The organism is Haloferula sargassicola (genome assembly GCF_040362925.1).
Lineage (GTDB): Bacteria > Verrucomicrobiota > Verrucomicrobiia > Verrucomicrobiales > Akkermansiaceae > Haloferula > Haloferula sargassicola.
The window spans coordinates 1-57,671 of the sequence record NZ_BAABRI010000012.1; the positions used below are offsets into that span (position 1 = coordinate 1).

Annotated in this window: 38 protein-coding genes, 1 tRNA gene and 2 pseudogenes (1 of these 41 running past the window's edge); 21 read left to right on the forward strand and 20 right to left on the reverse strand. The window is 63.4% G+C overall.

From position 1 onward, the window contains the following. From ABXH26_RS11475 to ABXH26_RS11490, 4 genes are all read right to left on the reverse strand, one after another. Positions 1-325 (reverse strand): protein kinase domain-containing protein (locus ABXH26_RS11475; RefSeq protein WP_353567212.1); only part of this gene is annotated, 325 nt, incomplete at its 3' end. A 318-nt stretch (positions 326-643) separates the two neighbouring features. Further along, positions 644-967, reverse strand: coding sequence for a hypothetical protein (locus ABXH26_RS11480; RefSeq protein WP_353567213.1), 324 nt, complete (start codon positions 965-967; stop codon positions 644-646). 649 nt (positions 968-1,616) lie between these two features. Beyond that, positions 1,617-2,201 (reverse strand): PEP-CTERM sorting domain-containing protein, encoded by a 585-nt coding sequence (locus ABXH26_RS11485; protein WP_353567214.1) that lies wholly within the window; start codon positions 2,199-2,201, stop codon positions 1,617-1,619. A 233-nt stretch (positions 2,202-2,434) separates the two neighbouring features. Next, positions 2,435-2,509: transfer RNA gene (locus ABXH26_RS11490), tRNA-Val, on the reverse strand. Between the two features lie 101 nt (positions 2,510-2,610). Here ABXH26_RS11490 and ABXH26_RS11495 point away from each other — a divergent pair. The 7 genes from ABXH26_RS11495 to ABXH26_RS11525 all read left to right on the forward strand — a co-directional run bounded on the left by ABXH26_RS11495 (position 2,611) and on the right by ABXH26_RS11525 (position 9,553). Continuing rightward, a complete protein-coding gene (locus tag ABXH26_RS11495; protein ID WP_353567215.1) occupies positions 2,611-3,501 on the forward strand; it encodes a glucosyl-3-phosphoglycerate synthase in 891 nt (296 codons plus the stop codon). After that, positions 3,498-3,944, forward strand: a complete 447-nt coding sequence (locus tag ABXH26_RS11500) for a GNAT family N-acetyltransferase (protein ID WP_353567216.1) — start codon at positions 3,498-3,500, stop codon at positions 3,942-3,944. Before ABXH26_RS11495 ends, ABXH26_RS11500 begins: the two co-directional genes overlap by 4 nt. Further along, positions 3,941-5,131 (forward strand): glycosyltransferase family protein, encoded by a 1,191-nt coding sequence (locus ABXH26_RS11505; RefSeq protein WP_353567217.1) that lies wholly within the window; start codon positions 3,941-3,943, stop codon positions 5,129-5,131. Before ABXH26_RS11500 ends, ABXH26_RS11505 begins: the two co-directional genes overlap by 4 nt. Beyond that, complete coding sequence (locus tag ABXH26_RS11510) at positions 5,128-5,766, forward strand: HAD family hydrolase (protein ID WP_353567218.1); 639 nt, start codon at positions 5,128-5,130, stop codon at positions 5,764-5,766. Before ABXH26_RS11505 ends, ABXH26_RS11510 begins: the two co-directional genes overlap by 4 nt. Before the next feature lie 207 nt (positions 5,767-5,973). After that, complete coding sequence (locus ABXH26_RS11515; RefSeq protein ID WP_353567219.1) at positions 5,974-7,329, forward strand: cytochrome-c peroxidase; 1,356 nt, start codon at positions 5,974-5,976, stop codon at positions 7,327-7,329. A 47-nt stretch (positions 7,330-7,376) separates the two neighbouring features. Beyond that, complete coding sequence (locus tag ABXH26_RS11520; RefSeq protein ID WP_353567220.1) at positions 7,377-8,033, forward strand: response regulator transcription factor; 657 nt, start codon at positions 7,377-7,379, stop codon at positions 8,031-8,033. Continuing rightward, on the forward strand, positions 8,030-9,553 hold the full coding sequence (locus tag ABXH26_RS11525) for a sensor histidine kinase (RefSeq protein WP_353567221.1): 1,524 nt from the start codon (positions 8,030-8,032) through the stop codon (positions 9,551-9,553). The genes ABXH26_RS11520 and ABXH26_RS11525 overlap by 4 nt, the downstream gene beginning before the upstream one ends. A gap of 7 nt (positions 9,554-9,560) precedes the next feature. Here ABXH26_RS11525 and ABXH26_RS11530 read toward each other — a convergent pair whose 3' ends face one another. The 5 genes from ABXH26_RS11530 to ABXH26_RS11550 all read right to left on the reverse strand — a co-directional run bounded on the left by ABXH26_RS11530 (position 9,561) and on the right by ABXH26_RS11550 (position 17,650). Further along, on the reverse strand, positions 9,561-11,942 hold the full coding sequence (locus ABXH26_RS11530; protein WP_353567222.1) for an immunoglobulin domain-containing protein: 2,382 nt from the start codon (positions 11,940-11,942) through the stop codon (positions 9,561-9,563). Positions 11,943-12,014: 72 nt separating this feature from the next. Then, positions 12,015-12,755: a PEP-CTERM sorting domain-containing protein gene (locus ABXH26_RS11535; protein ID WP_353567223.1), complete on the reverse strand. Its 741-nt coding sequence runs from the start codon at positions 12,753-12,755 to the stop codon at positions 12,015-12,017. Positions 12,756-13,025: 270 nt separating this feature from the next. After that, entirely contained in the window at positions 13,026-14,813 is a 1,788-nt protein-coding gene (locus ABXH26_RS11540) for an NPCBM/NEW2 domain-containing protein (RefSeq protein ID WP_353567224.1), read from the reverse strand. Between the two features lie 77 nt (positions 14,814-14,890). Then, the gene (locus ABXH26_RS11545) at positions 14,891-17,074 is read right to left on the reverse strand and encodes a serine/threonine protein kinase (RefSeq protein ID WP_353567225.1); all 2,184 of its coding nucleotides are present in this window, start codon (positions 17,072-17,074) and stop codon (positions 14,891-14,893) included. 3 nt (positions 17,075-17,077) lie between these two features. Further along, positions 17,078-17,650, reverse strand: coding sequence for an ECF-type sigma factor (locus ABXH26_RS11550; RefSeq protein WP_353567226.1), 573 nt, complete (start codon positions 17,648-17,650; stop codon positions 17,078-17,080). Between the two features lie 295 nt (positions 17,651-17,945). On the opposite strand from ABXH26_RS11550, the gene ABXH26_RS11555 reads away from it, so the two are divergent. From ABXH26_RS11555 to ABXH26_RS11580, 6 genes and pseudogenes are all read left to right on the forward strand, one after another. Further along, positions 17,946-20,849, forward strand: coding sequence for a LamG-like jellyroll fold domain-containing protein (locus ABXH26_RS11555; RefSeq protein ID WP_353567227.1), 2,904 nt, complete (start codon positions 17,946-17,948; stop codon positions 20,847-20,849). A 67-nt stretch (positions 20,850-20,916) separates the two neighbouring features. Further along, entirely contained in the window at positions 20,917-24,507 is a 3,591-nt protein-coding gene (locus tag ABXH26_RS11560; RefSeq protein WP_353567228.1) for a LamG-like jellyroll fold domain-containing protein, read from the forward strand. A 380-nt stretch (positions 24,508-24,887) separates the two neighbouring features. After that, positions 24,888-27,203: a glycosyltransferase family 4 protein gene (locus ABXH26_RS11565; RefSeq protein WP_353567229.1), complete on the forward strand. Its 2,316-nt coding sequence runs from the start codon at positions 24,888-24,890 to the stop codon at positions 27,201-27,203. Next, positions 27,200-28,687, forward strand: coding sequence for a glycoside hydrolase family 130 protein (locus ABXH26_RS11570; protein ID WP_353567230.1), 1,488 nt, complete (start codon positions 27,200-27,202; stop codon positions 28,685-28,687). The genes ABXH26_RS11565 and ABXH26_RS11570 overlap by 4 nt, the downstream gene beginning before the upstream one ends. Before the next feature lie 325 nt (positions 28,688-29,012). Further along, positions 29,013-29,864 (forward strand): transglutaminase family protein, encoded by an 852-nt coding sequence (locus ABXH26_RS11575; protein WP_353567231.1) that lies wholly within the window; start codon positions 29,013-29,015, stop codon positions 29,862-29,864. A gap of 19 nt (positions 29,865-29,883) precedes the next feature. Then, positions 29,884-30,129, forward strand: a pseudogene (locus tag ABXH26_RS11580) (LamG-like jellyroll fold domain-containing protein); the annotation flags it as partial. A gap of 260 nt (positions 30,130-30,389) precedes the next feature. Here ABXH26_RS11580 and ABXH26_RS11585 read toward each other — a convergent pair. The 4 genes from ABXH26_RS11585 to ABXH26_RS11600 all read right to left on the reverse strand — a co-directional run bounded on the left by ABXH26_RS11585 (position 30,390) and on the right by ABXH26_RS11600 (position 41,165). Beyond that, positions 30,390-31,394: a transposase gene (locus ABXH26_RS11585; RefSeq protein ID WP_353567232.1), complete on the reverse strand. Its 1,005-nt coding sequence runs from the start codon at positions 31,392-31,394 to the stop codon at positions 30,390-30,392. A 223-nt stretch (positions 31,395-31,617) separates the two neighbouring features. Beyond that, on the reverse strand, positions 31,618-32,262 hold the full coding sequence (locus ABXH26_RS11590) for a hypothetical protein (RefSeq protein WP_353567233.1): 645 nt from the start codon (positions 32,260-32,262) through the stop codon (positions 31,618-31,620). Further along, positions 32,263-39,078, reverse strand: coding sequence for an RHS repeat-associated core domain-containing protein (locus tag ABXH26_RS11595; protein ID WP_353567234.1), 6,816 nt, complete (start codon positions 39,076-39,078; stop codon positions 32,263-32,265). A 32-nt stretch (positions 39,079-39,110) separates the two neighbouring features. After that, positions 39,111-41,165: an RCC1 domain-containing protein gene (locus ABXH26_RS11600; RefSeq protein ID WP_353567235.1), complete on the reverse strand. Its 2,055-nt coding sequence runs from the start codon at positions 41,163-41,165 to the stop codon at positions 39,111-39,113. 721 nt (positions 41,166-41,886) lie between these two features. On the opposite strand from ABXH26_RS11600, the gene ABXH26_RS11605 reads away from it, so the two are divergent. After that, positions 41,887-43,299, forward strand: a complete 1,413-nt coding sequence (locus ABXH26_RS11605; RefSeq protein WP_353567236.1) for a nucleoside hydrolase-like domain-containing protein — start codon at positions 41,887-41,889, stop codon at positions 43,297-43,299. A 142-nt stretch (positions 43,300-43,441) separates the two neighbouring features. Next, entirely contained in the window at positions 43,442-45,415 is a 1,974-nt protein-coding gene (locus ABXH26_RS11610) for a family 43 glycosylhydrolase (RefSeq protein WP_353567237.1), read from the forward strand. Between the two features lie 36 nt (positions 45,416-45,451). Here the strand turns inward: ABXH26_RS11610 and ABXH26_RS11615 are convergent, their stop codons facing one another. The 6 genes and pseudogenes from ABXH26_RS11615 to ABXH26_RS11640 all read right to left on the reverse strand — a co-directional run bounded on the left by ABXH26_RS11615 (position 45,452) and on the right by ABXH26_RS11640 (position 48,892). After that, entirely contained in the window at positions 45,452-45,928 is a 477-nt protein-coding gene (locus ABXH26_RS11615; RefSeq protein ID WP_353567238.1) for a DUF2243 domain-containing protein, read from the reverse strand. 1 nt (position 45,929) lies between these two features. Further along, positions 45,930-46,130: a hypothetical protein gene (locus ABXH26_RS11620; RefSeq protein WP_353567239.1), complete on the reverse strand. Its 201-nt coding sequence runs from the start codon at positions 46,128-46,130 to the stop codon at positions 45,930-45,932. Between the two features lie 17 nt (positions 46,131-46,147). Beyond that, positions 46,148-46,714, reverse strand: a pseudogene (locus ABXH26_RS11625) (zinc-binding dehydrogenase); the annotation flags it as partial. Positions 46,715-46,761: 47 nt separating this feature from the next. Further along, on the reverse strand, positions 46,762-47,094 hold the full coding sequence (locus ABXH26_RS11630; protein ID WP_353567240.1) for a four-helix bundle copper-binding protein: 333 nt from the start codon (positions 47,092-47,094) through the stop codon (positions 46,762-46,764). A gap of 54 nt (positions 47,095-47,148) precedes the next feature. Then, complete coding sequence (locus tag ABXH26_RS11635) at positions 47,149-48,345, reverse strand: zinc-dependent alcohol dehydrogenase (protein ID WP_353567241.1); 1,197 nt, start codon at positions 48,343-48,345, stop codon at positions 47,149-47,151. Positions 48,346-48,394: 49 nt separating this feature from the next. Continuing rightward, positions 48,395-48,892 carry a YciE/YciF ferroxidase family protein gene (locus ABXH26_RS11640; protein WP_353567242.1) on the reverse strand — a complete coding sequence of 166 codons (498 nt, stop codon included), beginning with the start codon at positions 48,890-48,892 and terminating at the stop codon, positions 48,395-48,397. Positions 48,893-49,259: 367 nt separating this feature from the next. Here ABXH26_RS11640 and ABXH26_RS11645 point away from each other — a divergent pair, with 367 nt between their 5' ends. The 6 genes from ABXH26_RS11645 to ABXH26_RS11670 all read left to right on the forward strand — a co-directional run bounded on the left by ABXH26_RS11645 (position 49,260) and on the right by ABXH26_RS11670 (position 56,788). Continuing rightward, complete coding sequence (locus tag ABXH26_RS11645) at positions 49,260-49,442, forward strand: DUF3008 family protein (RefSeq protein ID WP_353567243.1); 183 nt, start codon at positions 49,260-49,262, stop codon at positions 49,440-49,442. 67 nt (positions 49,443-49,509) lie between these two features. After that, a complete protein-coding gene (locus tag ABXH26_RS11650) occupies positions 49,510-51,882 on the forward strand; it encodes a phosphoketolase family protein (RefSeq protein ID WP_353567244.1) in 2,373 nt (790 codons plus the stop codon). Then, entirely contained in the window at positions 51,861-53,087 is a 1,227-nt protein-coding gene (locus ABXH26_RS11655) for an acetate/propionate family kinase (protein ID WP_353567245.1), read from the forward strand. Before ABXH26_RS11650 ends, ABXH26_RS11655 begins: the two co-directional genes overlap by 22 nt. 193 nt (positions 53,088-53,280) lie before the next feature. After that, on the forward strand, positions 53,281-54,756 hold the full coding sequence (locus tag ABXH26_RS11660; RefSeq protein WP_353567246.1) for a glycosyltransferase family 2 protein: 1,476 nt from the start codon (positions 53,281-53,283) through the stop codon (positions 54,754-54,756). Then, complete coding sequence (locus ABXH26_RS11665) at positions 54,753-55,733, forward strand: glycosyltransferase family 2 protein (protein ID WP_353567247.1); 981 nt, start codon at positions 54,753-54,755, stop codon at positions 55,731-55,733. The genes ABXH26_RS11660 and ABXH26_RS11665 overlap by 4 nt, the downstream gene beginning before the upstream one ends. A 5-nt stretch (positions 55,734-55,738) precedes the next feature. After that, entirely contained in the window at positions 55,739-56,788 is a 1,050-nt protein-coding gene (locus ABXH26_RS11670) for a glycosyltransferase family 4 protein (RefSeq protein WP_353567248.1), read from the forward strand. Here the strand turns inward: ABXH26_RS11670 and ABXH26_RS11675 are convergent. After that, positions 56,785-57,671, reverse strand: partial view of an amylo-alpha-1,6-glucosidase gene (locus tag ABXH26_RS11675; RefSeq protein ID WP_353567249.1) — the 3' portion only. 1,270 nt of this gene lie beyond the right edge of the window; the window shows 887 of its 2,157 coding nt (coding positions 1,271-2,157); its start codon lies beyond the right edge, outside the window; its stop codon occupies positions 56,785-56,787. The genes ABXH26_RS11670 and ABXH26_RS11675 overlap by 4 nt on opposite strands.

The following is a 57,671-nucleotide window of genomic DNA, read 5'->3' on the forward strand; positions in this document are numbered from 1 at the left end:
AATGATAAAGCGAGCTGCCATCGACATACTCCATCACGATGTAGGGCATGCCATCGACATCACCGAAATCGTAAACTCCGATGAGATTCGGATGGTTGAGCCGGGCCATGGCCTTGGCCTCGGTTTCAAAGGAAAGCCTGAACTCGGGATCCTCGCCGAACTCGCGGGGCAGGATCTTGATCGCCACATCCCGGTCGAGCGAGCGTTGCTTGGCCTTGTAAACGGCGCCCATGCCGCCCTGGGCGATAAAGGATTGGAAATCAAAGGCAGGAAGCAGCTCCGAAAGCTGCTCCGGCTGCGGGGCGATGAAGGTTTCGTCGCTCATGGTTGTGGAAGGGTGACAAATCGATGATGGGTTCTGAAGCAAGACACGGGAGCCGCCCGATTCTTAGAGAGTTCCAAAAAACAGCTTGGATGGATACATTCGGACGTTTGACTGTCCCGCTTCTAACTCCTCCTCTCAAGCACTCCTACTACAATGCAAGAGGCGGATTCCAATGCCACCCGAACCATGAAAACCTCACCTCCGTTTGTCAGAGTGATGTCCCCAGCCCCTTGCGAGCCAACCCTCCCCGCTCCTTCAAAGCGGGACGGGCATCTCCAGCCTCCCATCGATTGATGGAACCTAACTCACCTATTGCCATCAAGGCTCATCGTTGTCCTCCATTTCCAATCGCTCAAGCGGCATGCGGCCTGACAATACTCCCGGCGGCATCTCGACCGCCGTGGGATTCCTCGCAATGTCGAGCCAATGCTGATGGATCACGCAAACCTTCTCGGTCGCTTTCGCGAGTTCACGGGTCGCACTGCTCAAAGCCTCCAGCAGCGGATGGAGCGTCTCTCCAAGTTGCGGAGACCAATTCTCGCCGTGGTTCTCATCCCGGAATCGCTTGAGAAGGAGGCAGGCATCCAGGGCCTTCTCCATCACCAGATCCTGCTCTCGAAACGCGTCTTCGAGGGAGTGCATGGCTCGGTTCCTTACCCATTTCCGGGGATTTTCTCAAACCGAGACGACCCGCACAATTGCGGGACCCGCCTACGCACGGCCGATGCATCTCGATGATCACAACAGAGCCGAACGGCCCAGCAAGGCCGCGGATCCGGGGCGGCACCCCAGGCTTGTCCTTATTTTGATTCACGGAAAGGCCAGAAACCATCGACGGACGAGGGGGGATCGGGGAAGTCGTCGGGTAACCATGAAGTATGGCCATCCTCTCGATAGAGCACCAGATCACCATCATCGAGATCGAGCCTCATGACCGGCCAAGGCTTCCCGCATCCCGGTAAATCCATCGATATGCGTCCTGCGTGATCGACCGCAAAAGTCCCGTGGAACATGTGAATTCCAATCCCGCGCTCTTCAACGACCACAGTCGAGTTGGCACGGAAGTGAATCAGCGCATCAGAATCGTCTCCACGCAACTTTCCGTCCCAAGACTCGAAGGTAACCCCATCCGGTTGGGCCACAGGGCACCCCGCTCCAGCGTTGTCACCAGACCCCGGCCCTTCCGTCGTGGGGGGAAGAGGGAGCCGTCCGAGCGATGGGAGAATGGCGGGGGAGACCTTGTGCGTCCACGGGGGCGACAGGCCCCACAAACTACGCGTGACCGGCCTGATCAGCCCCGGCGGCGACGAAGAAGCAGCATGCCACCCCCCAGGGCAGCAAGGCTCAGAGAAGCGGGCTCAGGAATGACGATCCACTGACCGATCATCCCACCTTGGGACGACTGGAAGCCGATCATGACGTCTCCAGTCGTTCCTACTTCCGGGAGCGCCGAGAACGAGGAGAGATCGATGACGGAACTGCCGAAGAACGCTCGTTCCCCCGTCGCAAAGGTCTGCAGGTCTCCCGCGCCCGCCCCGGAATTGTAGATGCTGAGGTCAACGCCGGGAACCACGTCCGGGTCACCGTAGACGAAGGTGACCGTTTCGTTGTAGCTCGTCGACGTTCCCGCTGGTCGCCAGTCTCCTGAGATGGGCAGCGGGTCCGCGAGCGTGATCGATTCGTCGGAGGTGAAAAAGTTACGGAACGAAATCCCTCCGTTGAAATTCACGGTCAAGTTGCCGGTGCTCGATGACCCAGCAGGCAAGCCGGTGACGACCGCGGCGGAGGGGTCGGAAATGTCGATGGAAACCACCAATGCGGCGGAGGCGGCACAGTTCAAACCGACGAGACTGATGAGAGGCAAGAGGCGTTTCACAGCGTCAGGATCAGTTCGCCCGTGAACGTTAATCAAGTCTAACTTCCAAATACACCTTACTTCCCTTGTCGCAGCCCGCATCAGGGCGTCCCACCCTTCCCGGCGGGTTCGAGTGCGGCGGTGGGCCCCATATCCGCCCTCCAGACACGAATCCGGCGACGCAAAGCCCCTGAACAGGGGCGACAAGCGACTCGTGCGCCGCCTATTGGAATCCGCCAATCACGGATTGGGAATGGTGCGCGATAGTGGGTTCGAACCACTGACCCCATCGGTGTGAACGATGTGCTCTACCACTGAGCTAATCGCGCTTGGACGCATTCCCTTCGGGCGGGGCCGGAGTCTCTAGGCCATCCGCCAGGGCTTGGCAAGACCTTTGCAAAAATCGGTTGCTGGGGTAAGCCGGAGGCCCTTGAAAACCTTCCATCACCTCGATTTCACCGATCTCCCCGCGCTCGCCGCGGAAAAGCGGGCCGCCGGCCTCACCACCAGCCTGTGCATTCCCACGCTCAACGAGGAGGGCACCATCGCCCGCATCGTGGAAACCCTCCGCGGGGCGCTGATCGACCGCCACCCGCTGCTTGATGAGCTGGTGGTGATCGACTCCGGCTCCACCGATCGCACCCGCGGGCTGGCCGCCGATGCCGGCGCCGAGGTGGTCCTCGCCGCCGACCTCCTTCCTTTCCGCGGCAGCCGCACCGGCAAGGGCGAAAACCTCTGGAAGGCCGTCTATCACTGCCGCAGCGATCTGATCGCTTTTGTCGATGGCGACATCGGCAACATCCACCCGCGCTTCGTCGCTGGCACCCTCGGGCCGCTGATCCGCCATGCGGAAATCGGCTACGTGAAGGGTTTCTACGAGCGCCCCCTGCTGGCCACGGAGGGGGTCGATCCCCGCGGCGGCGGGCGGGTCACCGAGATCCTTGTCCGCCCGCTCTTCGACCGTTTCTGCCCCGAGCTGGCGGCGCTCCACCAACCCCTGGCCGGCGAGTATGCGGCCCGCCGGGAAATCCTCGAGGCCCTCCCGTTTCCCGCCGGCTATGGTGTGGAAACCTCGCACCTGATCGATGTCTGGCGGGCTCACGGGATCGGTGCGCTGGCCCAGACCGATCTCGATGAGCGCGTCCACCGCAACCGCTCGCTGGCCGACCTCGGGCGGATGTCCGACCAGATCCTCGACGCCTTCCTGCCGCGATTCCTCGACCAGCGGCCGTCCGCCGCCGAGCGACCGCCGATGATTTCCCTGCCCGAGTATCTCGAACGCTTCCCCGGGGCCGCCGCCCGCGCTAGGAAACCGGCGTGAGCGCACCTGAAATCCGGCTTCTCGAGCCCGCCGACCACCTCGCCGCCTCCGGCCTGCTGGTCCACCTGAACCCGGACTGCCCGACCGAGGTCCTGCTGCAGCGCTTCCGCACCATCCTCGCCGAGCACGACCACTACGTCCCGGTCGGGGCATTTGTGGATGGCAGGCTGGTCGGCTTCGCCGGCGTCTGGATCGCCACCAAAATCTGGTGCGGGAAATACCTGGAGATTGACAACTTCGTCGTCCACCCCGGCCACCGCTCGGAAGGCATCGGCGGCGCGCTGATGGACTTTCTGGAAACGCTGGCCAAGGAACGCGGCTGCAACCTCCAGACCCTCGACGCCTGGACCACCAACCACGCCTCGCACCGGCTCTACCACCGCCGTGGGTTCGAGGTCTGGGGCTTTCACTTCGTCAAGCCGCTCGGCCCGCTGGACCAGTGAGGATCGCCACCGTTCACTACCACCTCCGCCCCGGCGGGGTCACCGAGGTCATCCGTCAAAACCACCGCATCCTCACCGCGGCCGGCATTTCCCACGAAATCCACTGCGGCCACAACCCCTCGGACCTCCCCGCGATCGTCGATCCCGCCCTCGACTACGGCGGGAACCCCTTTATCGGAGCGCTGGCTTCAGCCGGCGCGCTCCTCCATTTCCACAACCCCTGCCTGGGCAAAAACCCGACCCTCACCCGTCTCCTCCCCCGCCTGGCCGAGCGCGGCGAAGCCATGTTGCTCCAGCACCACGATCTCGCGGAGGACGGCCGCCCCGAGCTGCTCGCCGCCCTCGACTCCGTTGAAATGGTTTACCCCTTTTCCTCGCGGATCGGCCACGCCTTCATCAATTCCCGCGACCGCGATCTCTTCCTCCGCGCCGGCCTCCCGGAGGATCGCGCCTTTCTCCTCCCGAATCCCTCGACGCCGCTGGACCTCCCTCCGCCGCCCGCCGGACCAGCCTGCGTCCTGTGCCCGATGCGGGGCCTGCCGCGGAAGAACCTCGGCGAACTTCTCCTGCTCGCCGCCTGCGCGCCGGCCGGCACCCGCTTTCTGCAAGGCAGCGCTCCGCGGAATGCCGCCTGGACCGCCAACTACGATGGATGGCGTAGCTTGGCGGACACGCTCGGTTTGCCGATCGAGTTCGATGTTTTCGCCCGCGGGCGGGATGCTGCCTTCAAACGCAGCACCCACCTGCTCACCACCTCCACTCAGGAAGGCTTCGGCATGATCCACCTCGAAGCCGCCCACCAACGCCGCGTCCTCGGCCGGCGCATTCCGTGGCTCGCCGCCGACCTTGTTGGCTTCCCGGACGACGGACTCTACGACGCGCTCCTGATCGACGGCCGGGACTTTCCCACTTGGGATCTCGAAACCCAGCACCGGCTGATCGTCGAAGCGGCCCAAGGCCACCTCGATCCCGAGGTCATCATGGGCCGCGGATCCGCTCCCCTGCGCACCTGGCTCTCCCACCACCTTCCCCGACGCCGGCCCGCGGATGCCTCCGCAGCCTTGGCGCGCCATCGTGACGAAGCCCATCTCCTGCGGCTCACTGCGGCGGCCGGGATCCTCCTCGATTCCCCACCGGGCCCAGTCACCGGACTCGACCGATCGATCATCGCCGCCTTTTTTTCATGAGCCTCGACATCCCGCCCGGAATCCGTGCCGTCCTCTTCGACGTGTATGGCACCCTGCTCGATGGCCCGCGTCACTCCGACCGCGGCCCGCGCATGGCGGAGGTCGCGAGACGATTCGGGCTCCGACACGACTTCGATCTGGCGGCGGCCTTCGACGAAGCTGTCGCAGCATCCCATCGCGCCTCGGATGATCCGTTCCCGGAAATCGACGTCCGTGAGATCTGGAGTTCGATCTTTCCCGACCTCGGCGATCCGGGATCTCTGGCCTTGGAAATGGAAGAAGCCGTGCATCCCGTGGACCGCCTCGCGGAGGGCACCCGGCTCCTCGCCCGGGCGGCGGGGCTCGGCCTTCACCTCGGCATCGTTTCGAACGCCCAGACTTACACCCGCCAGCTGATGGCCCGGCATTTCCCCGAATGCTGGCCTCGCTTCCGCGGTGACCTTCTCGCCTTCTCCTACGAACACCGTATTTCCAAGCCGGATCCGCGGCTGTTCCAATGCGCGACCGCTCCCTTGTTCGACGAAGGGATTCTTCCCCGCGAGATCCTGATGATCGGCGACTCGCTGGAAAACGACATCGTCCCGGCCCGGGCGCTGGGACTCCGAGCCCTCCATCTTCCAGGGCCAACGGCCTGACTGAAAGCCTGGCCCATGCTCGGATGACGACTCCATCCCTTCGATGCATGGGCCAGGCTTTCAGCCCTCGGTTTCCCCGCGACCTGCAGATCCGGGGCGGCGCCCCGGGCTGGTATCTTTCGGGCCGTTGGCCCTTTCAGATCCGCGGGTCGTTTCCGCCGGCGCAATTCAGCTTCGGTTCAGCTCCTTCGTCGTAGACGTGGCACCATGAAACCGATCGCCGCCCTCCTTTTCCTCGCCGCCCTGCCCGCCGCCGCCCAGGAGCCGCTGGACCTGACGCATCCCTTCGAATACGCGGACCAGCCGGTGCCGGGCTACATCACCCGCGACAACACACCGGCGGACAACCCGATCACCAACCTCGGCGCGACGCTCGGGCGGGTGCTGTTCTACGACAAGCGCCTGTCGAACAACTCCACCGTTTCCTGCGCCAGCTGCCACCACCAGGAACGGGCCTTCAGCGACAACGCCACGGCCAGCGCGGGGGTGGCGGGGGTGACCGGGCGGCACTCGATGCGGCTCATCAACGCCCGCTTCTCCGACGAGTCCCGCTTTTTCTGGGATGAGCGCGCCGACAGCGCCGAGGACCAAGCCACCAGGCCGATCCAGGACCACGTGGAAATGGGCTTCAGCAACACCGACGGCGATCCGGCATTCAGCGACCTCGTCGAACGGCTGGAGGTGATCGAGATCTATCAGGTTCTGTTCGAGGCGGTCTACGGCGACCCGGCCGTGACCGAGGAGCGTGTCGGCAAGTCGCTGGCCCAGTTCGTGCGCAGCATCCAGTCCTTCGACTCCCGCTACGACGAAGGCCGTACTTTGACCGGCAACGACGCCCCGCCGTTTCCCAACTTCACGCAGCAGGAGAACGACGGGAAGAACATCTTCCTGCGCCCGCCGAATGCCGGCGGCGCGGGATGTGCCGGCTGCCACCAGCCGCCGGAGTTCTCGATCGATCCCGACAGCCGGAACAACGGCGTGATCGGCGTGATCGCCGGCGGCACCGATACCACCAACACCCGCGCACCGAGCCTGCGCGACCTGGTCAACGCCGACGGCACGCCCCACGGCGCCTTCATGCACGATGCGAGCTTCGCCACGCTGCAGGAGGTCATCGACCACTACAACGCGATCCCGGCCGTGGTGACCAACCTCGACAACCGTCTGGTCCGCCCGGGAAACCAGCCCCAGCGCCTGAACCTCAGCACCACCGACAAGAACGCCTTGGAAGCTTTCCTGAAAACGCTGACCGGCACCAACGTCTACAGCGACGAGAAGTGGTCCGATCCCTTCGATGCCGCGGGCGAATTGAGTTATGTCATCCTGCCGGCCGAGTCGGTCGAGTGCGGCCGGCTCGACGACGACGGCCAAAGCTACACCACTGTTTCCGCCACCGGCGTGCCGAACGTGACCTACGGCCTGCAAGGCTCCATCGACCTCACCCACTGGACCACCGTCGAGGTGAAGGCGGATGAGAACGGCACGCTCAGCGCGGCGGTCCCGGACCTCGAAGGCAACAGCCATCGCTACTTCCGCTTCATCTATCCCGGTCCCGTCGAGTGACATTCGCGGCTCGCCGCCGGCCCTCGTTTCCCCCACCCTGACTTCCGTTGAAACTGCTCGTTGTCGAAGATGCCGCGGACCTGCGCGCGCTGCTGGTCGATCTCCTCCAGGAAGAGGGGCACGAGGTGGACGCCGTGGCCGACGGCATCGAGGGCCTCTACCGGGCGCAGAACTGGGACTACGATGTGATCGTGCTCGATGGCATGCTGCCCGGCCTGGACGGCTTCGACGTGCTGGCGAAGCTGCGCCGGACCCGCCAGACGCCGGTGCTGATGCTGACCGCGCGCGACCACACGCGCGACCGCGTTCGCGGGCTCGACCAAGGTGCCGACGACTACCTGACCAAGCCGTTCGCCAACGAGGAACTGCTGGCGCGCATCCGCTCGGTGGCGCGGCGGGGCGGCTTGCAGTCGGAAAAAGTGCTGCGGATCGGCGAGGTGGAGATCGACACCGGCGCGATGCAGGTCCGCGCCGCCGGCGAAAAGCTCGACTTCACCGCCCGCGAGTTCGCGCTGGTCGAGCTGCTCGCCCGCCGGCGAGGCGAGGTCGTTTCGCGCGAGCGGATCTTCGATCAACTGTTCGAAGATGAGTCGGACGAGGTCGATATCTCGAACTTGCTCGACGTCTACATCTACAAGATCCGCCAGAAGCTCGGGAAGGATTTCATCAAAACCAAGAGGGGCACCGGCTATCTCGTCGAATGAACGATCACGCCCGCCGTCCGCCGTTCTGGCGCTCGATTTCCTTCCGCATCCAGTTCTGGCATGCGACGATGCTGGCGCTGGCGATCGCCGGCATGATGGCGGGTTTTTACCGGATCCAGGCGGAGCAGAAGATCGACGAGGTCGACGTCCAGCTCTCGCGTGTGACGCGCAAGATGCTGCCGGAAATCGACCGCCCGGCCCGGCGGCGTCCGCCACCCCCGGAAGAGGACTTTCTTTTCCCCGGGGAAAGGGACGGCCCGCGCCCGCGCCGCGGCTGGCCCCGGAAGGACGCGACCTGGCAGCTGGATGAGGAAGCCGACCCGTGGATTGAGGAAAACGCGTGGGCGGTGGCGTGGGATCGCGAAGGCGACAAGATCTTCGAGCAGGGCGCCGAGCGGCCGGCTGCCGTGGCCTGGAATGATGGCTCGATCCCCGAGCCGTTCTCGACGGTCGCCGGCGAGCGGGTGATGTATTTCCGCGGTCCGCGCGCCTCGCTGCTGGCCACCGGCGTGCCGCTCGACCGGGTGCAGGCGGAGCTGCACACGCTGGCGATCCAGCTGGGCGGTGCCGGACTCGGCATGTTCATCGTGGGCGTGCTGGTCGGATGGGGCGTCACCCGCTGGGGTCTGCGGCCGGCGCGGGACATCGCGGCGGCCGCGCGCGAGGTGGCCTACACGGACCGCTCGCGGCGCATCGATGCCTCCCGCAGCGCGAGCGAGCTGCACGAGCTGGCGCTGGTGCTGAACGACTCCTTCGACAAGCTGCAGGGCGAGATCGTGAAACGCGAGCGCTTCACCGCAGACGCGTCGCATGAGTTCCGCACGCCGCTGACGGTGGTGCTCGGGCAGACCGAGCGACTGCTGGCCAAGCCGCGCGAGCCGGAGGAATATCGGAAAGGCCTCGGCACCGTGCACCAGTCGGCGCTGCGGCTGAAGGAGATCGTGGAGCAGATGATGACCCTGGCCCATCTCGACGAGGAGGCGCTGCGCGCCACGACCTCGCTCGATCTTTCCGAGCTGGCGGCCGGGGCCATCGGAGAGCTGCGGCAGTGGTTCGCGCGGCGCGACGCTGTGGTTTCCACCGACCTGCAGGCTGCGCCGCTGAACGGCGACCCGCAGCTGCTCGCGCGGCTGCTGTCGAACTTGCTGGCCAATGCCATCCGCCACAACCCGCCGGGCACGCGCGTCGAAGTGGCCACGGGAAGCGGGGGCGGCTACGTGTTCGCCACGGTGACGGACCACGGCCGCGGGATCCCGGCCGAGCACCTGCCGAACTTGTTCGAGCGCTTTTATCGCGTCGATTCCTCCCGCACTGATTTGTCGGGCGAGCCCAGCTCCGGGCTCGGGCTGGCCATTTGCCGCAAGGTCGCCGAGCTGCACGGCGGCACGCTCGAGGTGGCAAGCAGGGAGGGTGAAGGCAGCACCTTCACCCTTCGATTGCCGGTTCCGGATCCGGCGGAGCCGTCCCGGGGGAAAAAACCAAAACCCGTTCCGAGCCCGCCTTCTCCTCGAAGTGCTTGATTCCGGTTCAGGGAGCGCCCTGCGTGACCTGGATGTCGGTGAAGAGGCGCTCCGGCGTGGCGCCGGAAAGGGTGGCCGTGACCGAGGTGATCCCCGTTTCCGGAGTATCCGCGCTGGCCGCGAAGCCGACCGTCACGCCGCCCGCGGTCGCGCCGCTGGCATTCCAGTTGGCGAGATCGAGCGACCAACGGTAGCGGGCCGAGATATCGGCGGCGGGCGTGGCGTTCCGCGGGTGTTGGAACGACAGCGTGTTGCCGGACTTGGACACGTTCACCACGCCGGCATTGGCCGCGCCGGGATCGGTGCCGAAGAAGTTCTCCAGCCCGTTGTCGAGGCCGTCGCCGTCCGGGTCGTCATGAAACCCGGTCATGGCTCCGACGCCCGGGTAGAGCGAGATCCAGCTGGCGTAGGTGTTTTCCGGAGGGTTCGGGTTGAGCGTGACGCTGTCGAAGGTCGCGCCCCAGCGGATCTCGTCCCAGGCGGCGGAGTTGCTGGCATAGTCCGAGAGCGCGAGGCGATCGAATCTCACGTTCGCGAACTCCACGGACATCCCGCCGGGGGGCTCGCCGGAGCCAAGCGTGGGATCGATCCAGACCGTCACCGTGTCCGAGAAATCATCAGCGCTGAGGTCGAACTTCGCGACGAACAGGTGGACGTTGCCATCGACCGGGACACCCAGATCGTTCGGCGAAACATTGCTCACCCGGAAGAACTGGCTGGCACCGAAGGCATCATCGGCCGCGCCGCCTTCGAAGCTGCGGTTGGCATCGGCCGTGTCGCCGTTGTAAAGCGCGAGAGTCGAATAAACCGTCGGCGCCGCGGCGGCGTTCTCGTTGCCATTGCGATAGAGCCAGCTGAGGTAGCGCACGCCGGTCGTGGTGTCGGCCACGACCAGGCGGGGCTCGAGGAGTCGATAGGTGCGGCCGCTGTTGGTGCCCACGATGCCTTCGGCGTCGGCGGTCTTTCCAACCCTGTCTCCGGTGGAGCCGAGGTAGTAGGGGTCCGCGTAGATCAGCGATCCACTCATGACTTCCGGTTCGGCGTCGCCGAAATCCACGTCCTGCCAGCCGTCGGCGTAGCCGGCCACGATGGGGTTCTGCAGCGGCAGTTCGCCCGCCGTGTAACCTGCGGTCATGTCGAAGGGTTCCTCGCTCACCAAGCCATCCCACGGCACGAAGGTGCGCACGATGGCGATATCCGAATAGCCCACCAGATTGGCTTCGATGTCATCCGTGACCTCGAGATAGTAGTCGCCATCATCGGCGGCCGAAACATTGTCGAGAGTCAGCGTCGGACCGGTTTCACCGGGGAGAGGAGCGGTATCTTTGAACCACTGGTAACTCGCGTTGCCATAGGTGTAGGCATCGGCCGCAAGTTCGACCGTGGAGCCGATCTCCGCATAAACATCCATGGGCTGCAAGAAGAACTCCGGCTCGGCATAGTAGGCATCGAGATAGGCCGAGTCACTCGTCGCCGGGCCTCCGTCGTTCGTGGCGACCACCCGATAGTAGCCGACATCTCCAAACCCGACACCGAAGATCTCCAGCGTGTCGAAGGTTTCACCCGCCAACTCGGTCCAGCCCGAGACGCCGTCGTCGGGCGAATACTCCCACTGGTAGGTGGGGGCCGGATCTCCGACCGCGGCGACGGAGAAAGTCGCGTCGCCGTCGATCGCCACGGACTGGTCTTCCGGCTGCCCGACGAACTCGATGGCCGTGGGCAAGCTGCCATTCAGAATCTGGATACCCGCAATGCCGCCGTAGGACGGAATGTCCACGGTGATGGTCTGGGTCGCTCCACTCAGGCCGGTGAAAATGGCATAATTCCCTTGATCATCGGATGCATCATCCACGGTGTCCGTGGTCTGGATCAGCACCGCATTGGCGCCATCCGTGGTCGGCTGCCCGATGGTGCGGAAATAGTAGGTCGTGGTGCCGTCGGACACACTGCCTTCGCGGTCGGCAACATCCGCGCTGAAATAGACACAGATATCATAGGAGGTGTAGGGCACTTGGGAGAAGGTGAGAGACGAGGTGCCTCCGCCGCCGGCATTCAGGTAGCCGTTCAGCATTTCCTTGTTCCAGGTGCCGTCGGAGTCCTGGCCCGGATGCGCGGGGTCGATGGCAAAGGTTCCGCCATTGCTGGAGTAGGCAATGTCCACCGTGGTGGCGTTGCCGGAGTCGTCCCGCAGATTGGTGGTGATGTTGCTGGGCCAGGAGTTGGTCCAGTGATCGACCGGGGTGGCTCCCGCCAGCGACGGAGAGAGAGGAAGGGCGCCGGCTCCTTCTCCGCCGACCGTGGAGTTGTTGTCGAGGTTCCAGCTGACGCTGTCGGCGTGAACCGTCAGTCCGGCGAGCATGCCCGGCACGACGAGGTGGATGAATTTCATGAGTAGGAAGGGTTGCGAAAAACCCCTGCGGCCCCTGGTTTCGCCGGCAGCCGCAAGGTGAACTTCGGGCGATCAGGCGCGGCGACGGCGCAGCAGGCCGAGGAAGCCGAGGGCGCCGGACAGGACGACCGAAGGTTCGGGCACGATTTCCACGACCTGGAAGGCCGAGATGCCGCCATACTCCCCGGTGGTCAGGAAGCTGGTGGAGAAGGTCTGGTTGTCACCGCTGAGATTTCGGAACACGGCGTAATTGGCCTCCGGGTAGGAGAGGCCGGTGTCGGTGGTTTCCACCAAGAGCGCGTTCGGGCCCGCGACCATGCCGTCGAGAACACCGAAGCTGAACGTCGTGGTCCCGTCCGTAACCGTCCCGCTGCGGCTGGCGTTGTCGGAGGCGACGTAAACGTACACATCGTAGAGCGAATACGGAATCTGGCTGAGCGTGATCGAGGTGCTGTTGGCTCCGGTGCCGTTCAGATAACCATTCAGCATCTCCCGGTTGAAGGTGGTATCGGCATCCTGCCCGGGATGGCCACCCTGCGACCAAGTGCCGCTGTTACTGGACGAGCTATAGTCCATCGTGGTGGCCGTGCCCGTGTTGTCGGGAAGATCGGTCGTGGGATAGGTGTTCCAGTCGTTGATCCATCCGATGGTGGGGACCACGCCCGCCACCATCAGATTGTTATAGGTCCCGTCGGGATTTCCGACGGTGCCATTGTTGTCAATGTTGAAGCTGATCACCCCCGCTGCCGGGGCAGCCGTGACGATGGCGGCAAGGCCCAGGAGCGACAGGACCTTCATTGGGTTCTTTTTCATGGGTAGTTTTGGGATTCGGCCATCCGATGCCGCGCCCGCCTGGAGGGGGCACGCGGGCGGCATGGCGTCCGACGGAAGACGCTGATTCCGGCGCCAAAACCCGACACGAAATCGTCAAAAAACTTCCACGACCGGACACCGGTCACCCATCCGGACGCCGGATCCGCTCCAGTGACCGTGACATCACTGGAACCTGCACCGCCGGCATGAAAAGTCATCGCTCCGGCCAGTCCGCTGAACATTCAACTCGTGACATCTCGCGAGCCTCCCTCACTTCACCGGCCGCAGCCGGTAGAGCCCCGCGCCGTGCAGCGGGATGGTTTTTTCAAAGCGACCTTCCACCGTGCCCAGGTTCTCCCTCGCCCACAGGTCGCGGACCAGGGCCTTGCTGGAAATACCGATCTCGGAGAGGTCGACCCCGACCTCCGTGGCTTCGGAAACCGCCTCCTCCGCTTCGGTCACCAGCACCCCGAAGACCACCGAACCGTTGTGGGTCAGCACGCCCTTGGCCGAGAACTCGTCGTAACCCTCCGGCAGGTCGTAGATGATCACCGACTCGGCGTGGGTGCCGATTCCCGTCACCTCCCGGCCGTCGACCCGCAGGGGCTGACCGTCGCAGGCCCGATCGACCCGCGCCTCCCCCCAACCGGCGCTGGCAAAGGTCCACTGCAGCTCGGTCAGCTTCTTGGTGCCTTGCGGTCCTTTCAGAACCGGGTCCACCCAGGCGGCGTGATCAAAGGAGAAATCGTCGCCACCATCCTTCACGAACAGCACCAGCTGCCTGCCGCCCTTCACCGAGACCTCGATTTCCTGCGACTGCCCCTGCCCCGCGATCACCGGGCTGGCGTAGTCGGCACGGGAAAAGTCGATCTGGTCGCCCTTGCTCTGCGCGTTGAAGAGCGCCACGTACTTGTCCCCGCTGCCGGGCACGTCCGCCGTCCAGACCACCAGGTTGTTCTCGCGGGACACCTGACGGTTGTTGGTGCTGTTCTGGTTCACCTCCAGCATTTCCCGATTCGTCAGCATTTCCTTGGTGAAGTCATCCAGCTTCGTCATGTCGCCCCCGAAGATCAGCGGCGAGCGGGCGATGCTCCACAGGCTCATCAGCGTGTAATGCTCGTCGCGGGTGAAATGCGTCGGCCGCCCGAAGTCGATCACGCCGATCGGCAACATGTCCGCATCCGGCCAGTGGCCTGGTCCGCGATAGGGTGTCCAGGCGTCGGTGCGTTCGAACATCGCCTCCAGCAGCCCCCAGCGGTCCCAGAAGTCGTCGGTGATGCGCCACTGGTTGGCGTGCTCCATCACGTGCGGCCCCCGCTCGATCGGCGTCGCGCCGGGCGACAGGCTCAGCACGATCGGCCGGCCGGTTTTGTCGATCGCCTTGCGAATGGCCTCGATCTCCGCCTTCTGCACGTCGTCGTACGGTCGGGAGATATCATCGACCTTGATGAAGTCGAGCCCCCACGAGGCATACATTTCAAACAGTGAGTCGTAGTAGGCCTGCCCGGCCTTTTGGGTCGCATCCACGCCATACATGTCGGGGTTCCACGGGCAGGTCGAACTTGTCAGCGCAATATCCTGCGCCTTCTTCGTGGTCCCTTTCACCGGCGTGTTCAGCTCCACTGCCTGGCGCGGGATGCCGCGCATGATGTGGATGCCGAAACGCAGGCCCTTCGAGTGCACGTAGTCGGCCAGCGGCTTGAAGCCCCTGCCATCTCCGGCGGAGGGGAAACGGTTGCCCGCCGGCAGCAGGCGGCCGTATTCATCCATCGCCAGCTTCGCGCCCGGCTGATAGACATGGCCCTTGGCGTTGGGCTCATACCATTGGATGTCCACCGTCAGGATGTCGTAGCCGGCGGGCAGCAGGTCCTTGGCCATCGCGTCGGCCTGCTCCCGGATCTGCTTTTCGGTGACCGTGGTGCCGAAGATATCCCAGCTGTTCCATCCCAGCGGCGGCTTTTCCGCCCATGAGTGAAACTCCGGCTCGGCGGCGACGACGGACGGCATGAGCGCGTTGAGCGCGCCCAACAAGGGGACCAACTTGGCTTTCAAAGTCATGGGTTCGAAGGACGTCTCGGACGGTTGGATTGTCTGGCAGGAGACGCGGAATCCAGCCGGCAAACCCGACAAGAAACCTATTTTCCGACGGCGGCTTCCGCCTCCCGGATCAGCAGTCGGGCATTGATCCAGTCCTGCCACACGGGCTCCCATTCGTCGAAAATGCTGGGCTCGCGGGCAAAGCGCTGCGCCACGATCGACTCCGCCCTTTCCATGTCATGCGCGGCCTCGATCCGGCGGTTCTGGTGCCCGAACACCATCGAGCGCACCGCCAGCGCGATCGCCGTGCGGGCCGGATTCTCCGAGGTGCTGGCCATGCAGCGGGTCAGCCATTGCAGCGCCTCATTGTAGTTTCCCTTGCGGAATTCCATCAGTGCGATCGCGAACTCGCGCCAGGCCACCAGGTTGTCGCCCGTCACCCCGCCGGTCGCTTTTTCCGCGTCCAGCATGAGGTCCTCCAGCCGCGCCAGGCGCGAAAGGACCTCATCGTCCGCCGCCCGCAGCAGGCACGCCTTCACCACCTGCTCGGCCACCACCGGATGGGTCGTCTGCCCGAAGCGCTCCACCGCCATGGACCGCAGACGCTGGTAGCCCTCGACATCCCCCGCCTCACAGAAGGCGGTGGCCGCCGGCTGGAGGTTCAGGGAAACCGCGTCCGTATCCGTGGTGTCGGCGCTGCTCAGGGAATAGGCCAGCCCGGCGAAACGGTCCGCGGCCTTCCGCCAGCGGCCTTCCCGCCCGTGCCAGATGCCCAGAGCGCGGAACGTGTCCGCGCTCTCCAGCGAGGGCTCGGCCTGCGAGGGCGGGATCCAGCCCATCAACCCGTCCGCCTCATCGAAGCGCCCGTGGCGCACCAGCACCGCGGCGCGGGCGATGTTCCGCCCCACCTCCGCCTTCTGCCGCAGCTCCGCCTCGTTTGCCCGCGCCTGCTCGGCCGCCTCGCGCGCGCGGTTGGCGCGGAAATACATCGCCGTGGCCCCGCCCAGGCCCAGCACCAGCGAGGCGAACACCACCGCCCCGGTCCCGAACACCACCTTGTTCCGCCGCACCAGCTTGCGCAGCCGATACAGCCCGCCCGGCGGCCGAGCCGAGACCGGCTCGTCATTCAAAAAACAGCTCACGTCCGCGGCCAGCGCATCGGCACCCGAGTAGCGCTGCTGCCGGTCCTTCGCCATCGCCTTGCACACGATGCGGTCGAGATCGTCGCGCACCGCCGCCGCCAGCCGCGACACCTCGCAGGCACGGCGGGCCGCCACCTCGGCCAGCTCCGCCGGGTCCATCGACTCGATCACCGACGAGGGCTTCGGCGGATCGACATCGAGCAAGGTCCGCTGGACCTCGTCGGCCCCCATTTCCCGCAGCGCCGCCGGATCGAAGGGCGGCCGCCCGCACAGCAACTCATGCAGCAGGCTGCCCAGGCTGTAGACATCCGTCCGCGTATCCACGTCCAGCCCTCGGCCAGCCGCCTGCTCGGGGCTCATGTACGAGGGTGTGCCGATGAAGTGTCCCTCTGCCGTGTAGGTCACGTGGCCCTCGAGGCTGCTCTCCGTCGCCTTCGCGATCCCGAAGTCGATCACCTTCGGCACCGCCTCGCCGTCGTGTTCCCAGATCAGGATGTTGGAGGGTTTGATATCGCGGTGGATCACCCCCTTCTGGTGGGCGTGCTGGACCGCCTGGCAGATGCGGATGAAAAGCCGCAGTCGCTCGGCCAGCCCCAGCCGCTTCTGGTCGCAGAAGTCGGTGATTTTCTCCCCGTCCACCAGCTGCATCACGAAGTACGGCCGCCCCGTGCGCGTGGCCCCGACGTCCAGGACGCGCGCGATGTTCGGATGATCCATCATCGCCAGCGCCTGGCGCTCCATTTCGAAGCGGGCGATCACGTTCTCCGTGTCCATCCCCAGTCGGATGATCTTCAACGCCACCCGCCGCTTCACCGGCTCCTGCTGCTCCGCCAGATACACCACCCCGCAGCCGCCCTCGCCGAGCCGTCCGAGCAATCGATAGCGGCCGATCCGCGTCCCCTCCGCCTCCTCGCCCGTGACCTCCTCCGGCACTTCCTCAGCGCCGCTTTTCGCCCCGTTGAAAAAATCGTCCGCCTGCGTGTGCAAGGCCAGCAAGCGCTCCAGCCGGGCCCTCAGCTCCGGATCCTCGCGGCAGGTAAAATCCAGAAACGCCTCCCGCTCCTCGCGTCCGTCCAGCGCGATCAGCGAGTCGAACAGCACCTTCAACGGTGCCTGCGGCGATGTCCGGGCCTCCGACATGATTCAGTTTCCCGCCGTGATGAGGTCCAGCAGCAAGGTCCGGGCGAAGGCCCACTGGCGCTCGATCGTCCGCTCCGTCACCCCCTCCATGTCCGCCACCTCACGGTTGGTCAGACCTCCGAAAAACTTCAGCGTCACGATCTTCGCGCTCGCCGGATCCTCGGTCTCCAGCCGTTTCAGCGCCTCCTCGATCATCAGGATCCGCTCGTCCGGCTCGGTATCGGCCAGCTCGAGGTTCTCGATTTCCACGCGGCTCCACTTGCCGCCCCGCTTCAGGCTCGCCTTGCGCCGCGCGCTCTCCACCAGCACCCGCCGCATCTCCAGCGCCGCCACCCGGAAAAAATGGGCCCGGTCGTTCCAAGTCCGGTCGCCGCCCTTTCCCGACACCCTCACCCAGGCCTCGTGGACCAGCGCCGTCGCCTGCAAGGTCTGGCCACCCGCCTCACCCCGCAGCCGCGCCGCCGCCAGGCTGCGCAGCTCGTCGTAAACCAATGGCAGCAGATCCTCCGACGGCAGCCCGCCGCTCGCGCCCGCCGCCTTGAGAATCCGGGTGAAATCGTCCTCGCCTTCCGACATCCACGTCCAGCCTAGTCCGGGACCCGGGGCATGCGAAGCAATTCCTTGACGGGCGAATCCGGCACTCCCCGGGACGCACGGCCGGTCGACAACTCCGCGGCCACGGCCCGGCCTTTTTTCTCAAGTCCAAGAAATGCGCGCCCAAAAGGAATCGAATCTTGTCGGGATTCCGTTTAGATCCACGTTCTTCCCAGACAAGATTCGTTTCTTAAAGCCCGTCTTGAACAACCCACCGAACCCATTCGTCACGTTTCCCGCCTGCTTCCGAGCGCCGCGGGATCGTGCCGCGCCACCCATGAAACCCCTTTCCCGATCCGCCGGAGGGCACCGACGCCTCCGCGCTGTCGCCCTGCTGAGCCTTGGCCTGTCCGGCTTTTCCCATGGCGACATCACCTACACCCTCCAGTTCGATCCGAACTCGTCGGGGGAGGCCCGCCAGGTGGCGAATTCGGTGGCCGTCGCGGCCGCCTTCTACAACCAGCACGGCTCGTTCAACAAACATTGGAACGTCTACTCCAACGCCGGCATCCCCACGGCCGAGGCGAACTATGACGGCTACATGGGCTTTGGCGGCATCCGCAACGAGCGGGTGGTGTTTCATGAGGCGGCCCACACCTTCGGCATGGGGACTCATGGCAACTATTTCGGCCTGATCGCCGGCGGCGTGTGGCGCGGCTACTGGGGGAACCAGGCCGAGATCAACACCTACCTCGCCAATGGCGACGGCGGATACGACGACGGTCTCCATGGCGACAACCACGCCATCTGGCCGGGCGGATTCAACTACGACAACGAGGATGGCTACCTGCGCCGGCTCTGGCAGACCCGCATCATGGCCGGCCTGCGGGCCGACCTGGGCGTGCTCTCCTACACCCGGGAAGCGCGGAACCAGTTCGCGACGGTCGGCGACAGCGCCGAGTTCCGGGTCGTCTCGCCGCGGGCCCATGCTTTCCAGTGGTATCGAAACGGCGTGGCCGTGACCGACAACGCGCGCATCGCCGGCGCCACTTCGTCGCTGCTGCGGATCTCCCAGGCCATGATTTCCGACGCGGGCACCTACCACTGCGCCGCCACCGGCGCCGGGGAAACACTCCACTGCCGCCCGCGCCAGTTATGGGTGCGCCCGGCGGGCGAGGACGCCCGGTATGCCCTGGACGGCAACGTCTCGGACTCCGCCCACTCGTTCCACGCCACCGCTTTCGGCTCGCCGACCTACACCACCGGAAAAACCGGCCAGGCGATCAAGCTCGACGGCATCGACGACTACCTCGACCTGCCCGACACCGCGGTGACCGCCCGTGATTTCACCCTCGCCGCGTGGGTCTACTGGGACGGCGGCGGCGACTGGCAGCGCGTGTTCGACTTCGGCAACGACACCTATCAGTATCTCATGCTGACGCCGAAGTCCGGCTTCAATGACATGCGGCTCGTCTTCAAAGACGCGGTCAACGGTCTGAACGCCGAACAGGTGGTCACCACCTCCGTGCTGCCCATCGGCCAGTGGGTCCACCTGGCCGCGGTGAAGAAGGCCGATGCCCTCTCGCTCTACGTCAACGGCAAGCCGGTCGGCACGCTGGCGGGCGTGGGCAACTCGCTCACCGACTTCGCCCCGACCCGGAACTACCTCGGGAAAAGCCAGTACGCCGACCCGTATTTCGACGGCCGGATCGATGACTTCCGCATCTTCAACCAGGCCCTCGACGGCTCCGCGATCTGGGCCCTGGGAAGCTCCAGCGCCAACGGGGCTCCCGTTTTCAGCAGCTCGGAAATCACGCTGCCCGGCGCCGTGTTCCAGACGGCCTATGCCAACGCCACCCTGGCCTCCCAGGTGACCGATCCCGAAGGCTCCATGCTCACCTTCAGCAAGCTGCGCGGCCCGGGGTGGATCTCGATGGCCTCCGACGGCTCGATCTCCGGCACGCCCACCACGGCGGCCGGCTACGACGATGCGCTCGTCGTCCGCGTCAGCGATCCCTCCGGCGCCACCTCCGAGGCCACCATTTCCATCCCGGTCACGGGCACGGTGGGCTACTGGAACTTCGAGGAAGGCACGGCCAACGCCGAAGTGCCCTACTCCCCGGCCACGGCGAACCAGTACGCCGGCAGCCTCACCGACCTCTCCGGAAACGCCAACCACCTCTCGCCCTGGAGCGGATCGTGGCACGTCTACCGCCCCCAGGTCGCCGCAGCCACCACGCCGCAAAACGGCCTGGGCAATGCACTCAGCCTGCAGAACGCGAACGATTTCCCGGCCGTATCCGCGATCGGCACCTCGCTCACCAGCTGGGAACCGTCCGCCTGGACGATCGAGGCCGCCATCCGGCCGGACGACGCCACCGACGGCTACCAGACCTTCATCGGGCGCGATAGCCAGGGTGCATCCGGCAGCGACTACGCCCTCGCCGCGCTTTACTTCGCCATCAATCCCGAGGGCGCGCTGCGCGTCGTCTTCACCGATAAGGCTGCCCATCGGTGGGAACTCAACAGCGCCGCCCATACCGTCCAGGACGCCCAGTGGCAGGCCGTGGCCGCCACTTGCGATGGCTCGACGCTTTCGCTTTACCTGAAAAACGTCACCCACGGAGAAGCCGATTACACCCTGGTCGCGAGCCTCGACATTTCCGCCAGCACCGATCCCGCGCTGACGTCGGGCGTGGGCGATGGCGGCGACTGGGACGCCGGCGTGTTCACCATCGCCCGCGGCCTCTACAACGGCGGCCACACCGATCGTTTCTACGGATCCATCGATGACATCCGCTTCACCGAGGGCGCGCTGGAGCCCTCTCAATTCCTCTACAGCACCCCCGCGCTGACGCCCGCCGAGAGCTGGCGAGAGCTCCACTTTTCCGCCAGGGAAAATGCCGGCGACGCCGCGGATAGCGCCGACCCCGACCACGACGGCATCGAAAACCTCCTCGAGCGCGCCTTCGGCGGCGATCCGCACCACGCGGAAGCCGGACTGCTGCCCGCCCCCGATCCCGCGCAAGCACGGTTGAGCATCGTTTACCGCAGGGCGGCAGGCCAGACCGACCTGAACATCGAGGTCCAGGAATCCAGCGATCTCGCCACCGGGTGGATTCCCGCCGCCGGCAGCGAAACGGTGATCTCGGACGACGGAACCACCCAATGGATCCGCTTCACCCGCCCGGCGGCAGGCGACGACGCCCTGTTCCTGCGAGTGGCGGTCACCTCGCCTTGACGGCGGCCCTTTCCAAAACTGCCGGGTTTCACCACCCCATCCACCCAGCCCCTGCCTCCAAAAAACCGTGCGACGACTCACTCCCCGATCCCGTTCCTGCGGAAAGCTGATTTCGCTGCTGGCGCCTGCGCTGCTGGCCGCGTCGGCATCCGGCATCACGCTGAACCTGGATCAGGAGGTCTACACCGCGGCGACCCTGACCGGCAGCACCGCGACCCTGACCGGCAAGGCGGAACTGCACCTCAGCGGCAGCGGCGACCCGCTGTCCGGCAGCACCGTGAACCTCGACTCCGAGGATGCCTGGGTGTTCCTTGAGGCGGTCGAGCCCTCCGAGGCGGTCGCCAAGGTGCTTTCGCACGTCCGGGTGAATGGCACGGCGGCCACCAAGGGCTCCAACGTCCGCGTCGAGCCCTACATCAACGGCTCGGTCATCGTTCCGCACCCCGCCGGCTACCAACCGCTCACCGTTTTTTCCGGCCAGGGTTTCACCGGGCTTTCGAAAAAACTCAGCTACCACACCGGCTACGGGAACGTCGCCCTCGGCGCGCTCAACGACCAGGTCCGCTCGTTCATCCTCAAGCGCGGCTACACCGCCACCTTCGCCCGGAATCCCGATGGCACCGGGGTGAGCAAAAACTACGTCGCCCAGGACGCCGACCTCGAGGTCTCGATCCTGCCCGACGACCTCGATCGCTCGATCAGTTTCGTCCGCGTCTTCCCTTGGAAGTGGGTGGCCAAGAAAGGCTCCTGTGATGTCGATCCGCTCACCCTCAACGCCCGCTGGTTTTATAACTGGAACATCTCCCTCGGCGGCCCGCCGGTGGACTACGAATATGTGGCGATCAAGCAACAGCCCTACTGGCCCGGCCTCAACACCGGCTACATGAATGACCTCGGCGTCAGTCACCTGTCCGGCTTCAACGAGCCGAATAACCCGGTCGAGGACGCCTACAAGAACCTCAGCCCCCAGGGTTCCGTGTCCGACGCCGTGGCCCGCATGCCCGGGCTGCTGGCCACCGGCCTCCGCGTCGGCGCACCCGCGGTGACCGATGGCGGCTACTCGTGGATCGTCGACTTCGTAAACCAGTGCAAGGCCGCCGGCTACCGGCTCGACTACGTGCCGGTCCACTACTACCGCGCCTACTGGAACCAGAACGATCCCGCCGGCGCCGCCGCCGGCGGCGGCGGGCTCCGCTTCGCCATCCGCAAGGACTGGGGCGGCGAGTCGCAGCTGAACGCCTCCGCCCTGCCCACCGGCGTCTGGACCCATGTCGCCGTCACGCTCTCGGGCGATACCGGCAAGCTCTTCGTCAATGGCGCGCTGGTCGATACGCGGACCATCACCCTCAATCCCGGCGACCTCGGCACCACCACCAACTTCATCGCCAAGAGCCAGTTCGCCGCCGACCCGCTGTTCAGCGGCTCGCTCGACAGCGTCCGCTTCCTGACCACCGCGCTCAGCGACGCGCAGGTGGCCGCCGCCGCCTCGAACGCCACGCTTCAGTTCGCCAGCGAGCGATTTTCCCGACCTGCCGCCACGCCCGGACTGCCCTACACCGGCTCGATCGCCGGGGAAACGACGGCCGGCAACGGCGCCCGTGTCTTTTCCAAGATCGACGGGCCCGCCTGGCTCGCCGTCGCCGCCGATGGCAGCCTCACCGGCGTGCCCTCGTTCTCGGATGCCGGGGAAAACACCTTCCACATCCGCGTGACGGACAGCTCGGGAGTGGTCGATGCCGCCACCCTCACGCTCCCCGTCGTCCCGCCCGCTGGCATCACCAGCCGGCATTCCTTCAACGGCTCCACCGCGGCCGACGTCGGCACCGCCTACGGCTGGCCGGCCGGCGGCCCGGCCTTCACCGCCGGTCGCTTCGGCAACGCGCTCGCCTTCGATGGCACGGACGACTTCGTCACGCTCCCGGCGGGCATCGCCCACCACGACGAGATCACCTTTTCCACCTGGATCTACTGGACCGGTAGTAGCCAGTGGCAGCGGATCTTCGACTTCGGCAACGGCACCGGCGAAAGCCTGTTCCTCACCCCCCGCTCCGGCGGCAACACGCTGCGCTTTTCCATCAACCAAAATGGCGCCGAGACCTTCGTCGAGACCACCCAGCTGCCCGCGAACAGCTGGCGGCATGTCGCCGTCACGATCGGCGCCGGCACCTGCAAGCTCTATGTCGACGGCGCGCTGGTCGACAGCGAGCCGACCACGCTCAAGCCCACCGACATCCTCCCCGCCACCAATTTCCTCGGGAAAAGCCAGTGGCCCGACCCTCTGTTCCAGGGCCGTCTCGATGAGTTCTGCATCTTCAACAAGGCGCTGAACGCCTCGGAGATCTCCAGTCTCTCCGCCGGCACGCCGCCCGCGGTTTCGCCCGATCCGATCGCCAAGCCGGCGGCCACCATCGGCGCGGACTACGTTGACTCGATCTCCGCCAACGCCAGCGGCGCCGACCTCACCTGGGCCAAGACCAGTGGACCGCAGTGGCTCACCCTCGAGCCCGACGGCCGGATCTCCGGCGTGCCCGGTGCCGAGGACGCCGGCACCAACCGCTTCACCGTCCGCGTGACCAACGCCGCGGGCATCGCCGACGAGGCCACGATGACGATCGTCGTCCCGCCACCGGCCGACCTGCTCGCCCACTACGAATTCTCCGGAACCACGGCGGATAGCGCCGGCAGCCGCCACGGCAGCGCCACCGGCGGTCCCGGCTACAGCGGCGGCATCTTCGGCCAGGCCATCGATTTCGATGGCACCGATGACTTCGTTTCCCTGCCCTCCGGCCTGCTCAACGGCCTGAGCGACATCACCCTCAGCGCCCGCTTCCGCTGGGACGGCGGCGGTAACTGGCAACGAGTCTTCGACTTCGGCACCGGCAGCTACTTTTTCCTCACTCCGTCGAATGGCAGCGTGATGCGCTTCGGCATCACCACCGACAACTACTGGAACGAGCAAGGCCTCACCGCCCCGCCGGCCCCGGTCGGAGAGTGGACGCAGGTCACCGTCACGCTCATCGGCAACACCGGCACGCTCTATGTCAATGGTGCGGCCGTCGCCACGCAGTCGATCACGATCGATCCATCTGATATCGCCCCGACCTTGAACTATCTTGGGAAAAGCCAATTCGCCGGCGACGCCTACTTCAATGGAGCGATCGACGACTTCCGCCTCTATCACCGCGGCCTCAGCGCCGCGGAAGTCGCCGCGCTCGCCATCCCGCCCGCCGCCACCGTGGTGGCGGAGAATGCCTTCGTCGCCTGGACCCAGGCCTTCGCCTTTTCCGTCGGCCAGGACACGCCGGAGGCCGATCCCGACGGCGACCAGCTCGCCAACGTCTTCGAGTTTCTCCTCGGTAGCGACCCGCTCGTTTCCTCGCCCGAGGCGCTGCCCGTGCCCGGCGTGGCCACCGCCGCGGACCTCGGACTTGCCGGGGAAAACACCTACCTCACCCTGAGCGCCCGCCTGCGCACGGACCGCGCCGGCCTCACCGTGACCCCTGAAGCGGGCCCCGGCCTCGACGCCATGTCTTCGGCCCACGTCGTCCGCGCGGGCACCGTGGCCGACGGCAATTTCGAGTGGGCAACCTGGTACTACGACCTCGCCATCGAAGACGGCGCCCGCGGCTTCATCCGCCTCCGCGCCACCGGCGAGTAATTCGAAATGGATCGGGCTGGGGCTTCCGGGCGGGCTGTTCGACGAGGAGACAACGCAACAGAAGCTAGAGCCCGACTCGCACCTTCAAGATACGGGACTTATGTCCCTCTGTTTCCCAGTTCGGATGAATTCGGTTATGCCCGTGACATGCGTTCACCTAACTACTACTTCTCCGCAAGCCCGGGAACATCGTGCCGAACGCGCGTGGATCCTCAATGACTGTCGGGAGGATCAAAAAAGCAGCGGGAATTGGAAGTTGACTTCCCTCTTGCCCCCCCCGATGGTCATGACGTTTCGTAAGAGGTCTTCAGGACCTTTTGTCGGGGTCGAAGGCCCCCCCGCCATCGTGTGCGCGAGATCGTTTCGGTTTTCGCCCTCAGATGAGCACCCTTCCCTCGACCCGCCACATTGCCTTCATCGGCAACTATACTCCTCGCCGTTGCGGGATCGCCACCTTCACGGCCGGGTTGTGCGAAGCGGTTGCTGCCGCCTTTCCCTCAGCCAGTTGCATCGCCGGCGCCATGAACGACCGCTCCGAGGGATACGACTATCCGCCGGAAGTGCGTTTCGAGATCGCACAAGACGAAACCGAATCCTACTCGAGGGCTGCCGCGTTCCTCCACATCAACAACGTCGAGGTGGTCTCGGTGCAGCACGAGTTCGGCATCTTCGGCGGCCCCGCCGGATCCCACCTCCTCGGCTTCCTTGAACAGGTGAAGCGCCCGGTGGTCACCACGCTCCACAGCGTGCTGCGGTCACCGGATCCCGACCAGCGACGGGTCATGGAAAGCCTCGACGCCCACTCGACGCGCTTGGTGGTCATGGCGGAGCGGGGCCGCGGGATGCTGGTCGATGTCTATGGCATCGATCCCTCGCGGATCGACGTCATCCCCCACGGGGTGATCGACATGCCCTTCGTCGACTCGAATTTCTACAAGGACATCTTCGACGCCGAAGGCAAGACGGTGATGTTGACCTTCGGCCTGCTTTCGCCCAACAAGGGAATCGAATCGGCCATCCGCGCGCTGCCGGAAATCCTCGGCCGGCACCCGGACGTCATCTACCTGGTGGTCGGGGCGACCCACCCCCACATCCTCGCCCGCGATGGTGAAGCGTACCGTGAGGAACTCACCGCGCTGGCCGAGTCGTTGGGGGTGGCGAACCGCGTCGTGTTCCACAACCGTTTCGTCAACGAGGAAGAGCTGAAGGAATTCATCGGCGGCGCGGACATCTACCTGACGCCTTACCGTGACGAGCAACAGATCACGTCGGGCACGCTCGCCTACGCCTTCGGCGCGGGCAAGGCGGTCGTTTCGACCTCCTATTGGCATGCGGCCGAGCTGCTGGCGAATGGCAGCGGGAAGCTTGTGGGCTTCGCCGACCCGCAGGGCATCGCCGATGCGGTCGATGACCTTCTTTCCCACCCCACTCGGATGACTGCGATGAGGAAGCGGGCATGGAGACAGGGCCGCAGCATGACTTGGAAGGAGGTCGCCCGACGTTACATGGAGTGCTTCGACCGCGCCCGCAGCGACTTCGCTTCCCCGGCAGGCACCAGCGAGCCCCCGCAGGAAAACCGACCGAGGTATCCGGTGCCCGGGCCCGACCTCGGCCACCTCGAACGGATGAGCGACCACACCGGCATCTTCCAACACGCCATTTACAGTGTCCCCAACTACCACGAGGCCTACTGCACCGACGATAATGCACGGGCGTTCATCTTCACCATCTTCCACCAGCTGGAGCATGGCGGCGATGCCCGGCTCGACCGCCTGGCCTGCAGTTATCTGGCATTCCTCTGGTATGCCTTCGATGCCAACACGCGGCGCTTCCGCAACTTCATGAACCACGAGCGCCAGTGGCTCGAAAGCAAGGGCTCGGAAGACAGCCACGCCCGCGCCCTGTGGGCCGCCGGCACGGCCCTCGGCCGCTCGCCCAACCCCGGTTTCCGCGCCCTCTGCGCCCTGCTCTTCCAGCGTGGGCTCGGACCGGTCAGCCATTTCAGCTCGCCGCGTGCCTGGGCTTTCACGCTGGTGGCGATCCACGAATACCTTCGCAGCTTCGAGGGCGATCGCGACGTCGCGCGGATGCAGCGCCTGCTGAGCGCGCGGCTCGTCGATCTCTATCGCGCCAATTCCTCGCCGGACTGGCAATGGTTCGAGCGCATCGCAACCTACGACAACGCGAAGCTCTCCCATGCCTTGATCGTTTCCGGCGACAAAGCCGCGGAGCAAATCGGGCTCACGTCCCTAGAGTGGCTGATCGACCAGCAGACCGGCGAGGACGGGCACTTCTCTCCGATCGGGTGCCACGGCTTCTGGCCGCAGGGTGGGGAAAAGGCGCGCTTCGACCAGCAGCCTATCGAGGCCCACGCCGTCGTCTCCGCCTGCATGGCGGCCTTCGATCTCACCGGCGACCGCACCTGGGCGGCCCATGCCCGGCGGTGCTTCGAATGGTTCCTCGGCCGCAACGACCTCGGTCTGCCGCTCTACGACCCCTCCACTGGCGGCTGCCGCGACGCCCTGCTACGTGATCACATCAATCAGAACCAGGGCGCCGAATCGACGCTCGCCTACCACCTTTCCCGCCTGGAAATCCTCCGCTCCACCCATTCCGCGCTTGCATGGCGTGAATCGAGCCAACCCCTCCGGCCGGCATCCGATCGCCCACCGACGCACTCCGCCTCGCATTCATGAACTCCCCCCTCGACAGCCCGCGGAGGCCGCAACTCCAGCCCACTGACATCCACCTCCTCCCCGATCACTCGCGGGTTATCATCCGGCCTTTCATCCCGGCCGATCCCGACTCGGTGCGGCGGATCATCGAGCGCGCGATGGCCATCGACGAAACCGGGATCGAACAGCGGCTGGCCGTCCTCCACCAGCAGTTCGGAAGCCGCCACCCGAAGCTCGAGCGCGCCTGGGAAAATCATTTCGAGCACATCCGCCAGCACCTCCCGCATCACACCGGGGTGTCACGCGCTCGCCGGCTCTATCTGGGTTCCCTCTTTTCTGGCGAGTACGCGGTGGAAACGGCTGCCCTCTTCAATCCATCGATCGTGCCGCATCCAGATCAGTCCGGCGTAGCCGAGGGCGACCTTCGCTTCATTCTGAGCCTCCGTGCCACCGGTGAAGGACATATCTCATCAATCGCCTTCCGAACCGGCCTTATCTCCTCCGACCATCGGATCGTTCTCGATCCCGTCGGCGTCCGGACCAGTTCCCCCGATCTAAATCCGGACCCGACCTTTCACCGGGGTGCCTTCTTCAGAAAACTTCGCGAGCTCGAGTTCGATAGTCCGTGGTCTGAGCAACTGCGGCAATCGCTCGGGGACCGCTTTACCCTCAGCGAACTCGACGCCGCCCTCCGCACCGCCTCCGGTTCGACCCGCTCCTCGCAGCGGGAATCGGCTCGCACCCGCGAATGCATCCGCTGGCTCGCCTCAACCAATTACGAGGTGACCTTCGATCCTGAAATCCCCTTGAGCCAACGGGTGATTTTCCCGAATTCCCCGATTGAGAGCAACGGCATCGAAGACGCCCGTTTCGTCTGTTTCACCGAACATGACGGCGCCGTGACTTACTATGCGACCTACACGGCTTACAATGGCCATGCCATCCTGCCCCAGCTGCTGGAAACGCACGATTTTGATACCTTCCGTTCGATTTCCCTGAAAGGTGCCGCTGTCCGCAACAAGGGCATGAGCCTGTTCCCCCGGCGTATCGGCGGAAAGTTCGCCATGATCTCACGCCAGGACGACGAGAACCTTTACCTGATGTACTCCGACGATCCCCATACCTGGGAGGATGCCAAGTTGCTTCAGCGACCGGTCCACCCGTGGGAGGCGGTTAAGATCGGCAACTGTGGCTCGCCGATTGAAACGCCCGAGGGTTGGCTGCTGCTCACCCATGGCGTGGGGGCGATGCGCCGCTACTGCATCGGCGCGATGCTGCTCGACCTCGATGATCCCTCCATCGTTCTCGGCCACGTCCATCAGCCCCTCATCGAACCCGACGAACCGCTACGCAACGGCTATGTGCCAAACGTCGTCTACACCTGCGGTGCCCTCATCCACGGCACGAAGCTCATCATCCCTTACGGCCTCAGCGACACTTCGACCACGATTTCCCTCGTCGATCTCAGCTCCCTTCTCCTGCTCCTCCGCGAGCCACATCGTTAAAACCACAACCTCCACCCACCGACTCCTATGGGCGACCGATCCCCTAAATCAAAGCGCAAGAACGAAACCCAGAAGCAGGCGAAGACCGATGCGGTCGAAGCCAAAAAACGCCAAGCGGCCGAGGTGCGTCAGGTGCCCGCCAAACCCGGAGCCGGGGGAAAGCCTCCGAAGCGGGGCTGAGCTCTTCGCGCGCAGAGGCCCTCCGCCCCCCCGCCCCGGCTTTTCCCCCAAACACCCCCCCGGCGCTGAAAGAGGCGGGGCGGCGGGACCTTCCCCCGCCGTCCCGCCAATGGCCCGCCGGCGACCGGCAACCCCTGCGATCGACATGAAACGCTTCAACATCATCCATCGCACCTATTACACCTTCGCCGGCCCGGTCACCCTCGGCACGCATGAGCTGCGACTGCGCCCGCGGGAGAATCACGATCTGCGCATCGAATCGTGCTCGCTGAACATTTCTCCCACCCCGGAGATCCGGTGGCACCGCGACATCGAGGATAACTCGGTAGCCACCGCCGAGTTTTCCACCACCACCTTGAGGCTGGCCGTCGAAAGCGAGGTGGTCATCCAACAGTTCAACCAGAGACCCCTCGATTTCCTTGTCGCGCCCCACGCCGCCTATTACCCCTTCGACTACACTTCCTCGTCACGCTCGCAGCTGCACCCCTACCTGAACCAGGCTGCCACCGTAGACACGACTCGCTGGAGTGAGTGGCTCGGCACCGTCCGGAAACCGGGGCAGAAAATTCAGACCTATACCTTGCTGGAGGGCATCACCCATCGGATCCACCGCGAGTTCCGCTACCGGACCCGCGATGAGCAGGGGGTTCAGGATCCAGAGCAAACCCTTGCCCTTGGAAGCGGCTCCTGCCGGGATTTTGCCACCCTGTTCATCGCCACCGCGCGGCGGCTCGGCCTCGCGGCCCGCTTCGTCAGCGGCTACCTCAATGCCCCCCCATCTTCCTATGATTACGGGGCCACCCATGCATGGGTGGACGTCTACCTCCCCGGCGCGGGTTGGAAGGGGTTTGATCCCACACTCGGGCGGATCGCCGGGGCCGACCACATCGCGGTCGCCGTCGCCGCCGATCCGGAGTCGGTGCCGCCGATCTCCGGTTCATTCGTAGGCCAACCCGGCACCTTCATGGACGTCGGGGTGTGGGTCAGCGAAATCTGACGGACCCGCGTAGGTCACCGTGGCCACCGGTCGCTTCGGCAACGCGCTTGCCTTCGATGGCACGGACGACTTCGTCACGCTCCCGGCGGGCCTCGCCAACCACGACGAGATCACCTTTTCCACTTGGATCTACTGGACCGGCAATAGCCAGTGGCAGCGGATCTTCGGCTTCGGCACCGGCACCTACTTCTTCCTCACCCCTTCGAATGGCAGCGTGATGCGTTTCAGCATCACCACCGGTGGATACTCCACCGAGCAGGTCGTCGCCGCCCGCCGGCCCCGGTCGGAGAGTGGACGCAGGTCACCGTCACGCTCATCGGCAACACCGGCACGCTCTATGCCAATGGTGCCCCCATCCGCCTCTCTTCCTTGGGGTCTCTCTTCCTTGGGGTCTCTCCTTGGGGTCGGTCCTCGCATTTCGCATTTGATCTTCACTTCTCCATCAAGAGGCCCTCCGCTCGCCGGATGTCTTCTTCCTTGTCTTCCTTGTCCTTGGGGTCGGTCCTCGCATTTCGCATTTGGTCTTCACTTCTCCATCAAGAGGCCCTCCGCTCGCCGGATGAGCGACCGGGATTCCCTCATCTTGCGCACCGCGCGGCTCACCCCGCCCGGATGGCCCATCGAAAGCCGCTCCGCCACCCACGCATTCGATACCCCGGTCCGGGTCCGCACTAGATACGCCACCAGCGCCTTCTCGGTGGTCAGCCGGCCCCATCCCGCCAGCGCACTCTCCGAATCCTCCACCCCCAACCTGCCCAGCGCCTGTTTCACCATGCGCTCCGCCTCCGCCTCATCGTGGGCTTGAACCTCCGAACCTGCCACGCTGCCCTTCCCTCGCGCCCGCCGAATCGCCGCGCCGAGCCCCTCGATCACGCGATCCCGGAATTCCGGTTCACCCAGACACCACCCCCGCCTCAGTTCCTTGAGCGATTCGTCACTCAGAGTTCCCGCACGATCCTTGCCCCGCTTCTCGATGTAGCCGACGTAGGATCGCCGCCCACGTCCGCCTTCCTCGAGTTCGAAAGCCTGCAGAACCCTCCGTGTCTCCACCCACTCGCAACCCTTGCGCCCCGCATACTGAGGCAGACTGCTCCAACGCCAACCCACCACCTTGCGCCCCGTCGTGCCTCCCACCCAGCCGCTGCGCACCGGATTGAGGTGGATGTAGTCGGCCACGATGCGGATATAACGCCCCTTGCCCTCGCCACTGACCGCCACGGCCTTGTAGCGGCCCTGGAAAACATGGCCCCGGCGCTTGCGGCGGATGTTCCACCACTGCGAATACACCCCCATGAACCACTTCATCCCGGCCACCAGATTCGGCTGCGGAGTTTCCAGCAGGAGATGGAAATGGTTGCCCATCTGCACCCAGGCATGGACCCGCCAGCCAAAGCGCCCACAAGCTTCCCCCAGACGCTCCAGCCATACCTTGCAATCGACGTCCTCCTCAAAAACGTCCTTGCCGCCCTCCCCACGAGCCATCACGTGATAGATGGCTCCGGCTGCCTGGTAGCGGGGTTTGCGAGCCATGCCTGGTCCTACCGGGACAACGGTGCCCCGTCAATTGCGAAATGCGAGGACCGACCCCAAACTCACCGAACCACCAGCGCGCGAGCGGAGGCGCGACCCGAGCGAGGTGCCCATTTCATTTGATCCCCCGACTTGTCGGGGCAAGAGGCACCTCAAAAGCACGGGGCGTGCCGTAGCGGTCGATTGCAGGACGGCTTGGGTGGAGTTCGTTTTGGCGACAGCCTCAGCGCGTGGAACCACTGGACAAGATTTCCCACTTTCCTTTTGCGAGATTCGATCTCATTCGCTCCTCAAGCACGTTTGGAGCAACTTCTAACTCACGCTTCAAGAACGCTTCGAAATCGCCAAATACAGCGAGACTAGACGGGCTAAGTTTCCTTACATACGAATCCATTTGCTCCCGCTCCATTCGCGCCCCTTCCTCGTCTCCAAAAAAGACAAGCAACTGAATTAGCGAAAACCAAACAGCGAGAGGCGACGCCGACTCTTTTAGGATTTCTTCGACTTCGCAGCGATACACCTCAATCATCAACTGTTGGTCGAGACATTCGCTTGAGGACAGTATTGGAAAGGTTGCCTTCATGATCCCAGCGGCCTCCTCGAACTCAGAGTCGTGTTTTGCATAAGAGACTGAGAGTTGAGGACGTCTCTTGGTTGCTAGGGTTCGGCTGATGGCGAACTCAGGAAAACTGGATAGGAGATTCAGAGCCACAAATTTTGGCCGATAGGCTTCACTCGTAAATTTTTCGATTTCAACCCCATAAACCACTGGTTCTTGGAGACATAGAAGCCGCCTTCCACCCTTGAATCTAACCAAGGCAGGAAACGCTTTCACCCAGTCCTTACAAATCTGCGATTCCGTTGCCATTTAGGGATAAAGGTATTTTTCCACCTGAATCGTGTGGTCTGGATAATGCGATTGATACTTGGCTCTCTGCGCCGGTGACATCCTCGCACTATTGCCAAATTTCCAGTCGTAGATTGTTTTGGAATTGATGTCGCGAGCATCAAGAATGCTCTTTTGCCCAAATAGGCTGCGGGTTTCTTTGAATCTCAGCCCTTTGTCGCCATAGATGCCTTGGTATCTCTCCAATAGCTTCGTGGCATACTCATGGCGAGCTGTGCCAACGGCTCCGCCTTTCCCGGGTATCTTATCAAAGGCCTTCTGCCCCGCCTTTTGGATGAGTTCTGGATTTGTCAGTCCCGTCCTTGGGGCCCTCGACGCCCCCCGCCCCACCGAGAGCGCTTCTGCTCCAACATGCTCGGCGCGACCGATATTACGCGCCGCCTTGATCCCTTTGTAGGCCCCGTAGCCGGCGGCTGCTGTCGCACCCAACTTCGCACCTGCAGCCACCTGCCCGATCCCCGGTAACGCAGAGACGAGATTCATCAATCCATCGCCGTAGTTGCCTCTCGCAAAACTGATGCCGGCGTTCGCCAAGTCGAACACAAAACCAACGGCGGGTAACATCCCTAGGGCCGAAAGACCCATTTGGAGCGCATCCAACGTTCTTTCCGCGCCAAAACCAGTAGGATCTCCTAGCGACATCGGGTTTCCGCTCGCATACGCATACCAGTTCGAACCGCCGTCAAATCGAGCGGGATCCATCGAGAGGAACTTCCGAAGAATCGGGCTGTAAAACCGCGCCCTCATGCTGATCAACCCGCTCGGATCCGTAAGAACTCCGAGAAAACCAGCAAACTTGAATGGCGTCTCCGTCGAGCCAGAGCGCCGAGCCACCTGCCCGTAGGGAGTGTAGTCAAATTGATCCGTCATCCCACCCGAGGCGTCCGTGAGCACGGCGGTCGATCCGCAGAAGTCGTAATGATAGTAGCGCTCCTGAGCCGAGCCCTCGGTCACCTCGTAGGCCAAGCCAATTCCGTACACGTACCGGGTGAGACTGTTGCCGGGGCCCTTCCTGAACAGCAGCCTCACCAGCGGTCCACCATGGGGATCAAATCCGTAATAGTAGGCATCGCTGCCATACTGAATGGACTTCCGAAGCCCCTCATGATCATAGACGTAGGAAGAATCGACGGTGGAGTCCACTCCAACCAAACGATCCCTCGAATCAAACTCCAAAGATGCGACCGAACCCGAAGTATCGACCACGCCGCTGACCATGTTTCCTCGTTCGTCATACGAATGAGCGAGGCCATTGATGGACTGAACCCCATTGTCCATATCGAAGGTCCCCCCCGACAGCCCGAGACCCGCGTCGTAAACTGAGGAGATTGGAGGATTGACCGCACTGAAGCTGCTCGAAAGCTCCTCGGTTTTCCTGTAGTGAAGCTGATTGACAAGGAGGAGCTCCCCGCTGGCCTCCCGCTCCGTGATGCCGGAGATGCGCTTCAGGTCATCATATTGCAGTGCTCGCTGCGTTCCGTTCGGCCTGGAAATCGTCAGCAAACGACCATCGGAGCTCCACCCGTAGCTGGTGATCTTGTTGTTCCAATCCGTAATCTTGGTAAGACGGCCTGCTTCGTCATATTCATAATGAACAGCCAAATTGCCATTGAACGGATCTGAATCTCCTTGAGCGCCCGGATAGTAGAGTTTCTTCAGCAATCCGTCGCTGTAATACTCGTAGCCAATCGTGTAACCATCCTCGTTCGTGTAGGTTCGGACACGGTCAAAGTCATCGTACGTTCTGGAAATGGTTTTCCCGGACTCAGTCGAACTCAACAGATTCCCGCGAGCGTCGTAGCTCATCTGCCCGACCGAAGAGACGACGACACCGTCCTCCTTGAATGTGCTGCTACTCAGCCGACCATCAACGGCATTGTAAGCATTAACAATCGCTGTCGAGGCAGCTCCTTCTGTCTTGGTTACCACCAAGGGACTCCCCTCTCCTTCATAAGTCGAAGAGAACTTTCTACCCTCGGGTGTCCACAAATCCAGCTCACGATCCAGATCATCGTAGCTGAATTCGTATCGATGTCCCCGGCGGTCAACCACTGCCCGGAGATTTCCAGCTGCGTCGGATATTGAAGTCGATGTGTAGTTTTCCGGATCGACCACATCGCTCCGATCAACCATCAGCGTTCCCATATGATCCGTCAAATAGGTCTCATGTTCGGAATATGAGGTGACTGTCTCTCGCTGCAAAACATCGTAGGAATTCTTTGTCCGCCCAACAGCATCGAGAACTTTGGAGGTCTCCCTAGCTCCAAGCATGGGATCGGCAGGCAAGTTTCTCTTGTAGGCCCAGCCGTTCGCAAGATACTCCTGCGATGTCACATTCCCTTTGATGTCGGAATAGGATTCCTCGAAATCGCGCACATCATAGGTCCAGCTCTCGGAAACATCGTCGCTTGTCCCTAAGACACCATCCGAGCCCGAATAAGTGATTGAAATCGGCTTATCCGTTGCGGAAGTCACTATTTCCTTGCTATTCCACTGACCCCGTCCGGTGTAGGTCTGAGCAAGCGCCTCCTGACCGGCAGCATTGTACAAGTTCTTTTCCCAGATCTTGTAGCTGGAATTCGTCCGGTCGACCTTGATCCGCTCGATCAGCTGCCGTCGATTGTTGTAGGTCAACACTTCCTCGCCATTGGAAGGGTCGATCACCTTTCCTGGATCCCCGGCCAAGGAGTAGTTCTGAAACTTCACCATGTACCCGCCCGGGAGAGTTTCCTGTGTACGATTACCCCGATCATCGTAAAGATATTGGGTCACCCTCGAGTCGCGATCCGTGACCGATTGCACAAGACCGGATCTGAACCCTGAACCGATTCCATAATACTGGTAGACCGTCGTCTTACCGCCACGGGTGACCGTCTCTGGGGCATTCGCGCTGCTCCATGAAGGATAGGTATAGGATGTCGCTCGCGACAAACTGTCCACCTCGTATACGACGCGATTTAGAAGATCGTATTGTTTCAAGGAAACGTAAGGAGCCGTGGTGACGGCATTGCGGAACTCACGAACCTCGATCGGGTTATGGCCCAAATCGTAATCAGTTTCAATGCGCCTTCCAAGTGCATCCCTTTTAAGGACAACGCGACTTTCTTGATCGTATTCCGTCACGTCCTCGTAGCCCATCTCATCCACTGTCGAGACGAGGCGTCCGTAAACGTCGTAGGAGTAAATCTTCTGATCTCCTAAGGGATTGACCTCGGAGTTCTCAATCCCCGAATAATAAAATCTCCACGGAACGATGAAATCAAACGGCCCCCCTTCGTCAGCCGGAGAAGCTCCAAGCTCAACATTGGCACTATCCTGAGAAACCACACGGCAGAAGGGATCGTAATTATTGGCCACCACAATCCGACCAAGGGGATCGACAATCTTTGACAGACAGCATTTGACCCCGAACGAACCCGGAATCTGATAGTAATAATGAGAGGCACCACCGGATAGTTCAGATTGAACCGGCGAATGGTTTTCCGGATCCACCGAGGTTGAAAGGAACTCATCAAGGTAGGAAAAGGCGACCGTCCTTCCGGCGTTGTCCGTCACGGATTCTAACGGCTCAGAGCCGTTCGCTCCATAGGAGAAAGTGAGCGAAATCTTGGAGGAACCCTCTGCAACTTCCACCTTGCTTACACCTTTTACGTTGTAGGTGAAATTGACCTCCTGACCGTAGGGGCCCGTGAGAGACCTTGCTTTGCCCCTGAGCCACACATACCCAGAATAGAGGGGATAAAACTCGATCGTGTTTCCATGACGTTGATGAACCGTGACAATCCCGGAGGACTGCTCGTCATTGGATAGGGTCATCGTAGACCCGGCGGAACTCTCGTACCCCCCATCGGGGCGACGATAAAAGGTCTCTGATTCCCGGCCCATCGTCAAGGTCACGGCGTTCGCAGTGAGCTGGTCAGCAGCCCATTTGGCGATATAGTTGACGACCAGCCATCGCTTCGGATTGATCGTCTCCGGCACAATCGTGCTCCCATACCCAGACGTCCACTCCGGCGGGAGGAGACAGTCCTTCATCGATGCCACAGCCACCAAATAGGGTACCATATGCCTCGGAATGGTGTCCCCTAGGCCAGCTGTGGCGATGCTGTGCTCTTCCACTCGAATGTCCCAATTGTGCGTCCATCCGTAGCCGAGGCCCGCTCGATTATGGTGAGCCCTGGCCGAGGAATAATAACGCTCGAAGGTCATCCCCTTGGGCGCTTTTCCGCTCCCTACCACCAGATCAGTCTCGGCATGATCGAAACTTCCATTGGCGAGATTAACAGGGTCGGCACCATAGCCATCTAGAATGCTGGAACTCGAGGCTGCAAGCTTCGCGTACTTGCCTACTGACGACCATTCGAAATAGTCGACTTTCAAAGAATCTTCCAATTGGGTCTGGAACGGCTCAATTGGACTGTTATCCAACGAATATCCTCCATTTCCTCCGTTGACCGACATTCGGACCTCAGCCGGCCCCAGGAAAGCCATTCCTTGAGCGGTCTTGTCGTAGGGTTGGCCACCTTGGACCCACGAGAACTTTGCCATCCCATCCCTACGCATCGCCACGATCGCCGGCGGAAAATATGAATATTGAGCAGCGAGTGTTTGATACTTCGTCATGTAGGACGTGATCGCAGGCCACGATCCGTCGGGCGGGTATCCGGGAAGATTGAGAGTCGGGTCTTCCGTGACGACCCCAAATAGTGGGGTGTTTGAACCCACCCCATATTCCACCCCGAACGGGGCCGCATTGATCGATACCGTTGAGGCCCCCGGCGGGACGTTCCCATAGTAGTCATACGTGCCGTTCGCCTGCTCGATGACCGAATGCTCGAGCGCGCTCTCAACCAGCATGGCTGCATACCTCGCTGCCAACGCACTACCCGCTCCATTGTATTCTCCTGACCTACCAAAGGCTACGCTGAGTTGCTGATAAACATCAATGTAATATCCATTGTCCTGGGTCATGCGACCGAACGAAATCAGCTTATCGATGTTCGCCCCAAAGTAACTTGAAATGCCTTTTCTGGATAGATTCGCTTGCTGAAGCCATGAAAGGCCATGGATGTTGAGCGTTTCAAGAACCAGAGCTCGGGTAAGGTCCTTTTCGTCCGTGAAAAGGCTCCAGTTGATTCCTGTTTCGTCCGTTGTCGCACCCGCCCCTCCATCGGTCAGCTCGATCGTTTGAAGGATCTGATCCAGCCGGGTCTGCCTGGCCCGCAACAAGCCCCCTTTGGGGTTGCACCCGTAAACCATGGCACTGAATGCCTGCTGGTTTACGGCCGTATTGTCGTTACGTTTGTAACTTATATTTGCCCCAAAAGGAGAGTCGTTCTGAAAGGGAAGAAGGATCTTTGAGGAGAGAGGCGCGGACTTGTTGAAATAAGTGACGCTGGCTCTGGCGACGTCAGTCATACTGAAATCGCTCCCGAATGGCGTCCGTTCAATGCCGAGAACCAGATCCCCGGTTTGCGCAGGTTTCGCATCGTAGAATACGGAGATCCTCCGACCTCCAAGCGTCGGAATCGCAATTTCGTTTTGGATCCCTTCAGCTCCGAGCTTCAGCAAAAGGCGCCAGCATACATTCCGAGCGAGGAATTCCGAACCGCCTCCCGCATCAAGAGTCACCTCCGAACTGCAATCTGCTGCCGATAGACTCGAAGAGTAGCTGCGAACGGGGTGATAGCCACCCAGCAACTCCTCCGAACTAACCTGACCGAAATGAGTCGCGTTCTTGAGAGTGCCAAAAAGATCATTGCACCGTGACTCAAGGAAGGAAGCGACTGCATTCTGATAGTCACGATCGTCTCCTCCTGCACGCCAGAAATTGTCGGTCCCGACTGTTCCCTGGCACAGGCTATCGATCGCGCTCCCGGTGCTTAGGTCTACAGAATCGTTGAATGAAAGCAAATTCGTATTCGGTTCCACCTTCTCGTATCGCACGTCCCAAGGATCAAGAATGGTAGATCCCAACTTCACGAAGAATCGGGTCAATCTCAACTCCTGATAATTGCCGACGACGCTGATCCGGCCTCGATTCGAATACCCACAGGAGACCGCCTGGCTTAGCGCCAATGAGATCCTCCTCTGTCCTGAATCGTTCCAATTTGGAGTCGTTCCGCTAACGGTGATCAAATATGGCGTCTTGGACGCGTAAAACCCTGCTGAGTGCGCTTCCATCGCGTCGGTATCCAGGCGCCAAAGCGAACAGATGTCCGGGGTGGTGCCGTTCGTCGCTTCGTATGCGTAATCCTTTTTCCCGCTAATCAACTTGGGAACAACCGAGCCACCTCCTTCGGTGAATCCGCCAGGATTATTGATTTTAGCGACGTCCAGCAAGACCTTCAGAAGACAGGCCTTGTCGAGGTCGTTACCCGACTCTTCCAAATAGGTTAGTCGGGGGCCTTTCTTCAGACCAAAATAAAGCTCAGATTCAACTTCGAACTTTACATAGTGATAAATCCTCAATGGATCGTATTTAAGTCCGCGCGCAAGCTCAACGATATCCGGTGTCACTTCGAGCCCGGGATCATCCAAAACCGCCGGAATTTCGTCTTCGGGATCGTCATCCAAAAGCTCAAAGGAGCCAGGCGAATCAAAGCCGATTCCGTTGGGATCAGCCGAAGTCGTGAGATATTGCTCACCAGGATCGGAGTCTTGGTAGATGGACGGCGGTGTTGACCAGCCACTTTCTTCCTCCTCAGGGTCGGTCTGTGCGTAAAGAGGCAGAGCCGCACAAAGGACTGAGAAGAGCAGAATCTTGGAGGCCTTCATTTTAAGGTCCGCGGTAAGGTTCATTGTTTTTGCTACTGTGCGCTATGAATGTTCCCTTCGGGATCGTATCCGAAGGTATGTGTTCTCCTTCCGGTGACTCCAATGAGCCGACCCAAGTCATCGTAGTGATACACTTCAGCTCCGTTGGCGCCGTTGTATGAGCTTGAATATGGATCCGTTCCCAGCACGTCTTCTTCGGCATTGGTGAGTCCGTCTTCATCCGGATCCGCGTTAGGATCATAGCCGACTACAAAATCAATCGAATTTGACATGGCTACCTGTCCGTAGAGGTCGTAAACTGACGCGTAGCAATGGTAGGCCCCATCCGCGACGCCAGTCATTCCAAATGCCCAAGGCCCCTGGCTTATCGAGGTCTCCATTGCGCCGTTGACGTAGAACTCAACCCGATCGATTTCGTTCTCCGGATTCGCCACTGGGGTGCCTCCAGCCACATATCCGATCATTCCTGAGAGGCTCACCTCTCCAGGGAGCCCCAGACTTGGAGAATTCAGGGTGAAGGTTGGATGTCCCTCGGCAACATGGTTCTGAGCATGAGCCACAGGCAAGGTTGTCGCGTAGGCCGAAGATTCCCCATTACCAAGCTGTCCGGTATTGTTACGGCCCCAGACCCAGATTCTACCCGCAGTATCGATCGCCGCGCTCGAACCTTGGGTTCCATCGCCGCCCGCAGTGACAGAGACGATTTCACTTAGAGGGTTGCTTCCCGTGGAATCCATGACCGATACCGCACCGCCGCGATTGGTGGTGGTCCCGTCCCCCAATTGACCGTGAGCATTGTAGCCCCACGACCAAACGTGTCCGTCTTTATCCAAAGCAAGGGTATGCGCCGCACCTGACGCGACTTGGACGATTCCCATCAACGGTGTTCCATCCGCCTTGAGCACCTGCACGGGGTATTGTTGGGTCCCTGCACTCACCGTCCCATTTCCTAATCGCCCGAAGGTTTGAATACCCGCAGACCAAACCGTATTGCCTGCCGGGTAATTTCCCGAGTCAACTTTGATCACCGCGATGTGGGACTCTCCGGCAGCGAGTCCTCCTGCACCCACAAACGCGTTGCTGGAATCGATTTTCAGTTTTGTGGCCCGCGACTGGGCTGTCGTGGAACCAATGCCAAGCTGCCCGTAATTATTCAGGCCCCAAACCCACACCTCGCCTTCGGACCATGACTCCTCGACGCCATTCTTCTCACGTGCGATTGCGAAGGCCGAGCCAGTCGCAATTTCCACAATCCCGTCCAAGGGAGGGTTCCCTGTGACATCGCCTCTCGTCACAGCTGCAGCAACTTTTTGGGTCCCAGTGGTGAGGCCCAAGCCAGTCTCGCCGGATGCGTTACTACCCCAGCTGAAGACCCCTCCCAAGTCGGCAACCGCGACCGAGAATTTTTCCCCCGCGGATACCCAGCGAATTCCTGTCAGGTAGTCGCCTGCTGTGGCGCTCTTAAGAACCGCGACAGGGAGCGCCGCTTGGGTCGTCGAATTATTCCCTAATTGCCCATATCCGTTGTAACCAAAGGCCCACACTTGACCGAGCTGGTCGACGACTAACGAATGCTGGTGACCGGCAGACAAAGTCGCGGCATTATCAAAAGTTCCAGACGAAGTAAGGACACGGGCAGGGTCAAGGATCTGATTTGCTGTCGTGGCTCCATTACCTAGACGGCCATTGGCTTGATTTCCCCACGCCCAAACTCGACCCGTCACGCTTGTCGCTAGACCGTGTTGGCTACCGATGGAAGCCTGGCCTGTGATGAGGCAATCCATCGAAGCAACGGAGCTGGATTCAACCCCGAGCCAGGCCTTCGCTTTCAGAGTTTGATTCCTCGAGATCTCGACAGCTCCACCACTTGCAATGACTGGATCATAAAGTGTTGGCGTTGAACCATTGAGCGTGAAGTGGATGGATGCCTGCGCGGTGGTGCAGGTGACAATGACATTCCGGACCGTCGGAAACCTAACCTTGGAAGGCTCGAAACTAGGAGTAGCGACTTGGGCCTCGGTCCGCGAACAGAAGGCCAACATAACTGCCATCCAAACGGCTCGCTGCCGCCCCTGTTTCTTAGTCATGGTCGAAAGCTATTTTTGACGTGATGAAAGAGTCCAGTCATTTTTTCTCAAATATTACCATCCGTTTCCGGAACTGCCCCTCTACAGATCTCCGGATTTGTAATGCGCTTAAAATCAAGTCCTATGTAAGCGCTCTGAATTCTTTGCTAGAAAATGAGGCGGTGGGCTCGGTGCGGTGGGCCAGGCTGCGGTAGGTGCGCAGCTCGGTCATCCGGCCTTGTTCGCCGTGGGAGACCAAATTGCGCAATGCGAGGACCCACCCCAGCTATCCCCTCCGAGTCGCTCCGCCCGTGAACCCCCGTCTTTCGGGACCCCAAGGAGACTCGGCCCACCTCCCAGGATATTGCTTCCAGGCCGTATTGACCTCGCTCCACCCCAGGTCTGCACTCGGGCCGTCCCGGCCGGACCTCTTGTCCGGCGGGTTGGGGGGCCGGTCCAGGTCCTCGGACATGACGCCCAAGTCTTCGGACATCATGTCATCGACGCGGAACATAAGTTCCGGTTCTTCAGGAGTTCGTCCAAGGCGTCGAGGACGTCGGTCCGGCCTTTTCGACAGGATGCTCAAGCAATGGAACCGAGGTAACGTCCGCGCGTTCACCTGCACCTTTTCCGCTCGCAGGTGGAACCCACGAATCTCATGCTCTCGTCCTTCGCCGCTGCGGACCCGTCCGGGTGACCCCGAGGCCCAACCAACATCTAACCTCTATTTCCCCACAAGCCCGTGATTTCCCTTCGATTCGTCGCGCTTTATCTGGTCGGCATTCTCACCTGCGCTGCCGCCGAACGCCCGCGCGTGCTGGTCACCACCGATGGCGAGGCCGACGACCGCTGCTCGATGGTTCGCTTTCTCCTGCACTCGAACGACTTCGATGTGGAAGGCATCGTCAACAGCAGCTCGCAATTCCACTGGCAGGGCGGCGAGGGTTGGCATGCTTTTCACGATCCGGCGTGGGTGAAGGAATCGATCGGACTCTACGCCGAGGTTTACGAAAACCTGCGCCTGCACGATCCCGCCTATCCCGCGCCGGAGGATCTGCTTTCGAAGTGGAAGGTCGGCAACATTTCCGCGGTCGGCGAAGACCAGCAGCGGACGGAAGGAGCCGAGTGGATCGCCAAGGTCCTGCTCGACGACTCCGACCCCCGCTCTGTCTGGGTCCAGGCCTGGGGCGGCTGCAACATCATCGCCCGCGCGCTGAAGATCATCGAGGTGGAGCATCCGGAGAAGATGAAGGACGTCGCCGGACGCCTTCGGCTGTTCCTAATTTGGGAGCAGGACGAGACCTATCAGAAGTCGATCCGTCCCGTGTGGGAGCCGCTCGGCGTGACGACCATCATTTCCGACCAGTTCGACTGCATGGCCTACATCTGGCCGAAGGTTTTGCCGGAAAAGGTGAAGAGCTATCTCGAGGCGGACTGGATGAAGGAGCACGTCCTCGAAGGCCACGGTCCACTAGGTTCGTCGTACGAAGCGCTCGACGGCGCCTTCCACGCCGAGGGCGACACGCCGGCCTTCCTCCATGCCATCCCGACCGGTCTCCGCAGCACTGAAAACCCCGCCTGGGGCGGCTGGGGCGGACGCTACGTCAAGGTCCGCGGCAATGTCTGGATGGACCCGAAGCCCACCGACGACTGGCCGCGCCCCGGGGCCCGGGTTTCCATCCACAACAGCTGGTCGAAGAAGCTGGAGCACGTGACCGACCCCGAGCAGGTGGCCATCCGCACGAACTACTTCAAGCCGATCTGGCGCTGGCTTCCCGCCGTCCAGAATGACTTCGCCGCCCGCGCCGACTGGTGCGTGAAGGACTTCGCCCACGCCAACCACCCGCCTCAGGTGCGCCTGAAAAACACGCCCCGCGACCTCGAAGCGCAGCCCGGTGAAGCCCTGATCCTCGACGCCTCCGCCACCACTGATCCCGATGGCGACCAGCTTGAGTTCCGATGGTGGCCCTATGTCGAAGCCGGCAGCGATTTCGGCGAGACCATGCCGGCGCTTGCAGGTCCGGTCGCGGAAATCGCCATCCCGGAAGACACCCGACCGGGCGACACTTTCCATATGATCTGCGAGGTCGCCGACGCCGGTTCGCCGCCGCTGACCCGTTACCAGCGCGTGGTGATCACCATCGGGCCGCCCTGAACCTTCACAGGCGGGGAAATACCCCGATCGTGGTGTCGGATTTCCCTCCCGGATTGCGTTAATCCCTGTGGGCCGGTTCCGTCGAGATCCGGCCCGCCTCGCGGGTGGATGCTTCCCCCGCGAGCCCGAACCCACGGCTGCCATGACCCGCTCCATCCTCCTCACGTTCGCCTTTTCCGCCTCCCTGCCCGCCCCGGCCCTTGCCGCGCCGGACTGGACCAATCCCATCGTCGAGCAGCGCGCCGATCCGCACGTGTTCCTCGATGAGGACGGCTATTATTACATGACCGCGACGGTGCCGGAATACGACCGCATCGAGCTCCGCCGCGCGAGGACGCTCGGCGGGCTTTCCACCGCCAAGGCCGAGACGATCTGGAAAAAGCACCGCCGCGGTGAAATGGGAGCGCACATCTGGGCACCGGAGATCCACCACATCGGCCCCAAGTGGTATGTCTATTTCACCGCCGCGCCGGCCGAGGCGATCTGGGAGATCCGCCCGCACGTGCTGGAATGCGATGGACCGAATCCGCTGACCGGCAAGTGGATTGAGAAAGGCGAGGTGAAGCTCGGATGGGAGTCGTTCTCGCTCGATGCCACGACCTTCGCCCACCAGGGCAAGCGCTACTACGTCTGGACCCAGCGCGGCGAGGCACCCTACGACGGCACCAACATCTACATCGCGCTGATGGACACGCCGACCTCGATCACCGGCGCGCCGGTCATGCTGACCCATCCGGAATACGGCTGGGAAACCCGCGGCCACCGCGTCAACGAGGCCCCCGCCGTGCTGATCCGCCATGGCAAGGTGTTCCTGACCTACTCGGCCAGCGCCACCGGCACCGTTTACTGCCTCGGCATGCTCACCGCCGATGCGGACGCCGACCTGCTCGATCCCGGATCGTGGAAAAAATCGGCCCGGCCGGTGTTTCAAAGCAGCCCGGAGAACAGCCAGTTCGGTCCCGGCCACAACTGTTTCACCACCACGCCCGATGGCAGGACGGACCTCCTCGTCTACCACTCCCGGAACTACGAGAAGATCGAGGGCGACCCGCTCCACAACCCCGACCGCGCGACCCGTGCGCAGGCGATCCGGTGGACCTCCGATGGCACGCCGGTCTTCGGCGAGCCGGTGGCCGACGGACCCTACACGATTCCCTCCGACCTCACCGCCCAGGTCAGCAAGCCGGACTCGCGGCCGAACCCGATCATCACCGAGGTCTTCACCGCCGATCCCGCACCCATGGTCCATGACGGCCGCCTCTATCTCTACGTCGGCCAGGACGAGGGCGATGGCCGCGGCTACCGCATGCCCCGCTGGCGGGTCTACTCCACCGATGACATGGTCGAGTGGCAGGACCACGGCTCGCCGCTCCAACCGGGCGACTTCAAATGGTCGACCGGCGGGCCCACCTCATGGGCCGGCCACGCGATCGAAAAGGACGGCAAGTTCTACTGGTATGTCACCGTCGATCACAAGGACATCCACGGCAAGGCGCTCGGCGTGGCCGTCAGCGACTCACCCACGGGCCCCTTCAAGGACGCCCGCGGCTCCGCGCTGGTCACCAACGACATGACCAAGGCCACCGGCATCAGCTGGGACGACATCGACCCGGCCGCCTTCATCGATGACGACGGCCAGGCGTGGCTGTTCTGGGGCAACCAGAAGTGCTACTACGCCAAGCTGAAGCCGAACATGACCGAGCTCGATGGCGACATCCGGGTGGTGCCGGACCCGGAAGTGGGCAACCGTTTCACCGAGGCTCCATGGGTTCACCAGCGCCATGGCATCTATTATCTCAGTTACGCCACCGGTTTCCCGGAAAAGACGGCCTACTCGGTGTCCAGGAGCATCACCGGGCCGTGGATCTACAAGGGCCTGGTCGCCGAAGGCGCGCAGAACAGCAACACCATCCACCAAGGCATCGTCACTTTCAAAGGGAAGGACTACTTCTTCTACCACAGCGGCATGATGCAGTTCGACGAAGGTGCCGGCGAGGGCCACAACGGCGGCGGCAGCTTCCTTCGCTCCGTCTGCGTCGATGAGCTGCATTACAACCCGGACGGCTCGATGCAGCGGGTCATCCAGACCAGCGAAGGCGTGGGCCGGGTGAAATGACGCGCCTGAATCCCCCGTGACTCCTACCTAGGGCGGTCAGCTGCGGGGATATGACGAGCGGGCGACGCTCCGAACCGTCCACCATCCGCCAAGCAGGAACACCCCGCCCGCCAACAGAAACAGCCAATCGAAAATCGAGGGTCCCAGGACCTCCACGACGTGATGAAGGTGGAGGATATGGTGATCGATCACCCCTTCAACCAGGTTGAACAGCCCCCAACCCAGAAACATCGATCCCGTCAGGGCCTTGCCCGACCAGCGCACCTGTCGCGACAAACCGGCCCGAAAGAGGAGCACGACGCCGATGAAGGTCATCACCCACGTGAAGGCGTGAAAGATGCCATCCCAGAACATGTTCACCTCCACGCGGGCGATCGTGTCCTTGGGGATGCGACCCGTGGTCATGTTGTGAAACTGGAGGATCTGATGAAACAGGATGCCATCAACGAATCCTCCGAGACCGACACCGAGGAAGATGCCGGCACGGGTCAGTGGCTTGGTGCGGGAGTTCATTTCAATCGGGCAGCAGGCGATTCACCAAAAAGAGGCCGAGGGCCAGCACGGGAAACGGCGCCAGAACCTCGCCGAGCGTCTGAAGGAAGGCATCGTTGAAGATGCCCGCCCTCACCGCGATCCCGGTCTCGGTGTTGCAGGTCGGGCAGGCGACGAGGTCGGGTCCGGCCAGGCTTGCAAGGATGATGATGGCTTTTTTCATGCTGTCAGGCTTTCGACTCATGGGGTCAGCACCACTTTGATGCAGCCATCCTTCTTGTCCTTGAACTTCTCGTAGGCGGCAGGCGCCTCGCTGAGGGGAACCTTGTGGGTGATTACGAACGACGGATCGATCTCCCCGTCCTCGATTTTTTTCAGCAGCGGCTGGAGGTAGCGCTGCACGTGGGTCTGCCCGCTGCGGATCGTCAGCCCTTTGTTCACGACGGCCCCGAAGGGCAGCTTGTCCAGCATCGCGATGTAAACTCCCGGCACCGAGATGGTGCCGCCCTTGCGGCAGGCCATCATCGCTTCCCGCAGCACATGGGCGCGGTCCTTGGTCAGGTTCACCGCCTCCTTCGCCTTGTCCATGAGCGCATCAAGGCTGCCGGTGGCGTGCGCCTCCGCGCCCACGGCATCCACGCAGCGGTCCGGACCGCGCCCCTGGGTCATCTCGTTGAGGCGCTCCATCACGTCCTCCTCGCCGAAGTCGATCGTTTCCGCCCGACCGTGCTCCCTGGCCATGGCCAAGCGCTCGGGGACGCGATCGATCGCGATCACCCGCCCGGCCCCCATCATGCCAACACACTGCTTTCATGATTCAAAAGTTGGTTTTTCAAGTGAGTGATGATTCAATGTCAGGCCGCGACTTCGCGGCACGCCTCGGCGCACCGCCGGCAGGCCTCCGCGCATTCCTGACAGTGCTGGTGCTCGTGCTTGCCGCACTCGGCGCCGCACGCATCGCAGACTTCAGCGCACAGGCGGCACACCTCGCGGACCTTCGCCGCATCGCGGGCCATGTAGGACACCGCCAGGTGGCAAAGCTCGGCGCAGTCGAGGTCGGTCGCGATGCAGTCGGCCATCATTTTCACGTCGTCCTCCTTGAGGCAGGAGGAGGCGCAGTGGGCGCAAGCGACCGCACAGGCTTGGCAGGCTTCGATACAGGCTTGGTAGGATAAATCAGTGTTCATGTTCATCTTGGGTTCAGGGTTCTCGAGTTGAATGATCAGATCCGGACGGGGGCTTCAGACCTCAAGCTCCACCTTCAGCCATCCGGCCCGCCGCTGATCAAAGGTTTCATAGGCTTCAATGGCGGAAACCACCGGCTCGTGCCGGCTGAGGACGCGGGTCGGATCCACCGCGCCGCTCCGGACAAGCCGCACCAGCTCCGGCAGATAGCGTCGGTGATGACAATTGCCCATCCGCAGCGTGAGGTTCTTGTTCATCGCCCGGCCGATCGGAAATACTTCGAAGTCCGGCGGGTATACGCCGATGATTCCCAGAGTCCCGGCCTTCGCCAGCGACTCGACCGCCCATCGCAGAACCTGGGACGGTCCGCTCCCCGGCACCCAGAGATCGCCCTCGGGAGCACTGTCGGGCGCGACCTTCGACCTCTCTTCTTCGAAAGCCGCACCCCCGCCCGAAGCGGGACCTTCGTCGGGATGGATCGCGTCGATCCCGACCGCGTCAATCGCACGATCCGGTCCGATGCCGCCTGTCAACTGCTTGATGACCTCGACCGGATCCTCTTCCAGAAAGTTGATGGTCTCCGCGCCGTGACGGCGCGCCGCTTCCAGCCGAGATGGCACGCAATCCACGGCAATAACCCGGCCTGCATCCATCAACATCGCGCTGATGATGGCGAACATGCCCACCGGCCCGCAGCCGAAGACGACCACCGTATCTCCCGCGGTGACCTCGGCCAGCTCTGCCCCGAAGTAGCCGGTCGGGAAGATATCCGAGATGAGGATCGCCGCGTCGTCATCGACCTCATCCGGCAACCGCACCAGACCGACGTGGGCGTGGGGAATGCGGGCATACTCCGCCTGCAAGCCATCGAAAGGTCCGGTGGCGGAAGGACCGCCGAAAAACGAAGTACCCGCATCCGGGCCGTTGGGATTGGCATTGTCACACTGGGCGAAATAACCCGAGCGACAGTAGGAGCAGCACCCGCAGGCGATGGTGGATGGAATCACCACCCGATCGCCGGGGCGGAAATTCCGAACTTCATCTCCCACCTCTTCCACGATCCCCACGCCTTCGTGACCAAGGATCGTCCCCGGCTCGACGCCGGGGAAGGTTCCCCTGACAAAGTGCAGGTCGGTCCCGCAGATGGCACTGGCGGTGAGACGGACGATTGCATCTGTGGACTCTTTCAGACCGGGCTCTGGTACGTGATCGAGACGGATGTCTCCGATATCATGAAAAACGACAGCTTTCATCTCATCAAGTTTGCAGGTGCCCTTGTGCCGGGCCGTCGAATCGATGGGATCAGGATCCTTCCTCCGCGCTCTCGTTGACGGAGCTTTCGGCGATCTCCGTGAGCAGAGAATCGGCGTTCTCCTCCTCTTCGAGCGTCTGCTGCAGCAGGTCGGCCATTTCATCCCGGCCGAGCTGGCGGGCGAAGGAAACGACGCTGCCGTAGCCGGCCATTTCATAATGCTCGACCCGCTGGGCCGCGGCGATCAGGGCCGCATCGCGGACCTCGCCCTTCTCAATCTCCTTGATGACCTGTTCTCCCTCCTCGATCAGCCCCTCGCATCCGTCGCAGTGCTCGCCCCCGGTTTTGAAGCCCAGTTGATCCAAGGCGTCTTCCAAGCGTTGAGCGTGCGTTTGGGTCTCCTCCAAGTGCTCGCGGAAAGCTGTCTTGAGTTCCTCGCTCGATGCCGCCTCCTCCATTTTGGGAAGCGCTTTGATGATCTGGCTTTCCGCGCTGTAAAGATCCTTCAACTCGTGAACCAACAGTTTCTCCAGGGAATCGATTTTCATACGCCGAACCTCCGCGCAGCGCTTGTGCCATCCATGGCGCTTCGCCGGATTCCGCCATCAAGATGCGGCCGTGTTTCTCCGCGCATCGACCAGCGGCCAAGGATAGCAAGGGATAATCACGTCACCCTCGTATTCACAATGACATTCCGTGCTACGAAATATTCGCAGCCGCGGACTCCTCGCAGGAACGGTATCGACCCGCCAGCCAGGCAGATGAGGTTGGGGATCTGCAACGGAGGGTTGCGAAACACCCCGCGGCCACGCCGATCTCCGCCTCACGGGGTCCGGTTCTTCTTACGACTTCTTTAGTAGTTCTCCCGTCCCGGGGCCGGCCGTGGATGGCACAGCTGCTGCGGGGAGGTTTTCCGTGAAAGCGAAATCCAAACAACAGCAGAAAGCCGCCGGGGCCGCCTTGTCCGCGAAAAAGGGGGACACCGCCAAGTCCTCTCTCAAGGGTGCCTCCAAGGACATGTACGAAAGCATGTCGAAATCCGAGCTTGAGGACATGGCCTCCACTTCGCGCAAGGGAAAGCCGCGGAAGAAGGACTGAGGAGCCACCGATCGCCGGATTCCGGAATTGCGCGTCCCCGCTGGCACGGTTCCGGCGGAGTGAAGTCATGGCTTCCATTTCCTCATCCGGGGTGCACGGTCGATACCTGCGTGCGCTGCACTATCTTTCGGCTGCGCAGATCTACCTGCAGGACAATGTGCTGGTGCGCGAGCCGCTGCGGCCCGAGCACGTGAAGCCGCGTTTGCTGGGGCACTGGGGGACCTGTCCGGGGATCAATCTCGTCCAGACCGCCCTCAACCAGGCGATAAGTCGCGATGATCTCGACGCGCTCCTGATCACCGGTCCCGGGCATGGGGCCGCGGCGGTGCTGGCGAACCTTTATCTTGATGGCACCCTCGGTCGCTTCGATTCCGCGATGTCTCTCGGCCACGCGGGGCTTCATCGATTCATCAAGGCTTTCTGCTGGCCCGGGGGCTATCCGAGTCATCTTTTCCCCGGCGTGCCGGGCACCATCCATGAAGGGGGCGAGCTCGGCTACGCGCTCGCCACCGCCTTTGGCGCCGCTTTCGACGAACCCGGGCGGGTGGTCGCCTGCATCGTGGGCGATGGTGAGGCGGAAACCGGCCCGACCGCGGCCTCGTGGCACTCGACGAAATTTCTCGATCCCGCCTCCGACGGAGCGGTGCTGCCGATCCTTCATCTCAACGGCTACAAGATCTCCAATCCCACGGTCTTCGGCACCATGGATCGCGATGAATTGACCGCCCTGTTCACCGGTTACGGGTGGGAGCCGCATTTTGCCACGGCCGACCCCGAGGCTGCGGAGATTTGTCAGGCGGTGGACGATTCCCTTTCGAAAATCCGCGCGATCCAGGCGGCCGCCCGCGGCGGTGCGGCTCCGGGCCGACCCCGCTGGCCGATGATCCTTCTCGACACGCCCAAAGGGTGGACCGGCGTGGAGGAGGTGGATGGCCAGCCGGTCGAGGGCAGCTTCCGTTCGCATCAGGTCCCGGTTCCCAACGTCCGCGACGACCCTGATCACCTGAGGAAACTGGAGGCCTGGCTGAGATCCTACCGGCCCGAGGAGCTGTTCGACGATGACGGAAGACCGGCGGCGGATTTGCTCTCGTTCGTGCCCGTGGGCGACCGCCGCCTCGGCTGCAATCCCGCCACCTTCGGAGGCCACCGGCGCAGGCCCCTCGACCTGCCGGCCATTCCCGACTTCGCCATCGACCTGACGGCGGCGGAGCGGGGCGGCCCGGAGGAAAGCCCGCTCAAGCGGGTCGCCCGCTATCTTGCCGGAGTCATCGCAAGGAATCCGCACAACTTCCGCATGGTCTGTCCCGATGAACTCGAAAGCAACAAGCTCGGCGGCGTGTTCGAAGCGCCCACGCACCGCCATTACCAGTGGCCGTTCGCGGAGGACGGCCGCACGGAGCATCTCGGCAGACGCGGCGGGCGCGTTCTGGAGGTGCTGTCGGAGCATCTTTGCCAAGGCTGGCTGCAGGGCTACCTGCTCACCGGCAGACACGGCCTGTTTCCCTGCTACGAAGCCTTCCTTCCGATCGTGACCTCGATGATGAACCAGTTCGCCAAGTTCATGAAGATGAGTGGTGAGGTCCCATGGAGGAAGCCGGTTCCATCCTTGAACTATCTCGAAACCTCGACGCTCTGGCGGCAGGAGCACAATGGCTTCAGCCACCAAAGTCCGGATTTCATCAACTCGCTGCTCAACAAGAAAGGCGACATCATGCGGGTCTACCTGCCGCCCGATGCGAACTGCCTGCTCTCCACCCTCGACCACTGCCTCGCCGGCGTCGGGCATGTCAACCTGATCATCGCCAACAAAAACCCGGGCCCGTGCTGGCTGCCGATGGATGAAGCCATCGCCCACTGCCGTGCCGGAGCCTCGATCTGGAAGTGGGCCTCGACCGATGACGGCATCGACCCCGACGTGGTGCTGGTGGGCATCGGCGACATTGTCACCGTGGAAACCCTCGCTGCCGCCCAGATCCTGCGCCGCGAGGTGCCGGAGCTGCGTGTCCGCGTGGTCAACGTGACCGACCTTCTGATCCTGGAAAAAGACACCGCCCACCCTCACGGCCTCGGCAGCCAGCTGTTCGATTCGCTCTTCACCGCCGACCGGCCGGTGATCGTGAATTTCCACGGCTATCCGAGCGCCGTGCGGCAACTGCTCGGCGACCGGGGCGGCCCGCGTTTCACCATCAACGGTTACCGCGAGGAAGGCACCACCACGACGCCCTTCGACATGCTCGCCCGCAATGGCGCCAGCCGCTACCACCTCGTCACGCAGGCCCTCAAGGCTGCAGCCGCGCACAATCCCGCCGCCGCCGTGCGGGCCGCGGAACGCGTGCTGCACTACGAATACGTGCTGCGCGATCACTCGCGCGTGATCCGCGAAACCGGAGAAGACCCGCCGGAGATCCGCGAGTGGAAATGGGAAGGAGGCCGGCGGTGAACGTGCTGACCGTCAATGCCGGCAGCGGCAGCCTCAAGCTCTCGATGTTCGACGCGGAAACGTCCGCCGATCCCGCCGCCCCGGCCTGGCAGGCAAAGCTCGTCACCACCGACCCCGAGGCGGGCGAAGGCATGGCCGGGCTTTCACTCGACTACGGGGGCAGAAAACACCGGCTCGATCCCCTTTCAGCGGACACCCCGGACCGCTTCGAGGCTCTTTGGCGGGCCGCGCAGGAGGCCCTGCCCGAGGACTTCCGCGACGAGCCCAAGGTCGTGATTCACCGGGTGGTCCATGGGGGCGACCGGTTCGACGCCGCGGTGCGGATCGATGACTCCGTGCTTCAGGAAATCGAGCGCTGGTCCCGCTTCGCGCCGCTGCACCAGGCCGCCAACCGGGCGGGCATCGACGCCGCCCGCCGCGGATTTCCGGAAATCCCGCACTTCGCCGTCTTCGACACGGCCTTCCACCGGACCCTGCCCGCCGCGGCCTTCACCTACGCCGGTCCTCGTAGTTGGCGTTCGCGCGGAATCCGGCGCTTCGGTTTCCACGGCATCAGCTTCCGCGCCGCGAGCACGCGGGCGGCGGAAATGCTCGGCCGCGCGGGTGATCCGTCCCTGCCCTTGATCCTGTGTCACCTCGGCGGCGGCTGTTCGCTGTGCGCGACCGTGGGCGGTCGCAGCATCGACACCACCATGGGCCTCACGCCGCTCGACGGGATTGCGATGAGCACCCGCAGCGGCGCGATCGACCCCGCCATCCTCATTCATCTCATGCGCCAGGGCATGCGGGCGGACGAGATCGAAACCCTGCTCAACCGGCACTCCGGCCTCAGCGGCTTGTCGGGACTGCCGGGTGACACGCGCCGGATCCGGCCGGCCGCCGGCGATGGCGATCCCGATGCGAGGCTTGCCCTTGATGTCTTCATCCACCGCCTGCGCGCCGGCATCGGCTCGATGCTCGCCAGCCTGGGAACGCTCCCGGGCGCCCTCGTTTTCACCGATACGATCGGCGAGACGGAGCCCACCGTGCGGACCGCCGCCTGCGAGGCCTTCGCTTTCCTCGGGCTCACCCTCGACCCCGCCCTGAACGGCAACGCGGTGCCAGACTGCGATGTCGCGACCGCAGACAGCCGCGTCCGCGCCCTCGTCATCCACAGCCGTGAAGCATGGCAGATGGTCAAGGAGTGCCGGCCGCTCCTCTCCTAAGGACCGACCGCGGAAGTTTCCTGCATCCTGCAACGAGCGGGTGCATTTCCGCCCGCACCGGACGCGCGGCGAGGCGCGATTTGCAGCCGGAAAAAACCGCGCAACCCCGCCGGATCCTTGCGGCTCTAAGGCGAATGCGGTCACTGACACTTGCGGGTCCGCCCTCTGGCATCGCGCGGGCTGAAGGGACCGCATGTCATTGCCGCGAAACCCAAGGCTCGATTGGAAGGCCCTGCTGCCCGTGATCGCCGTCTGGATTTCGCTGCTATCGCTGATGGTCGGTCCCGGCCATGCGCTGGCGGTCTCGCTTCTCCTGCTCGCCGCGCTGCCGCTGGGGGTGAAGCTCGCCTTTCTCGCCGGACCTTTGACCGCGGCAGCTCCCACGGATCGGCCGGGCTCATCCGGCGAGCCGCCCTTCATTTCCATCCATATCGCCACCCACGACGAGCCGCCGGGGGTCGTGCTGCACACGCTCGAGTCCCTGGCCCGTCTCGATTATCCCGCCGCCCGTCACGAGGTGGTCGTGCTGGACAACAACACGCCCGACCCCGCGCGGTGGAAGCCGCTGGCCGACTGGTGCGCCCGCCGCGGAGGCCGCTTCCATTTCCATCACGACACCGGCGTCACCGGCGCCAAGGCCGGCGCGCTCAATCTCGGTCTCCAGCGGACCGATCCACGGGCGGAATGGATCTGCTCGGTCGATGCCGACTATGCCGTCGAGCCCACCTATCTCCGCCGGGCGGCGGAAATCATCGCAACGCGACCCGGCCTCTCGCATCTCCAGTTTCCCCAGGCCTACCGCAATGTTTCCCCCTGCAACGCCGGTGCCTCCGCCGAGCTCGGCCAGTATTTCGATGCCTACGCGCTCCGCTCGGCCGGCACCGAGTCGATGCTGCTCACCGGCACCCTCTGCGTGGTGCGCCGGGATGCGCTGGAAAAGGCGGGCGGCTGGCCGGTGGACACCATCACGGAGGACGCCCACCTCGGCCTGATGTTGCTCAAGGGCGGGCGCGGGCTTTTCATCGATGAAGTCCAGGGCCGCGGGCTGATGCCGGAAAGCCTCGAAGTCCTCGGCGGGCAGCGCCAACGCTGGGCGGCGGGCAACGCGCAGGTGCTGCGCAAGGTGCTGGCCGGCTCCTCCGCGTGGCCGGGACTGAGCGTCCTGGCCCAGCTGGCCGCCTGGCTGTGCGGGGCATGCCTGCTGTTGCCGGGCATTGCGCTGGCGGCGGTGATCCCCGCATTTCATCCCCAGCTGCCGTGGCTCGCGGCCGGCTTTTCGCTGCTCGTGCTCGCCGAGGCGTTGCTCGTCTGCGCCACGGCCAAGGGTTCGCTGCGGCTGCGCGGCCAGGCGGCCGTCGCGCGCCTCGCGCTGTTGCCGGAAGCGGCGATCGGCCTCGTGCAGGGGCTGGCGGGCCGCAAGCTCGCCTTCGTGCGGACGCCGAAGGACCGCCCGCGCCGGAACTCCGGCCGGGTGCGACCGCTGAGCTGGGTGCTCGCCTTCGCCGCCGCTCTTTTCCTGGTCCATGGCGATGCCTCCATCGCCCTGGTTTCCGGGACGCTGTGGCTGGTCGCCACCGCCCGCGGCTGGCTGGCGCGCTCGCTGGCCGCGGGGGAAAAACGCGGCACCCGCCCGCGACCCGAAGTCCTTCTCACACCCATCCGCCGATGAACATCGACATCATCATCCCTACCTACAACCGCGCCGGCTGCCTCGCGCAGGCCGTGCGATCCGCCCTCAACCAAAACTACGCCCCGGCCGTCGTCACGGTGGTCGATGACGGCTCCAGCGATGCCACCCGCGAGGTCGTCGAGCCGTGGTTCGAACACCCGCGTTTCCGCTACGTCCGCCTGGAAACCAACGGCGGAACAGCCCGCGCCAAGAACGTCGGCCTGGCCCTCAGCGAAGAGGATGCGATCACGTTCCACGACTCCGACGACGTTGCCGAGCCGAACAAGCTCCTGCTCCAGGCCCGCGCGCTCGGGCTGCGCGCTCATGCCGATCACATCCTCGACTGGGCCGCGTTCGGCATCGAGCCCGGCAGCGAGCTGCAGTTCGACGTCGCCGCCGGCGCCCATCGTTTCATCAAACTCGATGGGTCCGTCCACCTCATCGACAAGCGCATCTCGCTGGTGGACGACTTTTTCCCCACGCTCCAGTCCCCCTCGAAGACCGAGGGCGACTGGGTGCTGATCAATTCCTCGCTCTTCCGCCGCGGCTGCTTCAAGCGCCTCGGTGGCTTCCTCGACAGCGTGGAGGAGGACCGCGAACTGCGCAACCGCCTGCTGGCCGCCGGTCATCTCTTCCACTTCATCGCGGAACCGCTCCTGACCAAGATCGAGATGCCCGTCTCCCTGACCACCGATGGCGACACCGGCTACCGCGGGGAAAAGCGCCGGCGCGACCGCGAAGAAGTCTGGCACCGCAACCGCGCCTATCGCCGCGGCCAGTGGGGCGACGCGGCCGCCGCGATCGGCCGCACCCCGATCGAGCTGGAGTCCGTCCGCTTCGCGGAAACCCAAGGCGTGCCCCCGTTTCGGCTGGCCGACGACCTGCCGATGACCGCGGCCACCCGCGAGAACCTGCAGAAGCAGCTCGAGAGCTGCCAGCGCCCCCCCCTGCCCCGGCTCGGAAAACTCGCCGTCTGACCGCCATGCACGTCCTTTTCATCGATGTCGACTGCCCCGAGGCGCTCGACGCCGGCGCGCTCGGCACGCGGGCCCTCGGTGGCACCGAGTCCACCCTGTTCCAGGTCTCCGAGGGCCTCGCGCGGGCGGGCCTGCGGGTCACCATCGCCCAGCACAACCGCACTTCGCCCCGGGTGACCGCCGCTGGAGTACGATACATCCCGTACCAGCACCGGGCGCCGCTGCCGGCCGACCCGCCCGAGGTGGTGGTGGTGCTGAGAAACGACAAGATCCTCCCCTGCCTGCGCCGCCGTTTCCCTACCGCCCGGCTGCTGCTGTGGATGCACTGTTTTCCCGGCCGCCATTGGCGACACCGGATCGATGGGGTCCTCCGCACCGGTGCCAACCTGGTGGCCGTGTCCCACAGCCTCGGCGATCATCTGGTCGAGGTCATGCGCCCCGCGCTCCCCTCCTGGGAAGCCCGCGCCCGGGTGGTGATGATTCCGAATCCCGTCTCCGTGACCCGGCTGGAGCGTCGTGCAGCGTTTGATCCCGACAAGCTCGTGTTCTTTTCCTCGCCCCACAAAGGCCTCGATGAAGTGCTGCGGCACTTCGCGGCCGCCCGGAGCGAGTTTCCCGGGATGCAGCTCCACCTGGCCGATCCGGGCTACTGGAAGGGCAGTCGATCGGATTTTCCTGAAGGCGTCATCGCGCATGGCGCCCTGACCCCGGCGGAGGTCCACCGCCACGTCGCGGAGGCGCTTTGCGTTTTCTATCCGCAAACCGGGTTCGCGGAAACCTTCGGGCTGGTGTTTGCCGAGGCCAACGCGCTGGGCACCCCCGTGCTGGCCCATCCGCTCGGCGCCGCGTCCGAAGTGCTCGAGGCCGGCGGCCCGGGACAGGTGGCCGACTGTTCGGAGCCGGAGTTCGTCGTCGGGACCCTGCGCCGCTGGCGCGAAGGCGGTCGTCCGCGGGTCACCGCCTGTCCTCACTATCGGCCCGCCGCCGTGATCGGCCGGTGGATGACCCTCCTCACCGGAAGTGCGACCCTGGCCCCGCCGCAGAACGCCGCCTAACAGGTCCGCTCGAGCACGGCGGTGACCGGGGGGCCTTCCTCTTCCCTGAGCGAGAAGTCGACCGTTCGGCCCCGCCGGGTCAGGCGGACGCCCACCCGCGCCTCGCCGACGCGCAGGCCGGTGACCTCCAGGCTGTCGATCGATGCCGGCAGCCACGGGTCGCGGAAACGCAGCTCGCGCCTGGCGCCATCGATGCGGATGCCGATCGCCGCCTCGAGCATCATGAATACGCATCCCGCCGCCCAAGCCTGCGGCCGGCAGGCATTGGGGTAGCGGATGGGAAAGCCGAGCTTCCGCCGCTCGAAGCCGGACATCAGCTCCGGCAGCCGGAAATCGTAGTCTTTCGCCGCCGCGAAAAGTCCCTCGAGAATGCGTTCCGCCAGATCGCGCTGGCCGCAGCGTGACAGCCCGGCCATGGCGATCGCCGAGTCATGCGGCCACACGCTGCCATTGTGGTAGGACAGGGGATTGTAGGCGGCCGCGCCCGGATCGATCGTGCGCAGGCCCCAGCCACTGAACGAGGTCTCCAAGGACCTCGCCAAGGCGGCGGCCTTTTCCCCGGGGACGATCCCGCAGAAGAGGCACTGCGCCGCATTGCTCGAAAGCACCCGGCAAGGCCGCCCAGCTGCCAGGGCGAGCGCGTAGCCCCCCGACTCCCCGAGATCCGGCAACCAGAACTCCCGCTCGAACCTTTCCCGCAGGTCCTCGCTTTCCCGCCGGCAGCCGGCAGCCGCCTCCGCGTCGCCCAGCAGGTCCAGCAGCTCCGCCGCTTCCCTCAGCGCGGCGAAGGCATAGCCCTGGATCTCCGCCAGCGCGAAGGGTGGCTCGGCCCGGCTGCCGTCCGCATGGGTCACCGCATCGTCCGCATCCTTCCACCCCTGGT

Bases quoted from the DNA above. Each gene is read 5' to 3' on its own strand.
- ABXH26_RS11480 (WP_353567213.1), bottom strand. From the start codon at position 967: ATGCACTCCCTCGAAGACGCGTTTCGAGAGCAGGATCTGGTGATGGAG.
- ABXH26_RS11510 (WP_353567218.1), top strand. From the start codon at position 5,128: ATGAGCCTCGACATCCCGCCCGGAATCCGTGCCGTCCTCTTCGACGTG.
- ABXH26_RS11515 (WP_353567219.1), top strand. From the start codon at position 5,974: ATGAAACCGATCGCCGCCCTCCTTTTCCTCGCCGCCCTGCCCGCCGCC.
- ABXH26_RS11525 (WP_353567221.1), top strand. From the start codon at position 8,030: ATGAACGATCACGCCCGCCGTCCGCCGTTCTGGCGCTCGATTTCCTTC.
- ABXH26_RS11530 (WP_353567222.1), bottom strand. From the start codon at position 11,942: ATGAAATTCATCCACCTCGTCGTGCCGGGCATGCTCGCCGGACTGACG.
- ABXH26_RS11535 (WP_353567223.1), bottom strand. From the start codon at position 12,755: ATGAAAAAGAACCCAATGAAGGTCCTGTCGCTCCTGGGCCTTGCCGCC.
- ABXH26_RS11540 (WP_353567224.1), bottom strand. From the start codon at position 14,813: ATGACTTTGAAAGCCAAGTTGGTCCCCTTGTTGGGCGCGCTCAACGCG.
- ABXH26_RS11545 (WP_353567225.1), bottom strand. From the start codon at position 17,074: ATGTCGGAGGCCCGGACATCGCCGCAGGCACCGTTGAAGGTGCTGTTC.
- ABXH26_RS11550 (WP_353567226.1), bottom strand. From the start codon at position 17,650: ATGTCGGAAGGCGAGGACGATTTCACCCGGATTCTCAAGGCGGCGGGC.
- ABXH26_RS11555 (WP_353567227.1), top strand. From the start codon at position 17,946: ATGAAACCCCTTTCCCGATCCGCCGGAGGGCACCGACGCCTCCGCGCT.
- ABXH26_RS11565 (WP_353567229.1), top strand. From the start codon at position 24,888: ATGAGCACCCTTCCCTCGACCCGCCACATTGCCTTCATCGGCAACTAT.
- ABXH26_RS11570 (WP_353567230.1), top strand. From the start codon at position 27,200: ATGAACTCCCCCCTCGACAGCCCGCGGAGGCCGCAACTCCAGCCCACT.
- ABXH26_RS11575 (WP_353567231.1), top strand. From the start codon at position 29,013: ATGAAACGCTTCAACATCATCCATCGCACCTATTACACCTTCGCCGGC.
- ABXH26_RS11585 (WP_353567232.1), bottom strand. From the start codon at position 31,394: ATGGCTCGCAAACCCCGCTACCAGGCAGCCGGAGCCATCTATCACGTG.
- ABXH26_RS11590 (WP_353567233.1), bottom strand. From the start codon at position 32,262: ATGGCAACGGAATCGCAGATTTGTAAGGACTGGGTGAAAGCGTTTCCT.
- ABXH26_RS11595 (WP_353567234.1), bottom strand. From the start codon at position 39,078: ATGAAGGCCTCCAAGATTCTGCTCTTCTCAGTCCTTTGTGCGGCTCTG.
- ABXH26_RS11600 (WP_353567235.1), bottom strand. From the start codon at position 41,165: ATGACTAAGAAACAGGGGCGGCAGCGAGCCGTTTGGATGGCAGTTATG.
- ABXH26_RS11610 (WP_353567237.1), top strand. From the start codon at position 43,442: ATGACCCGCTCCATCCTCCTCACGTTCGCCTTTTCCGCCTCCCTGCCC.
- ABXH26_RS11615 (WP_353567238.1), bottom strand. From the start codon at position 45,928: ATGAACTCCCGCACCAAGCCACTGACCCGTGCCGGCATCTTCCTCGGT.
- ABXH26_RS11620 (WP_353567239.1), bottom strand. From the start codon at position 46,130: ATGAAAAAAGCCATCATCATCCTTGCAAGCCTGGCCGGACCCGACCTC.
- ABXH26_RS11630 (WP_353567240.1), bottom strand. From the start codon at position 47,094: ATGAACACTGATTTATCCTACCAAGCCTGTATCGAAGCCTGCCAAGCC.
- ABXH26_RS11635 (WP_353567241.1), bottom strand. From the start codon at position 48,345: ATGAAAGCTGTCGTTTTTCATGATATCGGAGACATCCGTCTCGATCAC.
- ABXH26_RS11640 (WP_353567242.1), bottom strand. From the start codon at position 48,892: ATGAAAATCGATTCCCTGGAGAAACTGTTGGTTCACGAGTTGAAGGAT.
- ABXH26_RS11650 (WP_353567244.1), top strand. From the start codon at position 49,510: ATGGCTTCCATTTCCTCATCCGGGGTGCACGGTCGATACCTGCGTGCG.
- ABXH26_RS11655 (WP_353567245.1), top strand. From the start codon at position 51,861: ATGGGAAGGAGGCCGGCGGTGAACGTGCTGACCGTCAATGCCGGCAGC.
- ABXH26_RS11660 (WP_353567246.1), top strand. From the start codon at position 53,281: ATGTCATTGCCGCGAAACCCAAGGCTCGATTGGAAGGCCCTGCTGCCC.
- ABXH26_RS11665 (WP_353567247.1), top strand. From the start codon at position 54,753: ATGAACATCGACATCATCATCCCTACCTACAACCGCGCCGGCTGCCTC.
- ABXH26_RS11670 (WP_353567248.1), top strand. From the start codon at position 55,739: ATGCACGTCCTTTTCATCGATGTCGACTGCCCCGAGGCGCTCGACGCC.